General features: G+C 40.5%; 44 protein-coding genes and 1 riboswitch. Of the genes, 37 read left to right on the top strand and 7 right to left on the bottom strand.

The window, feature by feature from the left end; genetic code table 11:
* Positions 1-45 precede the first annotated feature (45 nt).
* The 8 genes from Q0A12_RS11270 (at position 46) to Q0A12_RS11235 (ending at position 9,587) form a co-directional block, all read left to right on the top strand.
* Complete coding sequence (locus Q0A12_RS11270; protein ID WP_291292742.1) at positions 46-1,350, top strand: C40 family peptidase; 1,305 nt, start codon at positions 46-48, stop codon at positions 1,348-1,350.
* Between the two features lie 142 nt (positions 1,351-1,492).
* Complete coding sequence (locus Q0A12_RS11265) at positions 1,493-3,163, top strand: PTS mannitol transporter subunit IICB (RefSeq protein WP_291292741.1); 1,671 nt, start codon at positions 1,493-1,495, stop codon at positions 3,161-3,163.
* Positions 3,150-5,180: a PRD domain-containing protein gene (locus Q0A12_RS11260; RefSeq protein WP_291292740.1), complete on the top strand. Its 2,031-nt coding sequence runs from the start codon at positions 3,150-3,152 to the stop codon at positions 5,178-5,180. Before Q0A12_RS11265 ends, Q0A12_RS11260 begins: the two co-directional genes overlap by 14 nt.
* A gap of 13 nt (positions 5,181-5,193) precedes the next feature.
* Complete coding sequence (locus Q0A12_RS11255; RefSeq protein WP_291292743.1) at positions 5,194-5,631, top strand: PTS sugar transporter subunit IIA; 438 nt, start codon at positions 5,194-5,196, stop codon at positions 5,629-5,631.
* 155 nt (positions 5,632-5,786) lie between these two features.
* The gene (locus Q0A12_RS11250; protein ID WP_291292739.1) at positions 5,787-7,550 is read left to right on the top strand and encodes a PTS mannitol transporter subunit IICBA; all 1,764 of its coding nucleotides are present in this window, start codon (positions 5,787-5,789) and stop codon (positions 7,548-7,550) included.
* Positions 7,551-7,562: 12 nt separating this feature from the next.
* Positions 7,563-8,000 carry a PTS sugar transporter subunit IIA gene (locus tag Q0A12_RS11245; protein ID WP_291292738.1) on the top strand — a complete coding sequence of 146 codons (438 nt, stop codon included), beginning with the start codon at positions 7,563-7,565 and terminating at the stop codon, positions 7,998-8,000.
* Positions 8,001-8,012: 12 nt separating this feature from the next.
* Positions 8,013-9,161 (top strand): mannitol-1-phosphate 5-dehydrogenase, encoded by a 1,149-nt coding sequence (locus Q0A12_RS11240; RefSeq protein ID WP_291292737.1) that lies wholly within the window; start codon positions 8,013-8,015, stop codon positions 9,159-9,161.
* Between the two features lie 132 nt (positions 9,162-9,293).
* Entirely contained in the window at positions 9,294-9,587 is a 294-nt protein-coding gene (locus Q0A12_RS11235) for a hypothetical protein (RefSeq protein WP_291292736.1), read from the top strand.
* A 119-nt stretch (positions 9,588-9,706) separates the two neighbouring features.
* On the opposite strand, the gene Q0A12_RS11230 is transcribed toward Q0A12_RS11235, so the two are convergent.
* Positions 9,707-10,228 carry a type 1 glutamine amidotransferase domain-containing protein gene (locus Q0A12_RS11230; protein WP_291292735.1) on the bottom strand — a complete coding sequence of 174 codons (522 nt, stop codon included), beginning with the start codon at positions 10,226-10,228 and terminating at the stop codon, positions 9,707-9,709.
* Between the two features lie 127 nt (positions 10,229-10,355).
* Here Q0A12_RS11230 and Q0A12_RS11225 point away from each other — a divergent pair, with 127 nt between their 5' ends.
* The 3 genes from Q0A12_RS11225 to Q0A12_RS11215 all read left to right on the top strand — a co-directional run bounded on the left by Q0A12_RS11225 (position 10,356) and on the right by Q0A12_RS11215 (position 12,403).
* Positions 10,356-10,907 carry a hypothetical protein gene (locus Q0A12_RS11225; RefSeq protein ID WP_291292734.1) on the top strand — a complete coding sequence of 184 codons (552 nt, stop codon included), beginning with the start codon at positions 10,356-10,358 and terminating at the stop codon, positions 10,905-10,907.
* A 309-nt stretch (positions 10,908-11,216) separates the two neighbouring features.
* The gene (locus Q0A12_RS11220) at positions 11,217-11,642 is read left to right on the top strand and encodes a hypothetical protein (RefSeq protein ID WP_291292733.1); all 426 of its coding nucleotides are present in this window, start codon (positions 11,217-11,219) and stop codon (positions 11,640-11,642) included.
* An 8-nt stretch (positions 11,643-11,650) separates the two neighbouring features.
* On the top strand, positions 11,651-12,403 hold the full coding sequence (locus Q0A12_RS11215; protein ID WP_291292732.1) for a DUF6681 family protein: 753 nt from the start codon (positions 11,651-11,653) through the stop codon (positions 12,401-12,403).
* Positions 12,404-12,463: 60 nt separating this feature from the next.
* Here the strand turns inward: Q0A12_RS11215 and Q0A12_RS11210 are convergent, their stop codons facing one another.
* On the bottom strand, positions 12,464-12,871 hold the full coding sequence (locus Q0A12_RS11210; RefSeq protein ID WP_291292731.1) for an Hsp20/alpha crystallin family protein: 408 nt from the start codon (positions 12,869-12,871) through the stop codon (positions 12,464-12,466).
* 168 nt (positions 12,872-13,039) lie between these two features.
* Between Q0A12_RS11210 and ispE the strand changes: the two genes are divergently transcribed.
* The 8 genes from ispE (at position 13,040) to thiT (ending at position 21,122) form a co-directional block, all read left to right on the top strand.
* Positions 13,040-13,891 (top strand): 4-(cytidine 5'-diphospho)-2-C-methyl-D-erythritol kinase, encoded by an 852-nt coding sequence (gene ispE / locus Q0A12_RS11205; protein WP_291292730.1) that lies wholly within the window; start codon positions 13,040-13,042, stop codon positions 13,889-13,891.
* Between the two features lie 223 nt (positions 13,892-14,114).
* Positions 14,115-15,056 (top strand): metal ABC transporter substrate-binding protein, encoded by a 942-nt coding sequence (locus tag Q0A12_RS11200; protein WP_291292729.1) that lies wholly within the window; start codon positions 14,115-14,117, stop codon positions 15,054-15,056.
* 12 nt (positions 15,057-15,068) lie between these two features.
* Positions 15,069-15,749 (top strand): metal ABC transporter ATP-binding protein, encoded by a 681-nt coding sequence (locus tag Q0A12_RS11195; protein ID WP_291292728.1) that lies wholly within the window; start codon positions 15,069-15,071, stop codon positions 15,747-15,749.
* Positions 15,722-16,555 (top strand): metal ABC transporter permease, encoded by an 834-nt coding sequence (locus Q0A12_RS11190; RefSeq protein WP_291292727.1) that lies wholly within the window; start codon positions 15,722-15,724, stop codon positions 16,553-16,555. Before Q0A12_RS11195 ends, Q0A12_RS11190 begins: the two co-directional genes overlap by 28 nt.
* Before the next feature lie 135 nt (positions 16,556-16,690).
* A complete protein-coding gene (gene purR / locus Q0A12_RS11185) occupies positions 16,691-17,515 on the top strand; it encodes a pur operon repressor (protein WP_291292726.1) in 825 nt (274 codons plus the stop codon).
* 125 nt (positions 17,516-17,640) lie between these two features.
* Positions 17,641-19,029, top strand: a complete 1,389-nt coding sequence (glmU, locus tag Q0A12_RS11180) for a bifunctional UDP-N-acetylglucosamine diphosphorylase/glucosamine-1-phosphate N-acetyltransferase GlmU (protein WP_291292725.1) — start codon at positions 17,641-17,643, stop codon at positions 19,027-19,029.
* 101 nt (positions 19,030-19,130) lie between these two features.
* The gene (locus Q0A12_RS11175) at positions 19,131-20,105 is read left to right on the top strand and encodes a ribose-phosphate diphosphokinase (RefSeq protein WP_003128833.1); all 975 of its coding nucleotides are present in this window, start codon (positions 19,131-19,133) and stop codon (positions 20,103-20,105) included.
* 280 nt (positions 20,106-20,385) lie between these two features.
* Positions 20,386-20,487, top strand: a riboswitch (TPP riboswitch).
* 53 nt (positions 20,488-20,540) lie between these two features.
* Positions 20,541-21,122 carry an energy-coupled thiamine transporter ThiT gene (gene thiT, locus Q0A12_RS11170; RefSeq protein ID WP_291292724.1) on the top strand — a complete coding sequence of 194 codons (582 nt, stop codon included), beginning with the start codon at positions 20,541-20,543 and terminating at the stop codon, positions 21,120-21,122.
* A 37-nt stretch (positions 21,123-21,159) separates the two neighbouring features.
* On the opposite strand, the gene Q0A12_RS11165 is transcribed toward thiT, so the two are convergent.
* Positions 21,160-21,942: a hypothetical protein gene (locus Q0A12_RS11165; RefSeq protein ID WP_291292723.1), complete on the bottom strand. Its 783-nt coding sequence runs from the start codon at positions 21,940-21,942 to the stop codon at positions 21,160-21,162.
* A 227-nt stretch (positions 21,943-22,169) separates the two neighbouring features.
* Between Q0A12_RS11165 and Q0A12_RS11160 the strand changes: the two genes are divergently transcribed.
* The 18 genes from Q0A12_RS11160 (at position 22,170) to gor (ending at position 42,359) form a co-directional block, all read left to right on the top strand.
* Complete coding sequence (locus Q0A12_RS11160) at positions 22,170-22,883, top strand: class A sortase (protein WP_291292722.1); 714 nt, start codon at positions 22,170-22,172, stop codon at positions 22,881-22,883.
* 79 nt (positions 22,884-22,962) lie between these two features.
* Positions 22,963-24,621: a patatin-like phospholipase family protein gene (locus Q0A12_RS11155; protein ID WP_291292721.1), complete on the top strand. Its 1,659-nt coding sequence runs from the start codon at positions 22,963-22,965 to the stop codon at positions 24,619-24,621.
* Entirely contained in the window at positions 24,614-24,829 is a 216-nt protein-coding gene (locus tag Q0A12_RS11150; RefSeq protein WP_003128839.1) for a YdbC family protein, read from the top strand. Before Q0A12_RS11155 ends, Q0A12_RS11150 begins: the two co-directional genes overlap by 8 nt.
* 13 nt (positions 24,830-24,842) lie before the next feature.
* Complete coding sequence (locus tag Q0A12_RS11145; RefSeq protein ID WP_291292720.1) at positions 24,843-25,727, top strand: YicC/YloC family endoribonuclease; 885 nt, start codon at positions 24,843-24,845, stop codon at positions 25,725-25,727.
* Between the two features lie 12 nt (positions 25,728-25,739).
* Positions 25,740-26,021, top strand: coding sequence for a hypothetical protein (locus Q0A12_RS11140; RefSeq protein WP_291292719.1), 282 nt, complete (start codon positions 25,740-25,742; stop codon positions 26,019-26,021).
* Positions 26,022-26,142: 121 nt separating this feature from the next.
* Positions 26,143-26,757 carry a guanylate kinase gene (gmk, locus tag Q0A12_RS11135; RefSeq protein ID WP_060815017.1) on the top strand — a complete coding sequence of 205 codons (615 nt, stop codon included), beginning with the start codon at positions 26,143-26,145 and terminating at the stop codon, positions 26,755-26,757.
* A gap of 5 nt (positions 26,758-26,762) precedes the next feature.
* A complete protein-coding gene (rpoZ, locus tag Q0A12_RS11130; protein ID WP_291292718.1) occupies positions 26,763-27,068 on the top strand; it encodes a DNA-directed RNA polymerase subunit omega in 306 nt (101 codons plus the stop codon).
* 129 nt (positions 27,069-27,197) lie between these two features.
* Positions 27,198-29,600 (top strand): primosomal protein N', encoded by a 2,403-nt coding sequence (gene priA / locus Q0A12_RS11125; RefSeq protein WP_291292717.1) that lies wholly within the window; start codon positions 27,198-27,200, stop codon positions 29,598-29,600.
* A 10-nt stretch (positions 29,601-29,610) separates the two neighbouring features.
* Positions 29,611-30,102, top strand: coding sequence for a peptide deformylase (def, locus tag Q0A12_RS11120; protein WP_291292716.1), 492 nt, complete (start codon positions 29,611-29,613; stop codon positions 30,100-30,102).
* Positions 30,095-31,048, top strand: coding sequence for a methionyl-tRNA formyltransferase (gene fmt, locus Q0A12_RS11115; RefSeq protein ID WP_291292715.1), 954 nt, complete (start codon positions 30,095-30,097; stop codon positions 31,046-31,048). Before def ends, fmt begins: the two co-directional genes overlap by 8 nt.
* Complete coding sequence (rsmB, locus tag Q0A12_RS11110) at positions 31,038-32,396, top strand: 16S rRNA (cytosine(967)-C(5))-methyltransferase RsmB (protein WP_291292714.1); 1,359 nt, start codon at positions 31,038-31,040, stop codon at positions 32,394-32,396. The genes fmt and rsmB overlap by 11 nt, the downstream gene beginning before the upstream one ends.
* 19 nt (positions 32,397-32,415) lie before the next feature.
* On the top strand, positions 32,416-33,159 hold the full coding sequence (locus tag Q0A12_RS11105; RefSeq protein ID WP_291292713.1) for a Stp1/IreP family PP2C-type Ser/Thr phosphatase: 744 nt from the start codon (positions 32,416-32,418) through the stop codon (positions 33,157-33,159).
* Positions 33,152-35,140, top strand: a complete 1,989-nt coding sequence (pknB, locus tag Q0A12_RS11100) for a Stk1 family PASTA domain-containing Ser/Thr kinase (RefSeq protein WP_291292712.1) — start codon at positions 33,152-33,154, stop codon at positions 35,138-35,140. Before Q0A12_RS11105 ends, pknB begins: the two co-directional genes overlap by 8 nt.
* A 238-nt stretch (positions 35,141-35,378) precedes the next feature.
* Entirely contained in the window at positions 35,379-35,846 is a 468-nt protein-coding gene (locus Q0A12_RS11095; protein WP_291292711.1) for a CtsR family transcriptional regulator, read from the top strand.
* A 5-nt stretch (positions 35,847-35,851) separates the two neighbouring features.
* A complete protein-coding gene (locus Q0A12_RS11090; protein ID WP_291292710.1) occupies positions 35,852-38,326 on the top strand; it encodes an ATP-dependent Clp protease ATP-binding subunit in 2,475 nt (824 codons plus the stop codon).
* 308 nt (positions 38,327-38,634) lie between these two features.
* A complete protein-coding gene (locus Q0A12_RS11085) occupies positions 38,635-39,555 on the top strand; it encodes a peptidase U32 family protein (RefSeq protein ID WP_291292709.1) in 921 nt (306 codons plus the stop codon).
* A gap of 12 nt (positions 39,556-39,567) precedes the next feature.
* A complete protein-coding gene (locus Q0A12_RS11080; RefSeq protein WP_291292708.1) occupies positions 39,568-40,809 on the top strand; it encodes a U32 family peptidase in 1,242 nt (413 codons plus the stop codon).
* Between the two features lie 203 nt (positions 40,810-41,012).
* Entirely contained in the window at positions 41,013-42,359 is a 1,347-nt protein-coding gene (gene gor, locus Q0A12_RS11075; RefSeq protein WP_291292707.1) for a glutathione-disulfide reductase, read from the top strand.
* A gap of 143 nt (positions 42,360-42,502) precedes the next feature.
* On the opposite strand, the gene Q0A12_RS11070 is transcribed toward gor, so the two are convergent.
* The 4 genes from Q0A12_RS11070 to Q0A12_RS11055 form a co-directional block, all read right to left on the bottom strand.
* A complete protein-coding gene (locus Q0A12_RS11070; RefSeq protein WP_291292706.1) occupies positions 42,503-43,489 on the bottom strand; it encodes a polyprenyl synthetase family protein in 987 nt (328 codons plus the stop codon).
* Positions 43,490-43,500: 11 nt separating this feature from the next.
* Positions 43,501-44,061 (bottom strand): Gx transporter family protein, encoded by a 561-nt coding sequence (locus Q0A12_RS11065; protein WP_291292705.1) that lies wholly within the window; start codon positions 44,059-44,061, stop codon positions 43,501-43,503.
* 11 nt (positions 44,062-44,072) lie between these two features.
* Positions 44,073-44,489: a NusG domain II-containing protein gene (locus Q0A12_RS11060; RefSeq protein ID WP_291292704.1), complete on the bottom strand. Its 417-nt coding sequence runs from the start codon at positions 44,487-44,489 to the stop codon at positions 44,073-44,075.
* Between the two features lie 165 nt (positions 44,490-44,654).
* Positions 44,655-46,598 carry an NAD(P)/FAD-dependent oxidoreductase gene (locus tag Q0A12_RS11055; RefSeq protein WP_291292703.1) on the bottom strand — a complete coding sequence of 648 codons (1,944 nt, stop codon included), beginning with the start codon at positions 46,596-46,598 and terminating at the stop codon, positions 44,655-44,657.
* Between the last annotated feature and the right edge of the window lie 72 nt (positions 46,599-46,670).

Genomic DNA, 46,670 nt, shown 5'->3' with positions numbered 1-46,670 from the left:
ATATTAATTTAAACATCAAGGAAAAGTTAGGCGGAGGAATGAAGGGTGAAAAAACGTATTTTATCAGTATTGTTAGTGAGTTCCATTGCGCTTACTTCAATTGTAACACCAACACTTGTAGTAGCAGACGACTTTGATAGCAAAATTGAACAAAAAGATCAAGAAATCAATAATCTAAAAAATCAACAAGCTGATGCTCAAGCGCAAATTGAAGCATTAGAAAATGATGTTGCAGCTATCAATGAAAAAGCAGAAGCATTATTAGAGCAACAATCTACTCTAAATGCTGATTCAGCAAAATTGCAAAAAGAAATCGATGACTTAAATGTTCGGATTGAGAAACGAGAAGAAGCGATTCAAAAGCAAGCAAGAGACGTCCAAGTGAATGGACAAAGCACCAATTTTATTGATGCTGTTCTTGAAGCAGATTCATTAACGGATGCTATTGGTCGCGTGCAAGCTATGACAACGATTGTTAATGCTAACAATGAACTGGTTCAACAACAAAAAGCAGATCAAGAAGCAGTTAAAACGAAAAAAAATGAAAATGATAAAAAACTAAAAGAAATTGAAGAAAATAAACTTGAGCTTGAGAAACAAGTAGGCACTCTTCAATCGAAACAAGCAGATTTAAATGTTTTAAAAGCAGATCTTGCTTTACAACAATCATCAAAAGAAGATGAAAAAGCAGACTTAGAAAAACAAAAAGAAAGCTATCAAGCTGAACAAGCACGAATTGCTGCTGCAGAAGAGGCAGCAAAATTAGCTAGAGAACGTGAAGAAGCAGCGAAAACTGAGTCAAGTACAAGCAATACAACAGAAGCAAACAAAGCGAATACCTCAAATGAATCGAATTCAAGTGAGTCAAGTACAACAACTGGAACATCTAACACTGACAATAATTCTGAAACAAACAATTCAGTAGAAAAAGAAACGCCTAAGCAAGATACAGACGTGGATGAACCTAAAAATAATACAAATGTTCCTTCACAATCTGTAAATGGATCAGCCATTGTTTCAGAAGCAATGAAATATCTTGGCACACCATATGTATGGGGTGGAACCACGCCGAACGGGTTTGATTGTTCCGGTTTTACTCAATATGTATTTGCAAAAGTAGGAATTTCATTACCTCGAGTGACCTATGAACAAGAATACTCTGGTACGGTCATTTCAATCAATGAAGCAAAAGCGGGTGACCTGTTATTCTGGGGTTCACGTGGAAGTACGCACCACGTAGCCATTGCACTTGGTGGCGGACAATATATCCATGCACCTACTCCTGGACAAAGCGTTTCAGTAAGTAGCTACTCTTATTACTCACCAAGTTTTGCTGTGCGTGTAAATTAATTAAAAACGATTGAAATAATACAATGCTTTAAGCTGACGGTTTCCGTCAGCTTTTTTAATACATTCATAAAGAATAAGCATAATCTAAGGTTATTTCTTTTTGTAGCAAACCAAACTATACTAGAGTTGGTAGGTGAGGAAGATGAAAGGAATAAAAGATAGAGGGCAAACACTTCATTTTTTAAAACTCTATGCTCATTATTTTTCTGATATGATGATGCCAAATGTAAGTATCTTTATTGCGTGGGCAGTCATTGCATTTGTCGTACCGATACTACATGCGGATCAGGAAATTTTAATCAAGTCAGAAGAAGCTATTTTGCATTTTCTCTTACCAATATTGCTTGCTTATACAGGAGGGAAAATGGTTGAGCCCACAAGAGGGGGAGTTTCAGGAGCCATTGCAATTTTAGGAATGATTTTGACCTCTAAATTTCCGCAAGTTTTTGGTGCAATGATTATCGGTCCGTTAACAGGTAGCATGCTTCGATTCTTTGATCATATATTTTCTCGAAAAGTAAAGACTGGCTATGAGATGCTCTTTCGTAATTTTTCTGCAGGCTTAATTGGAGGACTTCTATTTTTATGTAACTTTTTTGTAGCTGGCCCTTTGCTCGATCAGCTTAGTCAACAAAGCTATCATTTAGTTGATTTTTTTCTCAAACAGAATTTATTTCCTGCTATTCATCTCTTTCTGGAGCCACTAAAGGTTCTTTTTTTTAATAATATTATTAATCATGGTTTATTTACCCCGCTGGGTGTTGAAGACGCTAGTATCCATGGAACGTCGATTTTATTTTTGCTTGAAGCCAATCCTGGTCCTGGGTTAGGCGTCTTGTTTGCATGTATGAGGTATGGTTCTCAAAAAGCAAGAAATGGCGCGTCTGCTGCTGCACTTGTGCAAGCAATAGGAGGCATTCATGAAGTATATTTCCCATTTATCTTAATGAATCCATTATTGATTGTTGCACCGATTTTAGGTGGGGCTGTTGGTACATTTATTTTTCAAATGAGTAAAGTCGGCTTACGGGCACCTGCTTCACCAGGTTCGATCTTGGCAATCTTAACAAATGCGCCAAATCACATGTGGGCTGGTGTATTAGCTGGCGTATTAGTAAGCACGCTTGTTTCTTTTTTTGTCGCCTATTTTATTTTGACGTATCGCTCAGTGAATGAAAAAAGTATGGGAGGAACAATATATATGGACAAAATAAAGAGAATTATCGTTGCTTGTGACGCGGGGATGGGATCTAGCGCAATTGGTGCAAGCTTATTAACTAAACATTTAGAAGAAGCTGCTCTTTCGATACCTGTCGATTATAAATCAATTTATCAGTTGGAGGATGGAGAAGATCTTTTAGTTATTACCCAAACAGAACTTGGTGTTTTAGCTCAAACTAAAACGCCGCAAGCACAACACTATTTTCTAAATAATTTTTTATCGGACTCAGAGTATGAAACTCTAGTTAAGCATTTAGAGCAAAAGCAAGAAACGGTAGCAAACGTTTCTTCTAAAGCAGGAGAAAAAATTCCAGCCTTGATTTTTTTGTATGAAGGCAAGAAAAGAGGGGCTCAAACGATGGCTGTTTCAATTGTTTGTAAAATTGCTAATGAATTAGCAATACCTGTTGAGGCAAAAAAAGAAGATATTGAGTCAACACAGCTTAATCCAGAAGCGTTATATATCGTTCAAAAAGATTTTCAGCAGATGGCTTCATTAACAGATGTTCCTCACTTGGTTGTCGATGATTTAGTGACAACTTCCAAATACCGTCAATTGTTGACAGAAGGAGTCGCCTATGTTCTTGACTAAGCGTGAAACTATTTTGTTGACTGAGCTGATGAATAGTGATGGTCCAGTTTCAATGGATCGAATGATGCAGCTGTTGAAAGTAAGTAAGAGGACGGTCTACCGCGAACTAGCCAATTTAGAGAATTCATTGCGTACTGTAGGGGCATCCTTAGAAAAAGAGGGTCGCAGTCATTTTCGGATCATTGTCGGGAATAGTATCACTCAGCTGCAAGAAGCAATGACGTCTGATTCATCACAAGAGTTTGCGTCCACAGAACGACAACATCGGATTTTACTACAATTGGCAACTGCTTCTAAGCCGATTAGTAGCCACCATTTTTTAGAACTTTATCAAATCAGTAATACCACTTTCTTTTCTGATATAAAACAATTGGAAGAAAGTTTGTCTCGCCTTCCGTTGACAATTGTCCGTAATCAAGGATATGAGCTCAGAGGACCAGAAAAGCATCGACGTTTAGTAGCAGCAAACACATTGATGATGGAAATAAATGAGTACCAGTTTTTTCATTTTCCTGATGCAGAACAAACGGCTCAATTTTTATTCGAGTTTATTGAAAAACAGTACTTGATTTTAGCGCAAGATCTTATAAGAGAAGTGGTTGAAACTAAATATCCTGAGCTAAGTGACCGCAAGCTGGCTTTTATTGGTATTATGCTTGCTTTAGCAATGGAGCGCGTAGCAACAGGCTTTTCAGTAGAGGAAGAAAGTTATCCAAGTCAAATCAACAAAGATTTGCTGAAGGTAGCAAAACAGATTTTTGCTCGAGTTGCTGAACAAACGAAGCGGTTGTATTCGGTCAATGAAATAGTTTTTTTTGCGATTTTGTTAGGGGATTTTTCTAATTCCTTTGACCGTGATTTTTTTGAAGAGAACTTTGATACGACTTTGGCGTATCAGGTAAAACGGTTGATTGAACTGATCAGTCAACAGACAGAGGTTGTTTTTTTTGAAGATGAAGTTTTATATAAAATGTTACTAACACATATTTCTGGTGTAATGACCCGAGCAATTTTGGAAGAGAACCAGCTAAACAATCCAATTTTAGAAAAAATAATGAAACAATATAAGGAAATTGCAGAAGCAATCCGTATAAGTTTACCGCTTGTTTTCCCGCAACAGCAGTTTTCAACAGAAGAAATTGCCTATATGGTATTGCACTTCGCAAACTCATTAGAAAAGAATCCTAAAGTAATGGAAGTCAATATTGCAGGTGTATCACCAAGCGGACTGGCTTCAATTAGTTTGTTAGAGATGCAACTAAGAAAACAATTTCCATTTATCAATAAAATTACTTTTTTCCGTGTAGGTGATATTGAGCAGGATAAAATTGAAGACAACTATGATTTAGTGATTTCTACATCTTTGTTGCCAGGGTATCGAGGAAAGTACAAGCTAGTTTCTCCTATTTTATTGGAAGAAGATATTCAGGAACTAAAAGAAGAATTTCGGCTGCTTAGTCAGAACAAGTCACTTTCTCATGTTGTACCTACGCCAGTTTCTAGTAGGGAAGATACATATGAAGATGTTCTAGCATTTATTGAGGAGATTAATCACTTATTAGAATTGTTTACTCTCCAAACAATTGACAATAGTCCCAATTTAGAAGAAACATTATCTGAAGTGATGAAACATTTTTCCAAAACATTAGTGCAAGACAGGAAAAAAGTAGCTGATAAACTAGTGAAGCGCTATTTACAAGCACCTGTTGGAATACCGAAGACTCACTTTGCCCTTTTTCATGCATCAAGTGTAGAAATTTTGCAACCAGTTTTTAAAATCTTTGATCTATCGCAAGAACTATCACTTTATGCGATGGATAAACAAGAAATCAATGTGACTCGCTTGTTAGTTATGCTCGCTCCTTATCCAATCGATGAACAAAGCAGTAAAATCTTAGGGAAGATCAGCGGTTCCATCATTATGAATGATTTAAATACAGAAATATTTAACTCAGGAAATTTTTCAATCATTTATCAATTGCTTTCTACGCTTTTGATTGAAGAAGTCAAACAATAATTGGGAGGAGAAAATAGTGGATATTCCAGCAGAACATATATTGTTAGATCAGCGATTCCAAAATGCGGAAGAAGCATTGCATGAGATAGGTGTATTCCTAGTAGAACAAAAAATGGTCCACCCTCAGTATATAAACAGTTTAATTCAGCGACACAAAAAATATGGTGTCTATATTGGAAACTTTGTGGCATTGCCTCATGGAGAAGAGGATGCAGACAAATGGATCATTGAAGAAGGGATTTGTCTTGTTCAAGTACCAGACGGTGTCGATTTTGGTGATACCACAGAATCAAAGGTCGCTACCGTACTGTTTGTGGTTGTTCTCAAAGAAAGGCAGTTGTCATACTTGCAAGAAATTGCTTTTTTTTGTTCAGATATCCAAAATGTGAAACTGCTAAGCGACGCCGCTACAATAGAGGAAGTACAAAAAATACTGTTGCTAGAAGAGTAGAAAAAAATTATGGATTAGTCATGCACATTGTGCATGGCTTTTTTTTAGATAAGAAACAAATTTTGGCACGGTTTTCTGTGACAAAGTACGACTTTCGAAGCTTTCGGAAAGCGCCTACAATCGAGATGTAAAAACAAGTTGGGAGGAGAATGAAGATGGAACAAGTACAAGTAGATAAGAAGGCGTCTTTAAAGTCGAGGGTCCAAAAACTAGGCAGTACATTATCGAGTATGGTGATGCCCAATATTGGTGCATTGATTGCATGGGGTGTGTTAACAGCTCTCTTTATCCCAGATGGTTACCTGCCAAATGAATCCTTTGCTTCAATGGTCAGTCCAATGCTGACGTATCTAATTCCGATACTGATTGGATACACAGGTGGGAAAGTCATCGCTGGAGATCGGGGTGCAGTTGTTGGGGCGATCGCTACAATGGGGGTCATTGTGGGAACCGACATCCCGATGCTTTTAGGAGCCATGATTATGGGGCCATTAGGTGGATATACAATCAAAAAGTTCGATGGATTTTTTCAAGACAAAGTTCGAGCAGGCTTTGAGATGCTGGTCAATAACTTTTCTGCGGGTCTTCTAGGTTTTGCTTTGGCTCTCCTTGGCTTTGTTGTCATTGGACCCGTTGTAAACGCATTGACAGAAGCAATGGCAGCAGGTGTTGCAGTAATTGTAAATGCACACCTAATTCCATTAGCAAATATTTTTATTGAACCTGCCAAAATCCTATTTTTGAATAATGCTATCAATCACGGAATTTTGACACCATTAGGTACGGAACAAGTAAGTGAGTTTGGTAAATCAATTCTTTATTTATTAGAAGCGAACCCAGGGCCTGGATTAGGCGTTTTATTGGCATTCACTTTCTTTGGCAAAGGCGCGGCAAAATCATCTGCTCCAGGAGCAATCATTATCCACTTCATAGGTGGTATTCATGAAATCTATTTTCCATATGTGATGATGAAGCCATTAATGTTTTTAGCAGTTATTGCAGGTGGTGTTTCGGGGAGTTTCACTTTTCAATTATTAGGGGCAGGTTTAAGGGCACCAGCTTCTCCAGGTTCGATCATTGCCATTCTAGCTATGACGCCATTGAATTCAGTCATGAGTGTTGTTTCTGTTTTAGCAGGGATTGCTGTTGGAGCAACCATATCATTTCTTGTGGCGGCAGCAATTCTAAAAGCCGATGCCAAAGATACTGTAGATAATTTTGATGAGAAGGTACAGGAAATACAGCAAGCAAAACAACGTTCAAAAGGAATGGCTCTAGAATCGTTAACAGGCATTCAGAAGATTATTTTCGCCTGCGATGCTGGTATGGGTTCAAGTGCAATGGGGGCTTCCATTTTGCGGAAGAAAGTTAAAGATGCTGGTTTGGTACAACAAGTCACCAATCAAGCAATCAATAATCTGACAGATGATGCGCATACATTGATTGTGACACAAAAAGAATTACAAGAGCGGGCCAAATTAAAAGCGCCAAATGCAATATTTGTTGCTGTAGAAAATTTTTTGAACTCTCCTAAATATGATGAGATTGTGGCTACATTGCTGGGCTCAGGAGTTGAGGGAGAGAAAAAATTGAAACCAGTAAATCACAAGCCGCTCCCTCTAGAAGAATTAAAGGACATTCATGAAATTATTCTTGCCCATGACGACCGTGAAGGCTCAGCGACCATGGCCAGAAAGGTTTTTCAAGACTTATTAGCGAAAGAATCTCTTTCTCTATCACTTAAAAAGGTTCATATCGATGATCTAAAAGCGGATGCTTCATCATTGGTGATTACCAAAGAAGAATTGACTCAACAAGCACGGTCGCTAGCACCAGAGGCAATCCATTTATCTGTCAGCAATTTGATGCGAACGTCAAACTATCAACGAGTCATCACAACACTTAAAGAAGCTCTTTAAGGAGGAAGAAAAATGGAACTATTAGAAAAAGAAATGATTGTGCTAAATCAACAGTTTGCAAACAAAGAAGAAGCGATTCGCTATTGTGGGAAAAAACTTGTTGAGGCCGGCTATGTTGATCCGGAATACGTCAACGCTATGATCGAACGAGATGCACTGTTATCTGTCTATATGGGAAACTTTATAGCTATACCACACGGGACAGATGAAGCAAAGAAATATGTCAAAAAATCTGGTATCTGCATTGTTCAAGTGCCTGAGGGCGTAAATTTCGGGACAGATGAGGATGAAAAAATCGTTACGGTATTATTTGGCATTGCTGGAATAGGTGAAGATCATTTGCAGTTGGTACAACAAATCGCTCTCTTCTGTAGCGATATCGATAATGTGGTCGAATTAGCGGATGCTTTGAGTAAAGAAGAAGTCGCCGCTAATCTAACAGTGGCATAGGAGGGGAAAAAGATGAGAGCAGTTCATTTTGGTGCAGGGAATATTGGTCGAGGGTTTATCGGAGAGATTTTGGCAGCAAATGGGTTTGAGATAACCTTTGTAGATGTGAATGAAACGATTATTGACGCGCTTCAGCAACGCAAATCCTATACAATTGAATTAGCAGATGAAGACCGCGAACAGATTTTTATTGAACACGTGACAGGAATCAATAACGCAAAAGAGCCGAATGCGGTTGTTCAAGCAATTGTCGAAGCCGATATTTTAACCACTGCCATTGGTCCTGCAGTATTGCCTCGCATTGCACCGCTGATTGCAAAAGGGCTGGATCAGCGAGCAATTAATAAGAATGAGCAAGCGATTGATGTCATCGCTTGTGAAAATATGATTGGTGGCTCCACTTTTCTTAAAGAGGAAGTAGAAAAGTATAGCCAACAACTTACTTATTTAAAGAATTATGTTGGTTTCCCAGATGCAGCAGTGGATCGCATTGTTCCGATGCAACAACATGATGATCCTTTGTTGGTTCAAGTTGAACCATTTTGTGAGTGGGTAGTTCAAGAAGCAGCAATGAAATCAACACTTCGTCTCCAAGGTGTGCAGTACGTCCCAGATTTGAAACCTTATATCGAGCGTAAATTGTTTAGTGTGAACACAGGTCATGCTACAGTAGCTTACACAGGGGCTCTGCAAGGCTATGAGACCATCGACGAAGCTATGCGCGATCATTTAGTTGTGATCCAGCTGAAATCCGTTCTAGAAGAAACTGGTAAGCTTTTAGTCGCCAAATGGGATTTTGATCCTGATGAGCATGAACAGTATATTGAAAAAATTATTCAACGATTCAAAAATAACTATATTTCAGATGCTATTGCGCGAGTAGCTCGTACCCCATTGCGAAAATTGGGGGCACAAGAACGATTCATCCGCCCTGTCCTTGAATTACAAATGAGAAATATGCAACCGTTTCATCTCTATGAAACGATTGGCATGATTTTCAACTATCATGATCCTGAGGACGAGCAAAGTCAACAACTGAGAGAGTTGCTGGAAGCAGCCAATCTTTCTCAAGTGATCACAGAAGTCACAGGTGTAGAGGATCAAAGAATTGTTGAGAAGATCAAACAAAACATTGAAAAATATGCTTATGTAGCTGCATGATCGCTGGCTGCTGATTGCTATTCCAAATCATGGATAAGCCATCGGCAGCCAGTGGTTTTTAGTCTATTTTGGCAGGAAGTTTGACCTTCTGAATTATTCACGTGATAATAAAGGGAGAAATGAGGGATCGGGATGGAGAGATGGTTTGAAGAAGCCCAACTACATGTGATTGAATTACCTATCAGTTGGCAAGCGGGACGTCTTTGTTATAGTGCGTTTATTCGAGAATTGCCTATGCTGCAGGCAGAAGGTGGTTCACGGAAAGATGTCTATCGGCAATTGGCGGAAGCCTATCAGATCTATTGGGAAAAACACCAACAAACGGAAGAAGAGGAGATGACTTCTTCTTTGCTATCACTAGATGAATTGCTTAAATATTATGATGGTGAGGCATTTGATGGTTTTGACATTTCTATGGATGAATAGAAATCTTAATAAAAAGAACTTGCGAACAAAAACAGCAGGTAAAATCGCTAAAAGATAGAAAAATAGGGAGTACGATACCCGTACACCCTATTTGTGAGTTCTTCGTTTAGATTTAAGCTTTATTTATTGCTTTCGAGAGCTGCTGTAATGGCCTGATTAAATGCATCTAAATCATCAGGGTTACGACTAGTGATCAAATGATACTGGTCGTCAATCACCACAGGCTCATCTTTGACAGTAGCACCTGCATATGCTAAATCTGGACGAATGGACTCATAGCCAGTCAACGTTAATTCTTTTGTCAATCCGGTTTGAATAAAGAGTTGAGGGCCATGACAGATAGCAAAAACTGGTTTTTCAGATGTCAGAAATTCTTTGGTCAAAGTGACATAGCGTTCATCTGTACGTAATTGGTCTGGAGAAAAGCCACCAGGAATCAACAAAGCATCAAAATCGGATAAATTGATTGTATCAATAGACGTGTCAACTGCAAAAGTGGTTCCTTTTTTTCCTGTGACAGAGTCCACGCCTTCATTACTGATAATGACAACTTCATGTCCAGCATTTTCCAGTGCTTCTTTTGGCGATGTTACTTCAATATCTTCAACTAGATCGGTAATGATAGTGGCAATTTTACTCATCAAATCTCCTCCTTAAAAATTATGCTTTTATTCATCTTCAATTTCTATGCTAACGAAGATTTATAACGCTGACAAATAATCTGTTTAGAGCAAAAATAAATTAGATAAAAAAGAAAGAGAGAAAAAAATGGCAACAATTCAATTATTTATTACAGATGAGCCGCTCGTTTTTGAAAAAGCTGTCTTGCAATTTATGGGCGAAGAGCAAATAGTCGAAAAAAATCAGGCGTTCAAAGAGGCTTCCACTGAATTGTCGAAAGAGGTAGAAACTGCATGTGTTTCATTGGTTAAACAAGGCATCCTATGGCTAGAAGAAACCGGTGAAGAAGAAGACTACATTGACTTACTTTATTTGGATTTTCAAAATGCAACGCATTCAAAGATAGCGACAACTATTTTGTCACACCCTTTTTATCAAGTAGAAGAAACGCTGCAACCTATTCTTGAAGAAGTTGGAGATGTTCTTGCGGAGAAATTCTTTGAGGAGTGGAGCAATCAATTAGCCGAATTGTCGGACGATGAACTTTCTTATGCCTATTTCATCGATGGTTCTCTGATTACTTTAGAATTGAATGAGCCCTTTAAGCTACAAGAAACGATTTCAGTAAAAGAGCTGATAGTAGATTATCACTCAGCATTAAATCGTTCTGTACAAAAATTTTACGAATTTCTGATTTAGGGACTATGCCATAAGTCTCCGACAAGTAACACTATCCGAACAGTAACTAGTATTGCTCCTGCGGTGCAGGGACTCCTCGTCGCAAAAGTCAGAGGAATCCATCATAGCAATAACATATAATTCGGTTTAACTTGTTGGATGATGACTTATGTCACAGTTCCTAGTTGTAACCGAAAACATTTTTACTTTTTTTTAAATCTGTTCCGTTAATCCTTCGTAGTCTTGACCATTTCCAAGGAAAGAACTATAAAGAAAGTAAGTACTCAATAAATACAATAATGATAAGAACCAAGATAAGGATGGAAAATTATGCGAAAAGTACCTCCTATTTTGAAACCAATTGCACTCTTGACTATTTCAACCATCATTGCTACTGCAACAGGTGTTGTGAATTCCAGTAGTTATCGGCAGCCAAGTCGAGCTAGTCATTCGACTGAAGTTACTGAAACGACAGAAAAAGGTGAGCCTGATCAATCGCAATCGGTGGACAGTCAACCTGTGTCTGAAAACACAGTTCCTTCAACAACTGTTGAAGACCAAGAAGGGGCTTCATCTTCCATAACAAATAATCAGCGAACGGTTCCTTCATCTTCGATAGAGGACAATTCTACACCACCAGCTACAGATGTTCCTTCTTCAGATAATGGACAAAGTGATGAAACGGCACCGTCAAGTCAGGACCAAGATACGGCTGACCAAGAAGCGGTTATCAATGAGAAGCAAGAAAATGAGTAGGTGAATAAATGACTTTTTTATTAGATATGATCAATGGCGTGCACAAGTTCTTAGGCTATCTAGATATTAGTCCTAAATACCTAAATCGTGCCTATACATTACTTAGTGTAATCCCAACAGTTTATATTTTGCGTATTGTTTATGGCCTCTATCTTAATCAAAATTACTTACAGATGGCTTTATATGGAATAGGATTCTGTGTGTTTCTCTATTTCTGGGTTCTAAATATTTTTTATTACTTTTTTGATAAAAACCTGAAGGCAGATGTCACACAGCTTTTTGTAAAATATTTGCCAGATGAAGTATTCAATATTGAAGGAGAAAAAATTAGTACCACACAAATCGATCGGTTATCAACGGAGAAAGCGGTTATTGATTTTGAAGAAGATTATCAACTGGTTTTAGCGGATTGCTTACAAAAACTAATTGCAAAAAATGAGTTAGCAACAAATGCTATCGCACAGGGATTTGTGATTCCTAAAAATACCCTTTATCCCTATTACTTTGTCAAACAACGATCAGATTCTGAATACTCGTTGCAAATTGGCACGAGCTATAGCGATTTAACAACAATTGGTCACATTCATTGGAAAGGCGAAAAAGCTTTGGAACCAGTTGGGTTGTTCATTACTGGCGGAGATTTTGTTAAAAACGATGTAAAATATCATGAACCTTATAGTTTAAAGCTTTACGTCAAAAAAGAAGAAGTGTCCACAGTAACAACCAGAAAGGCGTATCGTCAAACTGGAAAGGTAAGATAGAAATACGAAAAAAGGCTTCAGAAATATCAATTTCTGAGGCCCTTTTTTTTGTTCTTTTAGTTACTCGATCGGAATATGTTTGCCTGGCGCATCTTTGTAACTTGCCTTTGGTAAATTCAAGGAAAGAACACCATCCTCAAACCGTGCTTTGATAGCTTCTTCGTCAATATCAGGTATAGTGAACGCTCGTTGATAGGCACTGCTAGAACGCTCTTTACGCAAGTAATGACCAAGATCATCTTTCTCTTCGCTTTCATCCATTTGAGAAGCAGAAATTGTCAGAGTATCATTCACGAAACTGACACGAATGTTCTCTTTTTTTATACCGGGAAGATCAGCTTTGACTACATAATGATCTTCATATTCTTTAATATCCGTATTCATTTGTCGCTCTTGCCAAAAACTGTTCATCAATTTGCCTAATAGTTCTTCTCCACCAGGTAGATCTCTAGGTATCAGATTTGCCATAATTTCCCCTGCCTTCTTGATCAATTTGTTACTCTTATTTTACGAGGAACGAATTCAAAGAGCAACCCAAAAGCTGATAAAGATCAAAAACAGGAGAAATCACTCAACTATCTCCGCAGAATCTGCTATGATAGAATTAGTTAACTATCAGATGATTGGGTGAATAAGATGGAAATTATTGAAAAAGCGCCTGCTAAGATAAATCTAGGACTTGATGTTTTGGGGAAGCGAGCAGACGGTTACCATGAATTGGAAATGGTTATGTCCAGTGTTGATCTAGCCGACCGTCTGATAATGGAAGAGTTAGAAGAAGATAGGATCATTATCGAAACGAATAAAGCTTTTCTACCGATCGATAAACGTAATAATGTATATCAAGCGGCCAGTATTGTCAAAAAACGCTATGGTATCAATAAAGGCATCTTGATTCGGATCACGAAAAATATCCCTGTAGCAGCAGGTCTTGGCGGTGGTAGTACAGATTGTGCAGCAGCACTGAGAGGGATGGATCGTTTGTGGCAATTAGGTTTGACGATGCCGGAATTGATCGATATAGGAATGGAAGTGGGCACGGATGTCCCTTATTGTATTTATGGAACGACTGCGTTTATCTCAGGCAAAGGAGAAAAAGTCACACCATTGCGTCCGATGCCACAATGCTGGGTAGTTTTAGTCAAACCACGACTAAGTGTATCAACCGGCAAAATTTTTCAAGAAGTGGATTTAGATCAGTTGCATCATCCAGATATGCAAGAACTTTCTGCAGCAGTTCTTGCTGAAGATTATCAACGAATGATTGCTGCAATGGGTAATAGTTTAGAATCGATCACGATTCCTAAACATCCAGTCGTTCAACAAATCAAAGAGCGCATGATGAAGTATGGGGCGGATGTTGCACTGATGACTGGAAGTGGACCGACTGTATTTGCTTTGTGTCAGAAACACTCGCGAGCGCAGCGAGTCTATAATGCCTTAAAAGGATTTTGTGAAGAGGTTTACCTGGTTCGTACATTAAAATAATCGGACGTAAAACAAAACAGATGCACACTTTCGGAAGAGGTGGCATCTGTTTTGTTTTGGTAATATATGAATCATCATTCCCGTGTTTTCCGATTTACTAACAGGGGAACGTTCTAAATCGGAAAACATACGATTTGTCTTGACGAATGAGAGTTCCTTTGGTAGAGTAATTTTTGCTGATAAATCGGATTAGTTCCGTTTTAATAAGAAAAGAGGAATCAAAATGAAAAAATTACTAGCTGCGTTTCTACTTACCAGCACTTTTTTGTTAGGTGCTTGCGGAAAAGGATCCGAACAAGCCCCCGAGGAAAGTCAGGATTTACAGGTCATCACGACTTTTTATCCAATGTATGAATTTACAAAAGAAGTTGTTGGAGATACAGGTAAAGTATCCTTACTAATATCTGCAGGCACAGAACCACACGATTATGAACCTAGTGCGAAAGATATGGCGAAAATCATGGATGCTGATGCTTTTGTCTACAATAGCTCAGAATTAGAAACTTGGGTGCCAACAATGACAGATTCGATCGATACGGATAAAACGGCTGTGATCGAAGCGGCCAAAGAGATTGATTTAGCTGAAAATGATGATGATCATGGAGAAACGGAAGCAGAACATGGATCAGAAGCACATACTCATGAATTAGATCCCCATGTGTGGACGGATCCAGTAATGGCTATCAAGGAAGTTGAAACCATAAGAGATCAGTTAAGCGAGAAATTTCCAACGAAGGCTAATACATTTAAAAAGAATGCGGCGGCTTATATTGAGCAATTGAAAGCCTTGGATCAAGAGTATACAGATGCTTTGAAAGATGCGGACAATCGGACCTTCGTCACGCAACATGCAGCATTTGGCTATTTGGCAAAACAATATGACCTAGTCCAAGAATCGATTGCTGGATTATCGCCAGATCAAGAACCAACGCCTAGTCGGTTAGCTGAACTAAAAGAATATGTTGAGGACCATCAAGTCAAAGTGATCTATTTTGAAGAAAATGCTTCTTCTAAAGTTGCGGAAACGTTAGCTAGCGAGACGGGTGTTGAATTGGCTGTCTTGAATCCTTTAGAAAGTTTGACGGAAAAACAAATCAGTGATGGAGAAACGTATATCACAGTCATGAAGGAAAATCTGCAAGCTTTGCAAAAAAGTATCAAGTAAGGAGGCACATCTGTGCGTTATATCGATGTAAAAGGGCTAACGTTTTATTATGATGATGAGCCTGTGTTAGAAGATATCTCTTATTTTGTTGAAGACGGGGAATTCGTCATTTTAACAGGAGAAAATGGGGCTGCAAAGTCTACCTTGATCAAAGCAACGTTAGGATTGTTGAAGCCGTCAAAAGGAGAAGTAACACTGGCTACCAAAAACAGAGAAGGACAAAAGCTAAGTGTAGGCTATATCCCACAACAAATTGCCTCGTTCAATGTAGGCTTTCCAAGTACAGTCTTAGAATTGGTCCAATCTGGCCGTTATCCAAAAGACAGATGGTTTAAGAAGCTGACAAAGCGGGATCATGAACATGTTCGGCGAGCATTGGATGCAGTTGGTATGTGGGAAATGCGCAAAAAACGGATTGGTGAACTGTCCGGAGGGCAAAAACAGCGAATCAGTTTAGCACGTATCTTTGCGACTGATCCAGATTTATTTATTTTGGATGAACCAACGACAGGTATGGATGAGCAATCACGAAACTTATTCTATGAATTACTGCGCCACAATGCCCATGATCATGGAAAATCAATTTTGATGATTACCCACGATCATGAAGATATCAAAGAATATGCGGATCGGCAAATTCGATTGGTTCGGAAGGAGGATTCCCCATGGCGTTGCTTTCATATGAATTCATGAGGCGAGCTTTTTTAGCGGCAATTTTTATTGCTGGGATTGCACCTATGCTTGGTGTGTTTCTTGTAATAAGGCGGCAGTCATTGATGGCTGATACTCTCTCTCACGTTTCTTTAGCCGGTGTGGCGCTGGGTTTTTTTCTTAACTTGAATCCAGATCTTACAACGTTATTGATCGTGATCGTCGCTGCTGTCATCTTGGAATACTTACGGACCCTTTATCGCAGTTATTCAGAGATCTCGATTGCGATTTTGATGTCAGGTGGTTTAGCACTGGCATTGGTCCTCATGAACCTTAGTGGTGGAAATTCAGCGACCAGTATCCAGTCCTATCTCTTTGGTTCTATTGTAACGATTACTCAAGACCAAGTTTGGTTTCTAGGCTTTTTATTCTTAGCTGTGTTCGTTCTCTTCTTTTTGTTTAAGCGTCCCATGTATGTCTTGACCTTTGATGAGGATACGGCTCATGTGGATCGTTTACCTGTGCGGGTGATGTCGATGCTTTTCAATGTTTTGACAGGAATCGCAATTGCGATGATGATTCCAATTGCTGGTGCGTTATTGATTTCTGCCATCATGGTGTTACCTGCGGCTATCAGTATGCGGCTAGGCAAGAGTTTTAACATGGTGATCTTGATTAGTGTGTTAATTGGCTTATTGGGAATGTTATCTGGATTAACCAGTTCTTTTTATCTCGATACACCGCCTGGTGCTACGATTACATTAGTATTTATTGGTTTATTTCTAGTGATCAATCTGATCAAACGTATAGTGATCCTTATCCAACGAAAACACCGATTAAAACGATAAGAAACGAAAATTTTTCGTTTCTTTTTTTCATGATTGCATTAAAAACGAACAATTCGTTAGATTTTAAAGATAATGCTCGCATTTATGCGTAAAAAGCCTTATAATAAGACGAATAAATTAAAGGAGTGGGCATGTGTGAAAATTCGTCGAAGTGAACGATTGATAGATATGACACATTATTTATTGAATCATCCGCATGAATTGATTTCATTGTCATTTTTTTCAAAGCGCTATGCTTCTGCTAAATCATCGATCAGTGAAGATCTAGCGATTATCAAAAAGACCTTCAAAGAACGTGGTACGGGAACACTTGATACGATCCCTGGCGCTGCTGGTGGTGTTTTTTTTGTTCCTGAGATATCAAAAGAAGAAGCCTATGCCTATATTGAAGGATTAGCGGAACGATTATCTGAACAAGATCGCTTGTTACCTGGTGGTTATGTTTACCTATCGGATTTACTCGGTGAACCTGAACTGTTGCGGCAAGTTGGACGTATCATAGCTTCGAAATATCTTGATAAACAAATTGACGCTGTTATGACAGTTGCTACTAAAGGAGTGCCAATTGCACAAGCGGTATCTTACTATTTAAATGTCCCCTTTGTGATCGTGCGACGGGATTCAAAAATCACGGAAGGGTCAACAGTCAGTGTGAACTATGTTTCTGGATCGTCTGAACGAATCGAGAAGATGGAGCTATCAAAGCGTAGCTTAAAACGTGGTTCCAAAGTCTTAGTCGTAGATGACTTTATGAAAGGCGGCGGCACTGTAAATGGTATGAAGAGCTTGATTGAAGAATTTGAGGCAGAACTCGTTGGCATCACTGTTTTTGCTGAAGCTAAATTTAAAGGGAAACGTGCCATCTCTGATTATAGCTCATTACTATTTGTGGAAGATGTCGATACTCAGACGAAAACCATCTCGGTTGTACCTGGGAATTATTTTGAAGTAAAAGACTGATTTTGAATCAGTCTTTTTTAATTGGTCTAGTTGTGTTTGTCCTTGTATATTGAAAACCATGCTCAGTTGGGCTAAACTGGACATATACAGAAATAAATGAGTTGGAATCGATAGGAGTGGAATACGTGGAATCACGTTTTGCAATTATACTTGCCGCAGGCAAAGGTACTAGAATGAAATCTAAGTTATACAAGGTTTTGCATCCCGTTTGTGGGAAACCGATGGTAGAACATATCATGAATCGCGTAGAGGAGACAGATCCTGATGCAATTGTAACAATTGTCGGACATGGTGCTGATAGGGTCAAACAGCAATTAGGCGACCGCAGTGAGTACGCTTTGCAAGCAGAACAGTTAGGTACTGGCCATGCAGTTGTTCAAGCGGAACCTTTTTTAAAAGGAAAACGCGGCACAACACTAGTAATCAGTGGCGATACTCCATTGCTAACGACTGAGACATTGAACAATCTTTTTGAATACCATCAAGAGCAAAAAGCCTCAGCAACAATTTTAACTGCGCAGGCTGAAGATCCGACAGGATATGGTCGTATTGTACGCAATCAAGTGGGTATCGTAGAAAAAATCGTAGAGCAAAAAGATGCTTCTGTGGAAGAGGCGATGATACAAGAAATCAATACGGGGACGTATTGTTTTGACAATGAACTATTATTCGATGCATTGACAAAACTAGATACTGACAATGCACAAGGAGAGTATTACTTAACTGATATTATTGAGATTTTAAAAGAAGAAGGAAAGATCGTAGCTGCTTACCAAACGGATGATTTCAATGAGTCGTTAGGTGTTAATGATCGCTTGGCATTGGCAGAAGCGAATCGTTTGATGCGCAAACGTATCAATCAGCAACATATGAGAAACGGTGTGACATTGATTGACCCTGATACTACTTATATTGATGAAGGTGTTGAAATCGGAGCAGATACATTGATTGAAGCTGGGGTCGTCATCAAAGGAGTAACGAAAATTGGTGAAGATTGTCTGGTGACAGCTTCTTCTCAAATTGTAGATAGTCAAATCGGTGATGGAGTGACAATCAAAGCATCTGTCGTAGAAGAAAGCCGGATCCATAATGGGGCAGATGTCGGACCCAATGCACACTTGCGTCCAAAAGCAGAGATTAAAGAAAGAGCCCATATTGGTAATTTCGTAGAAATAAAAAATGCAACCATCGGTGAGGGAACAAAAGTTGGGCATCTGTCTTACGTCGGGGATGCAACGCTAGGAAAAAATATCAATGTTGGTTGCGGCGTCGTCTTTGTAAATTATGATGGCAAAAATAAATTTAAAACAGTTGTCGGAGACAATTGTTTTATCGGCTCTGGTTCGAATTTAGTGGCGCCATTGCAGATTGAGGAAGAAACCATGATCGCTGCCGGATCTACGATCACCAAAGATATTCCTAAACATAGCATGGCGATTGCTAGAGCAAGACAAGAAAACAAAGCGGGTTATGCAAAAAAATTGCCTTATTTGAATGAAGAAACTGCGAAATGACTTGATTTATTTAACAAAAATGACTACTATTTACTAGGAAGAAGATTCTGGTGAAATAGTAGTCTTTTTGCCAGATGAACGCAAAGAAAGTGGAGGTTCTCATGTCAAATCATTATTTTGATCCAAGATTGAAGATTTTTTCGCTGAATTCTAATCGTCCGTTAGCTGAAAAGATCGCAGCTGCAGTAGGTGTGGAATTAGGTAAGTGTTCAGTGAACCAATTTAGCGATGGCGAGATACAAGTCAACATTGAAGAAAGTATTCGTGGTTCACACGTCTATGTTATTCAATCCACAAGCAGTCCAGTAAACGATAACCTAATGGAATTATTAATCATGATTGATGCCTTGAAACGAGCAAGTGCGAAAACGATCAACGTAGTAATGCCTTATTATGGTTATGCGAGACAAGATCGTAAGGCTCGTTCACGGGAACCAATTACTGCCAAATTGGTTGCGAACATGATCGAAAAAGCTGGCGCAAATCGGATGGTTACCTTAGATCTACATGCTTCACAAATTCAAGGATTTTTTGATATTCCTGTAGATCATTTAATGGGTGCTCCGTTGATTGCTAATTATTTCTTGGAAAGAGATATTCAAGGAGATGACGTTGTAGTCGTTTCACCAGACCACGGCGGAGTGACTCGCGCGCGTAAATTAGCGGAATTCTTAAAATCACCAATCGCGATCATTGATAAACGACGTCCAAAAGCAAATGTTGCTGAAGTAATGAATATCATTGGTCATGTAGAAGGTAAGACGTGTGTCTTGATCGATGACATGATCGATACAGCTGGAACAATTACTCTAGCAGCGAATGCATTAAAACAAGCTGGTGCCAAAAGTGTCTACGCATCTTGTACACATCCTGTTTTATCAGGCCCTGCTTTGCAACGGATCGAAGATTCTGCTATCGAGCATTTAGTAGTTACTGATTCAATCTTCTTACCAGAAGATCGTAAATCTGAAAAGATTGACGAAATCAGTGTTAGTGCATTGATGGGAGAAGCAATCAAGCGGATTCATGAGAATAAACCTGTTAGCCCACTGTTTGAATCAAAATTATCGATTTAAAAATGATAAAAAAGTTAAGAGCTTGGGACAAAAGTAAAAAACACTTTTGTCCCAAGCTTTTAACACGTCTAAACGGCGGGATCAGAAGTAACTTCGAGAAATAAGACGAAATACCCAAAAATTTGAAAAGCAATTTCCATGTATTTCTCCTTATTTCTCGGAGCTTCACACTTCTGTCTCAACCTCTTCTTTTTTATCAAAGCGAGTTTTCTTTCCTTTTTTTTATTTTGTGGTATTCTTGAAGATGACTTGCAGCAATGCGAGCAAAATAAAATAGAATCTAATCACAAAGGGGAGTCTGAAAAGGCTGAGAATGAGAGTACTCTAAACCCTTCGTACCTGTTTCGATCATGCGAACGTAGGAATTGTGACGAGTTGAAGTGTCTAACACTTCTCCTTTGTGAATTGTGATGATTCTAAAGGAGGAGTTTTTTTGTGGGAAATGGTACAAAAATTTGGATAGAAGGAACGATTATGGCTGCACTGGCGATGGTACTGTCGCTGATTCCACTGGACTTTGGAAGTAGTTTCTCAATTTCTTTAGGGCAAATTCCGTTAACAATATTTGCTATTCGTAGAGGATGGAAACCAGGGTTAATGGCAGGACTGGTGTGGGGGTTGTTGCACTTTCCATTAGGCAAAGTGTGGTTTTTGAGTGTGCTGCAAGTGTTGATTGAGTATCCATTTGCTTTTACATTTGTGGGTTTTGCCGGACTTTATGCAAACAACATTCATTTGGCAATTAGAAATGGTTCAAAGGGTAGCGTGCAACGACTACTTGTACAAGCAACCTTCACAGGCGCTTTTGCTCGCTATTTTTGGCACTTTCTTGCCGGCTGGGTTTATTGGGGGGCATACGCTCTATGGGGAATGAAACCATGGCTTTTCTCTCTGGTAATGAATACCGCCAGTGGACTTGCTACAGCAATCGTTACGGCAATTGTCTTACTAATTGCTTATCGAACATCCCCAGAGGTATTTGTACCGAAAGATGACTATTTAAATCGGACAGCTTAAAAAAAGACTTGTTCTCCAAATCAAACAGGAGAGCAAGTCATTTTTTATCAATAAAGCCAAAAGCCAGATCGTCTTGATCTAACTCTAGTTGCCATTCTTTTTTATTTGCATAATAGCTAAGGGTTGCTACTTGATAGTCTTCCTTTAGGGAAAGGTGACTATTTTTAAGCCCAGATTCTTCGACCAAATAAATCGGGATTGTGTAAGTCTTATCTACTAATTGCTCTTGGCGAAAACAAAAAATGATTCCTTCCTGCATCACGCCTCGTAAGTCTTTTAGTAGATTTAAATCAAGCTTAGAGACCGAAGTGGGTTTCTTGAAAAAAGAGCGACGATCATTTATTTTTTCTAGAACGATGTGAGTGATTTTGTCAGCCAAAATCCGATAATATTCATCAAGGTAGCGGTAATAGACACGGGAGCGCTGATCTTTGAGGTCGAAATAAACAAAGTTGTTTTGCAGTTTATAGAAAAACGGAGAATGAAGATGTGTTTTCATATGTCCAAAATATAACAATTCTGAAATTTCCAAAGGAGTTAATTCTTTGACCATTTCTACATCATTAAAATCGATCCATTTGATTTCTTCACTGACCCGACCGCGATTAAGCTGTTGAAAGAAAAGCTGGACATCTTCAATGCCCCGGATAATCTTTAGTCCCGTATGTGATTCAAATTCACCAAATTCACTAGAGGGATCAAGTAACAATAGATTTTTTGGTTGGTGAATAATGCTCTTATTGAAATCTTGAACATCCAGTCCACGAGTCGAGATGGCATTGCTTGTTGTATCAATATGTACGTAAATCATGTTCGACATGCCCGTTGATCCCTCCCTATAATAAGTCCATTCTACAATAAAGTGTATCAAATTGCTTGTATCTTTTCGTTTAAAGTTATATTACAAAATAACGGAAAAAACAATTTTTAAGACTTGTTTTTTTTTTAGACAAAAAACATTGCTTTTTTATTAAAAAAATTCAAAATTGGCGCGGATGATCTGATTTTTTTATGATAAGGGTAATAAAAAATGGAGACGAAAAAATAATGAAAAAGAAACGGACTTTATTCCATTGGCTCACTAATCTATTCTTGGTGCTTCTGTTATTGATTGGACTTGCTTTGATTTTTAATAATCAAATTAAAAATTTTTTGATCAAACAAAATGGAGATGCTTACGCAGTTTCCGAGATATCTAGAGCCGATGTTGAAAAGAATATGAAAGCAGATACTACTTTTGATTTCGATGCCGTCGAACCGGCCAGCTCAGAAGCAGTTCTTAAAGCGCAACTAAGTCATAGCGTATTACCGGTGATCGGTGGTGTAGCGATACCGAGTGTGGCGATTAATTTGCCGATATTTAAAGGATTATCGAATGAAGCATTGTTGTATGGGGCGGGTACCCTTAGTCCAACACAAAAAATGGGCGAAGGAAACTATGCGTTAGCAAGCCATCGTGCTCAGTCACCAGACCTTTTGTTTACACCTTTAGATGATGTTGCTATAGGTGCAACGATTTATATTACAGATTTAGAAAATATTTATACGTATAAAGCAACGTCAACCGTTCGGGTTCAGCCCACAGATGTTTACTTATTAGATGAAGTAGCAGGGAGAAAAATGATCACGTTGATTACCTGTGGTGAAATGGGCGGAGTAACCAGGCGCGTGGTTCAAGGCGATCTAGAATCGGTTACGCCAGTAGCTGATGCGACAAAAGATATGAAGGCTGCATTCAATATGGAACAGCGGACTTTTTAAATGATAAGAATACCACGAATGATGTCAGAAAATTTCAGTGATCATCCGTGGTTTCTTTTTTGCTTCGAGGAGGAGTCGGATGAAGACTGCAAAAATTTATTTTTCTGATTTGTATTTATCCCAAGAGGCGTTTCAACAAAGCCAACTAGTTTTCCCTTTTTTCGCTAGTCATTCACAGGCACGAGCGGCTTTTCAATCAGTGGTCAATGAGCAAGGATGGCGGTTGACAAATCAACGAGGAACAGTGTATTTGTCCTGTGTCCACGAAGGGACGATTTTGACCATTCAGAATCTGTTACAGATACCAAGTGATGCATTTACTTGGAAGTCACTGGTTGCAATGACTGAGAGTTTTGCTAGAAGCCGTTTCGTAGACAGGATAGTTTGGGAAATGACAAGAAACCCCATCTTAGATCAGTGGTTTGCAGGACGGGGATACAGGCGCAGGAAGCAGGGATATGACAAACAACTACCTTATCATACAGCTTTTGTTTTAGGTGGTGGTGGCGCTCATGGCGCTTATCAAATTGGTGTGTGGCAAGCGCTAAAAAAACAGAGAGTCACATTTGAATGGGTAGCTGGAACATCAGTTGGGGCGCTGAATGGTGCATTAATTTTGATGGATGATATTGAAGCTGCAGAGAAATTATGGACGAATATTTCTAGTGACCAAGTTTTACAATACCCCAAAGCTGCTGCTAAAACAGAAACATTGTTAGATATGATCGAACAATTACGTTCTCTTGTAAAGACAGCACTAAAAGACAATGGCGCAAGTACAAAACCATTAGCTCAGCTGTTAGCAGCGACTTTTGATGCAGACAAATTTAATGCCAGCAAAAGTCAGCTACTGCTTTGTACGACTCGTCTGCCGGATTTCAAAGAGATTGTTTATCAATTTGATCCAACTGAAATTGATCGCGCTTTGCAATGGTTGCTGGCATCCGCATCTTTTTATCCAGCAATGCAGGCACAGTTGATTGATGACGTCTATTATATAGATGGCGGGTATCGCAACAACTTGCCGATTGATGTAGCAATTGATCGAGGAGCTACAGAAGTCATTGCCGTTGATGTGCAAGGCCCTGGGATCAACAAGAAGGTTCAAGTGTCAGAATCCATTGCACAGATTCAGATTGCTTCACCTTGGACTCTCGGTAGTTTTTTGATTTTTGATGCCAAACGTTCTTTAGAAAATATGACTCTTGGGTATTTAGAAACGATGAAATATTTTGGCAAGTTCAGTGGCTATTGGTATACTTTTGATGAAGAGGTCTTCAACGATTCGTGGAAGCCATTCGTTCATCTGCTTCGACAAGATGCACCGCGATTGTACGCATTGATGAAAAAAAAGGAATTTTGGAAGAAAGTGCGTAAGTTATATCAGCAGGAGGTATCTTTAGAAGTTTGTGATCGGGTCTTTTTGGAGTGTATAGGCAGATTGTTACATCTGTCACCGACCGTCGTTTATACCAGGGATTCTTTTTTGCACGAGATACGCGAGAAAATCACTGCCGAACCAACGAAAGAAACAGACGTATGGTCAGTGTCAGAATGGTTGTATTACTATCGCGAGCAATTCTTTTTGTTATCTGATCAAAAGCGTTTTTTGTTCTTTTACCGAACCCAACAAATTGAAACACCGGCATTTCAGCAGATTCGTTCGCGGTATCCAGAATTAGCTGTATTGGCAGCCTATCTGGCTTATTTTTTTAAAGGAGAGGAAAACAATGGATAATTTTTCTTACGAGATTGTAGAGGAAATCGCTGTTCTTTCGGAAAACCCCAAAGGCTGGCGAAAAGAGTTAAACTTGGTCAGTTGGAATGGCCGGCCGCCTAAATTTGACTTGCGAGACTGGAGTCCAGGACATGAGAAGATGGGCAAAGGGTTGACGTTATCAAATGAAGAATTCACCGAATTAAAAAAAGCACTGCTTTCTATGTGAAAGGAAGAAACGAATGAAAAGCATGACAGGATTTGGTAAAGGGAATGGCGAAACAGCTGATTATCAAATAGAGATTGAGATTAAAAGTGTCAATCAGCGATTTATGGATTTGCAGCTGCGCATGCCCAAACAATTGAATGATTTGGAAGCAACGATTCGACAAGAAGTCAAAAAAGTATTGCAACGTGGTCGGGTAGAGCTTTATCTGACATTGAACGAAAAGAATGCGGCGCATAAAGAAGTGGTCGTCCAATGGGATTTATTGGTTCCTTTTTTGAATCAGGTTGAAGAAGAAGCTGCGCAGAGACTAAATGTAAACGAGCTATCGAAGAAAAATCTTTTGGAAAAATTTATTCTCCACGAAGCGTTTCTTGATATCCGAGAAAAACAACAGGAGGATGATCAGTTGGCGCAAGGTGTGTTGGCTGCGTTGTCTCGGGCCCTAACCGCGATTGATCAAAGCCGTGAAGTTGAAGGACAAGGAATTTACCAAGTGCTAAAAGAAAATCAACAGCAATTACTTGGCAAAATCATGGAATTACAGGAGTTTGTTGCCGTTTATGAAGTCGATCACCGTCAGCGTTTTGAGAAAAAATTGACGGAATACTTAGGTGAGCAAATCGATCAAGAGCGACTGCTGACAGAGATGGCGATTTTGTTGGAACGGGGAGATATTCATGAAGAGCTGGATCGAATGATGATCCATTTAGATTCCATGACCACATTGCTGGAGGCAAAAGCGCCGATTGGACGAGAACTAGACTTTTTGATTCAAGAAATGAATCGTGAAGTAAATACTATCGGTTCCAAGTCCAGTCCAATTGAAATCAAGAACATTGTAGTACAGATGAAGACGATTATTGAAAAAATAAGAGAGCAAGTACAAAATATCGAATAGGGGCGACTAATAATGAAATACTATGATATTACTTTTCATGAATTAAGTGGAAAAAATGTTATCAAACGAAATGTTCCATCAGATAAAGAAAATTTTGATGCCTGGCAAGATGCTTGTGTTGCGATTGATCAAGAGTTTTTACAAATTCTAGTTGACGGAAATGCAGTATCGTTGAACAGACGTTATATTGTTCGCATCGATTGTCAAGAGGTAGAAGATCCTACGGAGAAAGCAATTACGACAAAAGACGAATTAGCAGGTGTGATCAATACGCTAAGTAATATGGGCTTTTAAAGTAAAAGGGAAGATGAGTAGTAATTTCATGAATTTCCCATTATAATAAAGTAGCTCTTGAAAGTTGCTGAAAAAAAGTGCAAAATAGACGTTAAGCAAAAGTCAGTGAAAGGACGTCATTATGTCAGAGCGAGGATTACTAATAGTTTTATCAGGACCTTCCGGAGTAGGAAAGGGCACTGTGCGAAAAGCAATTTTTGAAAGTGATGACAACGATTTTCAATATTCTGTTTCGATGACAACGCGCAACAAGCGTGAAGGTGAGATCGAAGGCGTTGATTATTATTTCCGTACCCGTGAAGAATTTGAAGCCTTGATCGAAGCGGGCGAAATGTTGGAATATGCAGAATACGTTGGAAATTACTATGGTACGCCATTGTCTTATGTCCAAAAAACATTAGATCAAGGGAAAGATGTTTTTTTGGAAATTGAAGTTCAAGGAGCCAAACAAGTCAAAGAAAAAGTGCCTGATGGTGTTTTTATTTTTCTTACCCCACCTGATTTAGCAGAGCTACGCTCACGTATCACTGGCAGGGGAACAGATTCTGCTGAGGTGATCGATGAACGAATGCGTGTGGCCAGAGAAGAAATCGAAATGATGGCTTTATATGATTACGCAGTCGTTAATGATGAAGTGCCTAAAGCAGTACAACGGATCCGAGAGATTATATCGAGCGAACATTTTCGCGTTGATCGAGTGATCGGTAAGTATATCAAAATGTTAGAGGAGCTGTAAAAATAATGATGTTAAAACCTTCAATCGATTCATTATTGGATCGTGTGAACTCAAAGTATTCCTTAGTGATTTTAGCCAGCAAACGTGCGCATGAATTAGATGCCGGTGCGCAAGCAATGTTGGAACAATTTGACTCAGTAAAAAGCGTAGGACAAGCATTAGAAGAAATCGAAGCAGAGCTTGTTGTAAATGATCCGCATCCAGAAATTAAGCGTGCGCGCTTAAAAATGGAGCAAGAAGAACGCAAAGCTCAAAAAGACCAAGAGCAAAAGGAACTGGAAGCACGGATTCGTGACGAACAGAATCTGTAGACAATTAAAAAAGCTAGAGCACAATGCGTGTTCTGGCTTTTTCTTTTGAATAAGATAGCCGTTAAATTTTCATAAGGTTTACAGACAAATGGCTGTCATTTTAGTAAAATAAAGCCTGGAGGAGAGAAGATGACCTATACAGCAGAAGTGATCGTGGATGTTCCCACCATGCAAACAGATCAACCTTTTACATATGAAATACCTGAATATTTGCGTCCTATAGCTGAGACGGGTATGCGAGTTGAAGTGCCATTTGGTAATGGAGATCGGCATATCCAAGGCTTTATCGTAGGATTGACCGATGCGCCATTGACTGAGCAGCCGTTGAAACCGATTATTCGCTTACTGGATCTTTCTCCTGTTGTAAATGAAGAATTATTACAGCTAGCTGATTATATGAAAAAAACGACATTTGCTTTTAAAATTACGTGTTTACAGACGATGTTGCCAAGTGTGATGAAAGCAGAATACCAGAAAAATATTCTTTTATTGGATGAAACCCATCCAATTAAAGCGTATTTCCCTGAGACGAATAGTCTTAGTTGGCAAGCTGCTGAAGAAGCAGGATTATTGGCACAATTGAAGGCTTTACGTAGTGAAGCCATTGTTGAAGTGCAATACGTGGTCAAAAATAAAAATAAAGCCAAGAAGATCCGCATAGTGAAACGACTGATTTCGCCAGAAGCGATTCCAGAAGCAATGAAGCAAATCAGAAAAGGGGCAAAACGACAACAACAATTATTGGCAGTCTTACAAGAATCTGAGCAGCTTCCTGTTTCCTTTTTTGCAGAAGCGGGAATTTCGACAACGGTTTTGAATCAAGGACAGGCATTGGGCTGGCTTGAATTTCATGAGGTTGAGACGTATCGAGATCCATTTAAAGATCGATCATTTCCTCAAACGACAGCATTAGCACTGAACGAAGAACAAACTGCTGCTGTTTCAGAAATTTTGTCAGCAGCAAAAAGGCAAGAGGCAAAAACTTTTCTTTTAGAAGGCATCACTGGCAGTGGGAAGACAGAAGTCTATCTGCAAACGATCGCGGAGCTATTGAAGCAAAAGAAGACGGCCATTATGCTTGTGCCGGAGATCGCTTTGACGCCACAAATGGTGGAACGATTCAAGAGCCGCTTAGGAAATGCGGTGGCTGTGCTTCACAGTGGTTTGTCACAAGGGGAAAAATATGATGAGTGGCGAAAAATTGAACGGGGAGAAGCTCAAGTAGTGGTGGGGGCACGTTCAGCAATTTTTGCTCCTTTAAAAAACATTGGCGTTATTATCGTTGATGAGGAACATGAAGCAAGTTACAAGCAAGAGGAAGCACCCAGGTATCATGCGCGTGATTTAGCCATTTGGCGTGGCGGGTACCACCATTGTCCCGTTGTTTTGGGCAGTGCCACGCCTTCGCTCGAGTCAAGGGCTCGTGCGCAAAAAGGCGTTTATCACTTATTGCGCTTGAACCAACGAGCAAAATTCAGTGCCCGTTTGCCGCAGATCCATGTAGTAGATATGCGAGAAGAATTTGCCAATAAAAACTACCAAACGTTTTCCCGCCAATTGCAAGAAAAGATTCAGGATCGCTTAGACAAGCAAGAACAGATCGTTTTGTTATTGAATAGACGAGGCTATTCTTCTTTTGTCATGTGTCGTGATTGCGGTTATGTTCTGCCTTGTCCAAACTGTGATATCTCTTTGACGCTTCATATGGATACTAAGACGATGCGTTGCCATTACTGCGGACACGAAGAAAAAATTCCTCACCGCTGTCCTAGTTGTAACGCAGATAAGATCCGTTACTATGGAACAGGTACCCAAAAAGTTGAAGAAGAATTAATCGCTCGATTTCCAGAAGCTCGGGTGTTGCGGATGGATGTGGACACGACCCGTAAAAAAGGGGCACATGAAAAGATCTTGACTTTATTTGGCGAAAAGAAAGCCGATATCTTACTTGGAACACAAATGATTGCTAAAGGATTAGACTTTCCGGATATCACTTTGGTAGGGGTCTTAAATGCAGATACCGCATTGAATCTGCCAGATTTTCGTTCTAGTGAGCGAACATTCCAATTATTGACACAGGTAAGCGGACGGGCAGGACGGGCAGAAAAAGCTGGCGAAGTAATCATTCAGACATTTAACCCGGAACACTATGCGATTCAGCTGGCACAAACGCAAAATTATGAAGCTTTTTATCAGCAAGAAATGTGGGTCCGTCACCAAAGTGGATATCCGCCCTATTACTACACGGTAAAAATCACCTGTAGCCACTTAGAAGAACAAGCTGCTGCGCAAAAGATGTTTGCCATTTATCAAGAGGTGAAAAAAGAGTTGTCGGATCAAAGTATTTTGTTGGGACCGGCACCGAGTGCAATCATGCGTGTCAAAAATCGCTATTACTACCAACTAATCATTAAATACAAAAATGAACCGCATTTGCCGGAACTGTTGACCCGGTTATTGGAACAAAGTCAAATTGATCAACGAAAAGGACTCTATGTTTCTATTGACCAAGAACCGTTGAATTTTATTTAAAGGAGATATTATGCGCTATCCGATTATTATCCATCCCGACGACAGGCTTCGTCGAAAACCAGAGCCGATATCTGTGATTACAGATGAATTGGTGCAATTACTTGAAGATATGTACGAAACAATGGTGGCGCATGACGGTGTGGGTATTGCTGCCCCTCAGATTGGCAAAAACCTGCAAGTGGCAATCGTTGAAGTAGATGAAGAGGATCGCTTTGAGTTAATTAACCCGGAGATCATCGATTCATCAGGAGAATCTATTGATGTAGAAGGGTGCTTGAGTATCCCTCATACTTATGGTACGGTCAAGCGAGCAGAAGAGATTACGGTTCGCTACTTTGACCGCGAAGGGGAAGAGATGGAAGTACAGGCTTTTGGTTACTTAGCCCGGGCTATCCAACATGAGATCGATCACCTGAATGGTATTTTATTTATTGATAAAATGATCGATAAGATCCCAGAATCTGAATTAGAACAGTATATGGAGGAACACGAAAATGACTAAAGTTGTCTTTATGGGAACCCCAGCGTTTTCCGTACCAATCTTAGAAGGGCTGTTAGCAGAAGGCTATGAAGTCGCAGCAGTAGTGACTCAACCAGATCGACCAGTTGGTCGTAAACGAGTGATCACCCCGACGCCTGTTAAAGAAGCAGCATTGAAACACGGTTTATTGGTTTTACAACCAGAAAAAATCAGTGGTTCACCTGAAATGGAAACGATCAAAGAATTAGCACCAGATATTTTGATTACTGCAGCTTTTGGCCAATTTTTACCTGAAAAGCTGTTGCAAGTGCCAAAATTTGGTGCCATCAATGTGCATGCCTCGTTATTACCCAAATATCGCGGTGGCGCCCCTGTTCACTATGCCATCATCGAAGGTGAGCAAGAAACTGGTGTCACTATCATGGAAATGATCAAAAAAATGGATGCGGGGGGGATTTTTTCTCAAGCTAAGCTGCCAATCACTAGTCAAGACGATGTAGGGACCATGTTTGAGAAGCTAAGTGTGTTGGGCAAAGAATTATTGCTGGAAACATTGCCTAAAATTTTATCAGGAGAATTGAAACCAACACCTCAAGCAGAAGAGCTGGTTACATTCTCACCGAACATCACGCAAGAACAAGAAGCCATCGATTGGACAAAGACTGCACAGGCGATTGACAATCAAGTTCGTGGGATGCGTCCTTGGCCAATCGCTTTCACGACTTATCAAGGAAGTCGTTGGAAAATCTGGTCAGTGGCAGTCATCAATGAATCAACAGATGCTGCACCAGGAACCATCATCCAGCGCACGAAAAAAGCATTGTGGATCGCATGTGGGCAGCAGACTGTCTTAGCATTAGAAGAGTTGCAACCGGCTGGAAAAAGCCGTCAAGCTATCACAGCCTTTTTAAATGGTGCGGGTCAACAGGTTCAACTAGGAGATAAGGTTGGTACCCATGAAGCATAAAATAGGGAAAATCCAGTATACGGTTCGTTTTGTTGCACTAGAAGCATTGCTTCGTATTGAAAAAGGCGGCGCGTATTCGAACTTATTATTAAGAGAGCTAATGAATCAAGGTCGATTGAATGAAAAAGACGGTCGACTATTGACAGAAATGGTCTATGGAACCATTAGCCGCCAGCTATTATTGGATTATTATTTAGCAACCTTTATCAAAAAAGCCAAAAAGGTTGATCCGTGGGTCAAAGCATTACTGCGACTGTCTCTTTATCAAATGTTGTACCTAGACAAAGTGCCCAACCACGCTATTTTGAATGAAGCCGTGGAAATCGCGAAAGCGAAAGGAAACCCGGGAATCGGAAAATTTGTTAATGGCGTGTTGCGTACGATTCAAAGAGAGGGTGTACCAGCACTTGATCAGATTAAGGATCCTTTGGAACGACTAGCTACAGAAATCAGTATGCCAGTATGGTTGACAGAAAAATTTGTGGCACAGATCGGCAGTGAGAAAACCCGGGAATTAGGGTTGTCTTTGCTAGAGCCTAGTCATGCTAGTGGTCGGCTTGATTTACAAAGAATTACTCGCAACGAAGCAATCCTTCAACTACAGGAAGAAGGGATCGAAGCGCGAGAAAGCCAACTATCTCCCTATGGGATTGTGGCTGATAAAGGCTTTTTGGCTGGTTCATCTTTGTACCGAGAGGGTCTGTTGACAATTCAAGATGAAAGCTCGATGTTGGTTGCTCCAGCATTGCACATTGCACCTGAGCACCAAGTATTAGATGCTTGTGCAGCTCCAGGAGGAAAAACGACTCATATCGCGTCATTCCTGTCTGCAGAAGCTGGCGGGAAAGTTACTGCGTTAGATATTCATCCTCATAAAGTAAACTTGATCACTGAGAATGCGCAACGACTTGCAGTTTCAGAGGTGGTCCAAACGGAAGTAATGGATGCACGGGAAGTGGCACAACATTTTGAAGCACAGCAGTTCGATCGGATTTTAGTGGATGCTCCATGTTCTGGATTGGGATTGATGCGACGAAAACCAGATATCAAATACAATAAGCAGGCTGCCGATTTACAGCGGCTACCCGAAATTCAGCTTGCGATTTTAGAAAGTGTCGCCCCAACGCTAAAAAATTCGGGTATAATGATTTACAGTACATGTACCATAATGGTAGAAGAAAATCAGGCAGTGGTAGCTGCCTTTTTAGCGGCTCATCCCGAATTTGAACAGATTGATGTGACGGTAAATGAACAAACTGCTACGAAAATCAGTGATCAAATGCTAACGATTTATCCGCAAGATTTTATGACAGATGGCTTTTTCATAAGCTGCCTTCGCAAAAAGTAAGTAATGAGGTGAAAAGAAGTTGGAGATTCATTTTCAGACAGATGTTGGTAAACGACGGAATACAAACCAGGACTTTGCCGCTGTGTATGTCAACAAAAAAAATATCACATTGGCGATTTTAGCTGATGGGATGGGGGGACATCGAGCAGGCGATGTTGCAAGTCGTCAAGCCGTAAGTGGTTTGGGAACCGCTTGGGAAAAAACAGATTTGACGGATAGTGAAAAGACCGCGCAATGGCTGATCCAAAAAATCCAGACAGAAAGTGTTTCAATCTATAAAAAAGGGATTGAAGATGAAGCATTGAATGGGATGGGAACAACGATCATTGCCGTGGCACTCTTTGAGGATCAATTTACGATCGCTAACGTGGGCGACAGCCGCGCGTATATTTTACGAGATCATGATCTGATACAAATTACTGAAGACCATTCTCTTGTCAATGAATTGGTAAAATCTGGCCAAATCACTGCCGAGATGGCCGTCAACCATCCACGTAAAAATGTGTTGACTCGCTCTGTGGGGATGCCTAACACAGTTGAAGTAGATGTCGCCATTCATTATTTTGCCTCTAGTGATTACTTGCTTCTTTGTTCAGATGGATTGACAAATATGCTGACAGACGAAAGGATCGCTGAAATCATTGAGGGAGCTGCAACCCTTAAAGAGGCAGTTCAACAGTTGATTGATGTGGCTAATCAGCAAGGCGGAGTTGATAATATCACGGTTTTACTGATTAAAGTTGGAGGAACTGCCCATGATTGAAATAGGGAAAAAGTTAAATGGCCGCTATAAAATCATCGGCAATATTGGTAGTGGCGGCATGGCAAATGTATTTTTGGCTCATGACTTGATTCTTGATCGGGAAGTTGCCGTGAAAGTGTTGCGCTTTGATTTCCAAAATGATAAAAATGCGATTCGTCGTTTTCAGCGAGAAGCACTGGCTGCTACAGAATTGGTTCATCCTAATATTGTGACCGTCTATGATGTAGGTGAAGAGGATGGCATGCAATTTTTGGTGATGGAATATGTCAAGGGTATGGATCTGAAGCGTTACATTCAAACCCGTTATCCGATTCCTTATTTGCAGATCGTCGATATCGTGCAACAAATTTTGTCAGCAGTGGCATTGGCCCATCAACATCGAATCATTCATCGGGACTTAAAGCCGCAAAATATTTTAATCAATGAAGAAGGGGTCGTTAAGATCACCGATTTCGGGATCGCGATTGCTTTGTCGGAAACATCGATCACTCAAACCAACTCAATGCTCGGCTCGGTGCATTACTTGTCGCCGGAGCAAGCTCGGGGCAGTATGGCTACCAATCAATCAGATATTTATGCGATTGGAATCATTCTTTATGAAATGTTGACTGGAAAAGTTCCTTTCGATGGTGAGTCAGCGGTTACGATTGCTTTAAAACATTTTCAAGATGAAATTCCATCTATCCGTATCTATGATAAAAATGTTCCTCAGTCATTAGAAAATGTCGTTTTGAAGGCCACAGCCAAAGAACAAGCCGATCGTTATAAGACCGCCGATGAAATGCGAGAAGATCTTGCAACGGCCCTGTCACCGGAACGTTTGAATGAACCAAGGTGGGAGCCCCATGCGTTAAACGATGAAACTCAAGTGCTGAGTCCTATCACCGATGAAATGATAGCCGAAGAGCCGGAAGCGACAACCGTTATACCGGAAGCTGAAGCAACGGAAGAAGAGAAGCCAGAGAATCCAAAGAAGAAACGTAAAAAATGGTGGATGATTCTACCGGTATTGGTTGTTTTAGCGTTGATTGGCATCGGCAGCTACTTTGTCTTTGGTGGCGGCCGCGGAGATATTGAGATTCCTAAAGTCAGCGGGGATACAGAGATCGTGGCGCGAGAAAAGCTGGAATCTGCTGGCTTAAAAGTGGCTGATCAAACCGAAGAGATCGCTGATGATGAGATTGAAGAAGGGAAAGTCGTCAAAACCGATCCGCAAGAAGGAACAGAAGTCAAAAAGAACAGTGAAATTACTTTATATATCAGCACAGGTGCAAGTAAAATCACTTTAAAAAACTATCAAGAGAAAAATTTTGACGATGTAAAAGCAGAGTTGATCAAGTTAGGTTTTTCAGAAGATCAAATCAAGGTAGAGACAAAGTCTAGTGATACCATTGATGAAGGATTGATCATTAGCCAACTACCAGATGCTGGCGAGAAAGTGTCTCCGAAAGAGGATGAAATTTCTTTTGTTGTCAGCACCGGCCCTGAAACGTTTGCTATGGAAGATTATTATGGTCAGCGGATCGAAGATGTTCGAGCGGCATTGACCTCAAAAGGTGTGCCAGCCGCAAATATTTATGAACAATCAGCATCAAGCAATGAACCAGTGGGTACTGTGATTAACCAAGCGCCAGGAGTGGGGGGGACCGTTATTACCTCTCAAACAGCCATCACATTGACTGTCAGCAGTGGACAAGAAATGGTCAATGTGCCACGCATCATCGGACAGAGTCGTAATGATGCGATCGCGGCTTTGAACGAAGCTGGATTGAAGTATTCGATCAAAGAAGAATCAGGTTACAATGATTCCGTTCCTGCCGGAGAAGTCACAGATGTTTCACCAGGTGAAGGAACCTCGGTAGCTGTCGGTTCTTCAGTAAATGTTACTATTTCTAAAGGACCAAAACCAGAGTCCTCTACGAGTGAATCTTCCACTAGTAGTGAATCAACAACTACTAGTTCAACTAGTTCTGAAGATTAACCAAGTATAAACCAAAACTATCCGAATGACTCTCTAGTTATGTGTTCTACAAGTCGCCTTAAGAGGCCAGACCTGTAGAAGTGATTTCTTGAAGCTGCGGATAGTTTTTTTGTTATGCCAAAAAAGAGCTAGCTGTTTAAGTTTCTTTTATCAATTTCACTTCTCTAGGCGTACAGCTTTTCAAGCTTTCAAAAATTGGGTATAATGAAGGTCAGAATTAGTCAAGGGAGGGAATGAATTGAATCATCATAACACTTCCGATTTGATTGAGGCATATTTGAAGAAAATTCTTGAAGACAGCGAAACAATTGAGATTCGCCGAGCTGAAATGGCGAATTTATTCAATTGTGTGCCTTCACAAATAAACTATGTGATCAATACCCGATTCACTATTCAAAGAGGGTATACTGTTGAAAGCAAACGTGGAGGCGGTGGCTATATCCGGATTGAAAAAGTGAAGATTACGGATAGCCATCACTACCTTGAAGAAATGAATCAATTATTCGATGAGACCATCTCGGAAAAAGATGCTTATGCAATAATCCAAAAGCTTTATGAGGAAGGAATCCTGTCTAAGCGTGAAGGCAATTTATTATTGACGGTCATTGCGAAATCAGTATTAGGAGGTTCTCCTTATGAAAACCGAACACGAGCAGACTTGCTCCATGCAATTTTAGAACGCTTAAGTTATGAAGACAGGAAGTGAATGAGATGGATGAACTATTTACACAAAGAGCGAAAGCTGTGCTGACGATTGCACAGGAAGAAGCAAAGTACTTTAAACATCAATCCGTAGGTTCAGAACACATCTTGCTTGCCTTAGTCATTGAACAAAATGGCATCGCCGGCAAAACATTACGGGAAATGAATATCACCGAAAACGATATTCGCGAAGAAATCGAACATCTAACGGGCTATGGTACCGTTCGTCAATACCCAGAGAATGCCTACCTTGCCTATTCTCCTCGAGCAAAACAGACCTTTGCTTACGCGGGAGATGAAGCGAAACGTTTAGGTGCTCTTCAAATTGGTACCGAACATCTCTTGCTAGGACTATTGCGAGACGAAGATATTTTAGCTTCAAGGATCATGTTGAATTTAGGCTTAAGCTTGGCAAAAATGCGTCAGCTTTTAAAGAAAAAAATGGGAATCAATGATTCAAAGAATCCAAGTGGTACGGGACGTCGTCGACCTCAAGGAAAAGCCCAAGGAACGCCAACATTGGATTCTCTAGCACGGGATTTAACAAAATTAGCCAGAGATAAGCGCTTAGATCCTGTTGTAGGCCGTGCCAAAGAAGTAAAACGATTGATTCAAATCTTGAGCCGCCGGACGAAAAACAATCCTGTTTTAGTAGGAGAACCTGGGGTCGGTAAAACAGCGATTGCTGAAGGATTAGCTCAAAAAATCGTTCATGGCGAAGTACCAGAAGATATGCAAAACAAACGCTTGATGATGCTGGATATGGGCGCATTAGTCGCCGGTACGAAATATCGTGGTGAGTTTGAAGATCGCATGAAGAAAATCATCGATGAAATCTATCAAGATGGGCAGATTATTTTATTTATCGATGAGCTGCATACATTGATCGGTGCCGGTGGCGCAGAAGGGGCGATTGATGCCTCGAATATTTTGAAACCTGCGTTAGCCCGCGGAGAATTGCAGACGATTGGTGCGACAACGTTAGATGAGTACCAAAAATATATTGAAAAAGATTCTGCACTGGAAAGACGTTTTGCTCGTGTTCAAGTAGATGAGCCGACACCAGAGGAAGCCGAAGAAATTTTACGAGGATTACGTCCCCGTTATGAAGAGCATCACGGCGTAGAGATTTCGGATGATGCGTTGCATGCAGCGGTTCAATTGTCCGTACGTTACATCAATTCTCGACAGTTACCGGACAAAGCCATTGACTTGATGGATGAATCAGCAGCAAAAGTCCGCTTGGATAAAACAGATGAAAGCTCTGAATTAGCAGATTTGCAAAATGAAATCGCCAATTTGATTGAAGAAAAAGAAGCAGCAATTCGTCAGCAAGATTTTGAAGCCGCTGCTCGTTTACGTATCAAAGAGAAGAAATTAACCCAACAGTTAACTGAAATTGCGTTTATGGAAGTGAAGGAAGCTTCCGGCTATGCGGATAGTGTCACTGGTGAAGATGTTGCGGCAGTCGTGTCGCAATGGACGGGTGTTCCTTTACAACAGATGGAGAAAAAAGAGAGTGAACGTCTCCTTGATTTAGAAAAAATCTTGCATCAACGTGTCGTTGGACAAGAAGAAGCTGTCAAAGCAGTCGCACGTTCGATTCGTCGGGCCCGGAGTGGTCTAAAAGATCCGAATCGGCCAATTGGTTCCTTCATGTTCTTAGGTCCTACAGGTGTCGGAAAAACGGAACTGGCAAAAGCATTGGCAGAAGCAATGTTCGGCAGTGAAGATTCCCTCGTTCGTGTGGATATGTCTGAGTTTATGGAGAAATATAGTACAAGCCGTTTGATTGGCTCTCCTCCTGGCTATGTTGGTTATGATGAAGGTGGCCAGCTAACTGAAAAGATTCGTTCAAAACCATATTCAGTGATTTTATTGGATGAAGTAGAAAAGGCCCATCCAGATGTCTTTAATATTCTTTTGCAAGTCTTAGATGATGGTCATTTGACAGATGCCAAAGGGCGGAAAGTCGATTTCCGTAATACGATTCTGATCATGACTTCAAATATCGGTGCGCAACAGATCCGTGAAGAAAAAAATGTAGGCTTTAATGTCGTGGATCTTAGTAAAGACCATCAAGCGATGCAAAAACGGATATTAGAAGAGCTGAAGAAAGCCTTTCGCCCTGAGTTTTTGAATCGGGTGGATGAAACAGTTGTCTTCCGTTCGTTAGGTGAAGGTGAGATTCATGAGATTGTTAAAATCATGAGTAAAGCAATCATCAAACGTTTAGGTGAGCAAGATATTCAATTGAAAATCACTTCTGCCGCGATTGATGTGATTGGTAAAGCAGGATTTGATCCAGAATATGGCGCTCGTCCTATTCGCAGAGCATTACAAAAAGAAGTGGAAGATCGTTTGAGTGAGGCACTCTTGTCTGGACAGATTCATTTAGGCGATCGTGTGACCATTGGTGCATCAAAAGGATCGATTACATTGAATGTCAAAGAAGGCCAAGCCCGGATCCTGCAACAAGTGTAAATCTAAAACACTGACTTAAAGACAAAAGCAAGACTATCTGAACGCCAAATGAGTAGCAATTTCAGCAATGCTGGCTGCTCCTTTGCTGTTTGGATAGTTTTTTTTGCGGGGCCGCCTTTTTGTTGGTTGGTGAACAAGGGAAAACTTGCAGCAATCCGATAATGTTCACAAATTCAATTGAGTAATAAAGTTGTTTTAACAGATATTTATCAGATGTAACAATGTTTTTCGTGAAAAAAGTTCAGAAGGAAGTCTTGGAAAGCCGGGTGGCCTGTGATACTATTAGTGAGTTATAAAGGAGGAATATCATGGTTGAGATTATCGCCACGGTGGAGTCGATCGAACAAGCGAAACAGCTCTTACCTTATGTAGATACTATTTTTTTCGGTGAAGAAACTTTCGGGCTACGTTTGCCGACATCTTTTTCACGAGAGGAACAAAGTGAATTGATCCGCTTAGCGCAAGCAGAAGGAAAAAAGGCGATGGCAGCAGTCAACGGCATCATGCATCCGCAAAAAATGACGCTGGTTCCGGAATACTTGGCTTTTTTAAAGGCCAACCATGTTGACAAAATTTCTATCGGCGATCCGGGAATCATTTACCGTATGAAAAAGAATCCAGAAGTGGCATTGCCGTTTGTATATGATGGAGAAACCTTAGTTACCAGTGCCAGACAAATCAATTTTTGGGGGCAAAAAGGGGCAATCGGTGCGGTTTTAGCAAGAGAAGTTCCCTTTGGAGAGATGACCGTTTTAGCACCACAGTTAACGATTCCTGCGGAAGTGCTTGTCTATGGGGCAACCTGCATCCATCAGTCGAAGCGCCCATTACTTCAAAATTATTATAATTACACACAGCAAAAAGATGGAAAGTCTCGCGAGCGAGGTTTATTTTTATCAGAGCCGAAGAAGGAGGATACCCACTATTCGATTTATGAAGACAGTCACGGCACTCATATTTTCGCCAATAATGACATCAATTTGATGAATGAATTGCAGTCGCTTTTTGAAACGGGGTATCAGACTTGGAAATTAGACGGTTTATTTACTCCAGGAGCTGCGTTTGTATCGATCGCAGCATGTTTTGCACAGGCGAAGCAATTACTCACAGAAGGCAAATGGACCGCTGAACAAGCAGCTAAATTGAGTGAACAAGTTCGCCAGTTGCATCCAGCCCAACGGGGATTAGATACTGGTTTTTATGCGATCAATCCAGAGGATATCAAATAAGGAGCAATGGAAATGACAGTCAAACAAAAATTGAAACGGCCAGAAGTATTGGCACCGGCAGGTACATTAGAAAAATTAAAAACAGCGATCCACTATGGGGCGGATGCTGTTTATATAGGTGGTAATGCCTATGGCTTACGCAGTCGTGCGGGAAACTTCACGTATGAAGAAATGGCTGAAGGAGTCGCTTTTGCACAAGCCCATAACGCCAAAGTATATGTAGCAGCAAATATGGTTACCCATGAAGGCAATCAAGAAGGGGCGGGGGAATTTTTCCGAGAATTACGGGATGTAGGAATCTCGGCGGTGATCGTATCTGATCCTGCGTTGATTGAAATCTGTGCGACAGAAGCACCGGGATTGCCGATCCATCTTTCGACGCAAGCTTCCGCAACGAATTACGAAACCTTAGAATTTTGGCGAGAAGAAGGTCTTGAACGAGTGGTATTGGCTCGGGAAGTCTCCATGGAAGAAGTCGCTGAAATCCGTAAAAATACGAGTGTAGAAATTGAAGCATTTATTCATGGCGCGATGTGTATCTCCTATTCTGGACGCTGCACATTGTCCAATCACATGTCGATGCGAGATGCCAATCGGGGAGGTTGCTCACAATCCTGTCGTTGGAAGTACGATCTTTTTGATATGCCTTTTGCGCAAGAAAAAAAGAGTCTGACAAAGAATGGTACCGTTGAAGAAGAGTTTTCAATGAGCGCAGTCGATATGTCGATGATCGAGCATATTCCTGATTTGATCCAAAATGGTGTGGATAGTTTTAAAATCGAAGGACGGATGAAATCGATCCACTATGTTTCAACGGTTGCAAATGTGTACAAAGCAGCAGTGGACAGTTATATGGAAGATCCAGAGAACTATGTCTGCAAACAAGAATGGATCGATGAATTGTGGAAAGTCGCTCAAAGAGAATTAGCTACTGGTTTTTACTACAACACACCGAGTGAAAATGAACAATTATTTGGTCCTCGGCGTAAAATTCCACAGTATAAATTTATCGGTGAGGTCATGGCTTATGACGACACAACAAAGATCGCTACGATTCGGCAACGAAATGTATTTTCAGTCGGTGACGAGATCGAGTTTTACGGCCCAGGATTCCATCATTTCCATCAAAGGGTGGAAGTCATGTATAATGAAGACGGTGAATCGATCGATCGCGCACCAAATCCGATGATGCTTCTAACGATGCCGGTTGCTGAACCTGTTCAGGTTGGTGACATGATCCGTAAGAAAAAATAAGAGCTGTGACAGAAGTATTGAAGATAGATAAAAATGAGCGTTGTTTTGTGAAGCACCTGTACTAAAACAACGCTCCGTTTGTAAGAGCTGCGGTTCTCCACATTTATCGGTCATTCGGTACTTTTCTGTCAGGTTCTTTTTTTTGCACAGGTACTCGTTCGATAGACACCAAAATCAAGTTATCCCCAAGGAGGAAGCCAATAATGCAACAATATGATTACATAGTGATTGGTGGCGGCAGCGGCGGAATTGCTTCTGCAAATCGTGCAGGTATGCACGGAGCTAAAGTTTTATTGATTGAAGGCAATGCGCTGGGAGGTACTTGCGTCAATGTAGGCTGCGTACCAAAAAAAGTGATGTGGCAAGCAAGTGAAATGTTGGAAATGATCAAGCGAGATGCCACAAGTTATGGAATTTATCCACATGTGGATAAATTTGATTTCAAGCAGCTTGTGGATAACCGAGAAAAATATATAGAATTTTTACACACAGCGTATCAAAAAGGCTTAGATAGCAACCAAGTAAAAGTTATCCACGGTTATGCACAGTTTGTGGATAACTATACTGTGACGGTCAATGGAGAAGAGTACACCGCGCCAAAGATCCTGATTGCTACCGGAGGAAAACCAAGTGTCATGTCGATTCCCGGAGGCGAGTATGCGATTGATTCCAATGGCTTTTTTGCCTTAGAAGAAGTACCAAAAGAAATGATCGTGCTAGGCGCAGGGTACATTGCTGCAGAACTTAGCGGAATGAGTCAGCAATTTGGCAGTCACGTTTCTTGGGCGTATCGTAAAGAGCGGCCATTACGAGCCTTTGATCAAATGCTGACGGACAATTTAGTAGAGATTTATCAAGAAGCCGGGATAGACCTTTATACAGGCTATGTGGCCGAAAGGATCGAAGAACGTGATGGACAATACACGGTTTTCTTTGAAAATGGTCAAACGTTGACGGGGGACTGTGTGTTATTTGCCGGAGGACGAGTGCCGAATACGCAACATCTTGGGTTGGAAAATACAGATGTCTCGCTAGATGAAAAAGGCTTTATTATTGTTGATAAATATCAAAATACTACCGCGGAATCAATCTTTGCAGTGGGAGATGTAATCGGTAAACTGGAATTGACGCCAGTAGCGATTGCCGCAGGACGCCGCTTATCGGAACGATTGTTCAATGGCCAAACCGAAGCCTACTTAGATTATGATTTGGTGCCGACAGTTATTTTCACGCATCCGCCAATTGCAACGATTGGTCTTTCAGAAGAAGCTGCGATTGCCAAATATGGTAAGGAAGAAATCAAAGTCTATCGTTCACGCTTTACACCTATGTACTTTGCATTGAATGACTATCGCCAAAAATGTGAAATGAAACTTGTTTGCTTAGGAAAAGAAGAGAAGATCATTGGTTTGCATGGTATCGGCATCGGGGTTGACGAAATGCTGCAAGGGTTTGCTGTTGCCATCAAAATGGGCGCAACCAAGGCAGATTTTGACAACACAGTTGCGATCCATCCGACTGGAGCAGAAGAGTTCGTTACGATGCGATAAGTAAAGAGCGAATGGACTATAGAAAAAGAACGATCTCAGTTTGTGTTTGGATCTATGATCCAGACAAGTTGAGATCGTTCTTTTTTCTAAGCATGAGGTTGTGCTAAACGATTTTGCGTATAAAGTTATTTATAAAAAATCGGTTAATTTGTACGAGCAAGGATTTGATTTGTGATTTGATACAAATAATCTTTTGCATTATTGCCAGGATCAGGTAATTTCTTGATTCCTTGCAGGGCTTTTTTGGTGTAACGAGCGGCTAGCTGATGAGCGTCTTCGATGCTGTGGCTGTCATGGACGATTTGAAAGACTTGCTGTGCTTCTTGATCGGTCATGTCCGTTTTTTTCTCTAGCAATGGCGTCAACAGTGCCCGTTCTTTTTTTAATGCAAGCAGTAATGGCAGGGAGTATACGCCTTGCTTAACATCTTCAAGGACAGGTTTGCCTAAAGCACTTTCGCTTTGACTATAATCGAGGATATCATCCATGATTTGAAAAGCTAGACCAATGGATTGGCCAATCGTTTTTGCCTGATTGGCTAAACGGAGAGAAGTGCCGCTTTCATAAGCCCCAATAAAACAGCTTAAAGCAAATAATTCAGCTGTTTTACCAGAAATGTTTTCCAGATAGTCATCGATCGTGACATTCAGATCATAGCGCTTGCTCATTTGCCCTAATTCTCCTGCCAGAATTGTTTCCATACTGCGGGAATTGATTTGTAGACTTTTTAATGAACCGGCATAGTCAGCCATTAATTTAAAACAGCAGACAAAGAGATAATCACCAGCATAAACAGCAACATCATTGCCGAATTGGGCCCGAATAGTAGGTAAACTACGCCGAGTATCGGCTTGATCCACAATATCATCATGAATCAATGAAGCAGTATGAAGCATTTCGATCGAAGCGGATAATGCTACCGCTTTTTGTGAATCTTTTTCTTCGCCAAATTCAGAGAATAGTAACTGATAGGCAGGACGGAGCATCTTACCGCCGGAGTGGATCATAGCTAATATCGCTTGTTCCACAGCTTTATTTTTTAGTTTCAAGGACTGTTCCATTAGTTGCAACGATTCAGATAAATCATTTTGCAACGCAGGATAGGCTTGCCACATTGGATGAAGTTTCATAAATGACTCCTTTATTTTGAATCAGAACGCCACTTGACATGGGTTTGCCGTTCATAATCAAGTTGGAATCGCCGTAATGTGTCCACTCTCTCCAAAAGATAGTTGGCGGCGATCCCGATAGCGATACCTGATAGAATACCGAAAAATGCGAGAACAGGTAGATAGAGCATCACACTCCAGGATTGAGCAATCCAAGAAGCGGTGACCAATTGACCAACGTTGTGCAAAAAACCACCGGCAGCACTGATCCCGATAATACTCACACGCTTAGGACCTAGCTTTTTGACCAGCAGCATACCAAAATAACTCAAAAGGGAACCACTCATACTATATAAGAATGTTGAAACAGTTCCACCTAAGAGTGTCGTTAAAATCAATCGTAGCCATATCAGTAAAAAGCTGTCTCGTTTGGGCATGGTAAACAAAGCAATGATGGTGATCAGATTGGCTAAACCTAATTTAGCTCCCGGGGCAAAGGCAAAAGGATACGGAATCATGTTTTCAATCAAACCGATGACGACACCTTGAGCGACTAATAATGAGATGAAAATGATTTTTTGTAAACGACTCATAAGTATTACGATCAGTAAATTAGATCGTCTGTCTCACTCCCATCTGTAGCACGAACTTCGATCACTAATTTATGCGGCAAACAAACGATTGTTTCACCATTTTTTGAGGCCCAGCCACGACGGACACAAATCTGATCGCCGCAGTCAGCCGCTTTGATGCGGATGCGGTCACCGTCGATTTCAATCAGATTGTAATCGCCATCGGGATCTTCGTATCGATACGTATAACTTTCTTGTCCTTCGATCAAATCAAATTCTTTGATCTCTTTGCCATCTACACGCAGAACGGCTTGCTTGGCAGCAGTTGGCGTGCTTTGTGTTTGCCCAAAAATCAAAATTGGTAAAAACGAGCTAAGTATCAGTACCAGAATGATGACCCCGTCCCAAGGTTTCAAATGGGCATGATGGATAAATTCTTTTACTTTCATCAGAAAGACTCCTTTGAAGTTCTGTGTCTCATTCTAGCATAATCCGCTGGTTTTCTACTACTTTTAAGATAAGGTTTTCCGAGTAGATAAAAAAGTGCTTAACTTGGAAAGAGACTGAGACATTGATCAAAGGATCAGTCTGCCTCAGTCTCGTTTAAAAAGCGATTATTTTTTTCCGTATAAAGAACGCGGGGTACCGTACCACCATTTACCAAGTGTACGTTGTAACCATGGAATCACCCAACGATCCAAACCAACGGCACGGCCAGAACCGTTCATCAAAGCAAAGGCTACTGGGATGAACCAGATGTTAACCCAATAGAACATACCTGACATACAGAATGTCAAGATTAAAACGATCGTTGTTGCATTTACTAACCAAGTAAACAAACCAGCCATCAATGCTAAAGCTAAAGCAATTTCAAAGAAGACCATGAATTTTTGGAAGAACATTGCTACATCGTTGTTAGGCATGATAAATTGCATCACTTTTGTAAACCAATCTGGTGATTTTTCAATCACGACCATTGGTTGTTCGCCGTAGGCATAACTCAAACCAAAGTGAGCTGCTTGAGTTGCTGCTGCGCCGGCAGCGTCACCTGCTCCACTTGCAGCACTTGCTGCGTCGGTTGCTTCACTCGCACCACTTGCTGCATCAGCAACAGTTTGATATTCCCAAGTCCAAGGGAAAACACTGTTTCCTTGGAACCAAGAACCTTCACCAAACCATGTGTCTGGCTTAAAGACTTCACCATTTGTACCTAAAATTTTCTTGAAGGCTTCAATGAACCATACAAGACCGTAGAAGATTCGCAGTGGCACACTCCAAAGGACATTTCCGTAACGAGACGTATGACCACGAGCTACAGTTCGATCATCTTTGATATGGAAAATTTCATGCATCAAGTATTGGAACATGTAGTAGCCAGAACGAATGTCAAAGAAGTATTTCAAGTTGACGATATGTTTCATAATGATTGCTAAGAAACCGCTAAGGTGAATCTTATTGAATAAGTTGGCTACACCCCATTTGGCACCAATCGATACCATGAATCCTTGGTAATTCCCTTTAAATTTGTGTTTTTCGCCACCCTTGATCGCTGCTACGATATTCGATGCAGCTGTATGACCAGTTTGTTCAGCGGCTTGAACGATTTGTGGTGTTGGTGTATTTGGAAATTCTTCATAGAAGACCAAGTCACCAATGATATAGATATTTTTGTCTTCGTAGCCTTTTGCTTCCATATATTCGTTAGCAACAAGACGGAAGCCGCGAGCTGTTTCTAGACCAAAGTCTGCAGCGTCGCTTGTACCTTTTACACCGGCTGTCCAAATCAGTGTATAAGTTGGAATCGTTGAACCATCTTTTAATTTGATATGATCTTCAGCAACTTCAACGATTGGTGCGTTCAAGACTAACTCTACATTTTTTTGTTTCAAGTAGCGTTCAGCCTTGGCTGCATCGTTACGATCCAACATGTTTAAGATCGTAGGCATTGCTTCGACGACTTTCAAAGTGATTTCGCTTGGATCCAATTTGTAGTCTTCAGCTAAGCGATCTTTCCAGTCGATTAGTTCACCGATCATTTCAATCCCGGTAAACCCAGAACCACAGACAACGAAAGTCAACATTGCTTTACGAAGTGCTGCATCAGGTTCGATAGCTGCTTTTGCAACTGTTTTCTCGATGTGTTCACGAATGCGAACTGCATCTTCAAATGACCATAGGGTAAATCCATTTTCTTTCACCCCTGGAGTTCCAAAGTCATTTGGTTCGCCACCCATACCTAAGATCAAGTAATCAAAAGAATAGCTGCCTTGTTTTGTTTGTACGACTTTCTTCTCTTTATCGATAGCAGTTACCGTGTCGGTTACTAAGCGAACATTTTTCTTACGTGAAAACAAACGTTGCAAGTCATATTGGATTGCTGTCGGCTCAACGCGTCCTCCGGCCACCTCGTGCAGTTCGGTCATCATGGTGTGATAAGAGTGACGATCGATCAATGTTATCTCAACATCATTGTCTTTTTTCAATTTTTTTGCCATATACTTGGTAGCTGAAACACCGGCATACCCTGCACCGACAACGACAATGCTTTTCTTTGCCATTGCAAATCTCTCCTTAAAAAAAATAATCTATGATAATAAATACACAATCGTTCCTATTATATAGAGAAATCT

Source organism: Enterococcus sp. (assembly GCF_022711995.1).
GTDB lineage: Bacteria > Bacillota > Bacilli > Lactobacillales > Enterococcaceae > Enterococcus_D.
The sequence above is the reverse complement of the archived record's forward strand: the minus strand, read 5'-3'. Positions and strand labels throughout refer to the sequence as shown.

Bases quoted from the DNA above. Each gene is read 5' to 3' on its own strand.
- Q0A12_RS11240 (WP_291292737.1), top strand. From the start codon at position 8,013: ATGAGAGCAGTTCATTTTGGTGCAGGGAATATTGGTCGAGGGTTTATC.
- fmt (WP_291292715.1), top strand. From the start codon at position 30,095: ATGACTAAAGTTGTCTTTATGGGAACCCCAGCGTTTTCCGTACCAATC.
- Q0A12_RS11210 (WP_291292731.1), bottom strand. From the start codon at position 12,871: ATGGCAAATCTGATACCTAGAGATCTACCTGGTGGAGAAGAACTATTA.
- Q0A12_RS11260 (WP_291292740.1), top strand. From the start codon at position 3,150: ATGTTCTTGACTAAGCGTGAAACTATTTTGTTGACTGAGCTGATGAAT.
- rpoZ (WP_291292718.1), top strand. From the start codon at position 26,763: ATGATGTTAAAACCTTCAATCGATTCATTATTGGATCGTGTGAACTCA.
- Q0A12_RS11065 (WP_291292705.1), bottom strand. From the start codon at position 44,061: ATGAGTCGTTTACAAAAAATCATTTTCATCTCATTATTAGTCGCTCAA.
- Q0A12_RS11175 (WP_003128833.1), top strand. From the start codon at position 19,131: ATGTCAAATCATTATTTTGATCCAAGATTGAAGATTTTTTCGCTGAAT.
- Q0A12_RS11220 (WP_291292733.1), top strand. From the start codon at position 11,217: ATGCGAAAAGTACCTCCTATTTTGAAACCAATTGCACTCTTGACTATT.
- Q0A12_RS11165 (WP_291292723.1), bottom strand. From the start codon at position 21,942: ATGTCGAACATGATTTACGTACATATTGATACAACAAGCAATGCCATC.
- Q0A12_RS11070 (WP_291292706.1), bottom strand. From the start codon at position 43,489: ATGAAACTTCATCCAATGTGGCAAGCCTATCCTGCGTTGCAAAATGAT.
- Q0A12_RS11225 (WP_291292734.1), top strand. From the start codon at position 10,356: ATGGCAACAATTCAATTATTTATTACAGATGAGCCGCTCGTTTTTGAA.
- priA (WP_291292717.1), top strand. From the start codon at position 27,198: ATGACCTATACAGCAGAAGTGATCGTGGATGTTCCCACCATGCAAACA.
- Q0A12_RS11235 (WP_291292736.1), top strand. From the start codon at position 9,294: ATGGAGAGATGGTTTGAAGAAGCCCAACTACATGTGATTGAATTACCT.
- Q0A12_RS11085 (WP_291292709.1), top strand. From the start codon at position 38,635: ATGGTTGAGATTATCGCCACGGTGGAGTCGATCGAACAAGCGAAACAG.
- Q0A12_RS11150 (WP_003128839.1), top strand. From the start codon at position 24,614: ATGGATAATTTTTCTTACGAGATTGTAGAGGAAATCGCTGTTCTTTCG.
- Q0A12_RS11215 (WP_291292732.1), top strand. From the start codon at position 11,651: ATGACTTTTTTATTAGATATGATCAATGGCGTGCACAAGTTCTTAGGC.
- Q0A12_RS11230 (WP_291292735.1), bottom strand. From the start codon at position 10,228: ATGAGTAAAATTGCCACTATCATTACCGATCTAGTTGAAGATATTGAA.
- Q0A12_RS11140 (WP_291292719.1), top strand. From the start codon at position 25,740: ATGAAATACTATGATATTACTTTTCATGAATTAAGTGGAAAAAATGTT.
- Q0A12_RS11080 (WP_291292708.1), top strand. From the start codon at position 39,568: ATGACAGTCAAACAAAAATTGAAACGGCCAGAAGTATTGGCACCGGCA.
- ispE (WP_291292730.1), top strand. From the start codon at position 13,040: ATGGAAATTATTGAAAAAGCGCCTGCTAAGATAAATCTAGGACTTGAT.
- Q0A12_RS11145 (WP_291292720.1), top strand. From the start codon at position 24,843: ATGAAAAGCATGACAGGATTTGGTAAAGGGAATGGCGAAACAGCTGAT.
- gmk (WP_060815017.1), top strand. From the start codon at position 26,143: ATGTCAGAGCGAGGATTACTAATAGTTTTATCAGGACCTTCCGGAGTA.
- gor (WP_291292707.1), top strand. From the start codon at position 41,013: ATGCAACAATATGATTACATAGTGATTGGTGGCGGCAGCGGCGGAATT.
- Q0A12_RS11265 (WP_291292741.1), top strand. From the start codon at position 1,493: ATGAAAGGAATAAAAGATAGAGGGCAAACACTTCATTTTTTAAAACTC.
- Q0A12_RS11250 (WP_291292739.1), top strand. From the start codon at position 5,787: ATGGAACAAGTACAAGTAGATAAGAAGGCGTCTTTAAAGTCGAGGGTC.
- Q0A12_RS11060 (WP_291292704.1), bottom strand. From the start codon at position 44,489: ATGAAAGTAAAAGAATTTATCCATCATGCCCATTTGAAACCTTGGGAC.
- Q0A12_RS11245 (WP_291292738.1), top strand. From the start codon at position 7,563: ATGGAACTATTAGAAAAAGAAATGATTGTGCTAAATCAACAGTTTGCA.
- Q0A12_RS11160 (WP_291292722.1), top strand. From the start codon at position 22,170: ATGAAAAAGAAACGGACTTTATTCCATTGGCTCACTAATCTATTCTTG.
- Q0A12_RS11090 (WP_291292710.1), top strand. From the start codon at position 35,852: ATGGATGAACTATTTACACAAAGAGCGAAAGCTGTGCTGACGATTGCA.
- rsmB (WP_291292714.1), top strand. From the start codon at position 31,038: ATGAAGCATAAAATAGGGAAAATCCAGTATACGGTTCGTTTTGTTGCA.
- Q0A12_RS11155 (WP_291292721.1), top strand. From the start codon at position 22,963: ATGAAGACTGCAAAAATTTATTTTTCTGATTTGTATTTATCCCAAGAG.
- Q0A12_RS11200 (WP_291292729.1), top strand. From the start codon at position 14,115: ATGAAAAAATTACTAGCTGCGTTTCTACTTACCAGCACTTTTTTGTTA.
- Q0A12_RS11190 (WP_291292727.1), top strand. From the start codon at position 15,722: ATGGCGTTGCTTTCATATGAATTCATGAGGCGAGCTTTTTTAGCGGCA.
- Q0A12_RS11055 (WP_291292703.1), bottom strand. From the start codon at position 46,598: ATGGCAAAGAAAAGCATTGTCGTTGTCGGTGCAGGGTATGCCGGTGTT.
- def (WP_291292716.1), top strand. From the start codon at position 29,611: ATGCGCTATCCGATTATTATCCATCCCGACGACAGGCTTCGTCGAAAA.
- pknB (WP_291292712.1), top strand. From the start codon at position 33,152: ATGATTGAAATAGGGAAAAAGTTAAATGGCCGCTATAAAATCATCGGC.